This is a genomic window from Pseudomonas sp. GZD-209, from assembly GCF_049310485.1.
Classification (GTDB): domain Bacteria; phylum Pseudomonadota; class Gammaproteobacteria; order Pseudomonadales; family Pseudomonadaceae; genus Aquipseudomonas; species Aquipseudomonas sichuanensis.
In genome coordinates, this window is sequence record NZ_JBMOWQ010000055.1 from 1 (window position 1) to 57,671 (window position 57,671).

At 59.0% G+C, this 57,671-nt stretch carries 48 protein-coding genes and 3 pseudogenes (1 of these 51 running past the window's edge); 22 read left to right on the plus strand and 29 right to left on the minus strand.

What is annotated here, in order from left to right; all coding sequences use genetic code 11:
* The first annotated feature begins 158 nt into the window (after positions 1-158).
* On the plus strand, positions 159-1,976 hold the full coding sequence (locus ACO6VM_RS08105) for an ABC transporter ATP-binding protein/permease (protein WP_401056949.1): 1,818 nt from the start codon (positions 159-161) through the stop codon (positions 1,974-1,976).
* 115 nt (positions 1,977-2,091) lie between these two features.
* On the opposite strand, the gene ACO6VM_RS08110 is transcribed toward ACO6VM_RS08105, so the two are convergent.
* The 4 genes from ACO6VM_RS08110 to ACO6VM_RS08125 form a co-directional block, all read right to left on the minus strand.
* On the minus strand, positions 2,092-3,264 hold the full coding sequence (locus ACO6VM_RS08110) for an MFS transporter (RefSeq protein ID WP_401056950.1): 1,173 nt from the start codon (positions 3,262-3,264) through the stop codon (positions 2,092-2,094).
* A 78-nt stretch (positions 3,265-3,342) separates the two neighbouring features.
* Positions 3,343-5,283 (minus strand): methyl-accepting chemotaxis protein, encoded by a 1,941-nt coding sequence (locus ACO6VM_RS08115; protein ID WP_401056951.1) that lies wholly within the window; start codon positions 5,281-5,283, stop codon positions 3,343-3,345.
* A gap of 164 nt (positions 5,284-5,447) precedes the next feature.
* Positions 5,448-5,894 carry a hypothetical protein gene (locus tag ACO6VM_RS08120; RefSeq protein ID WP_401056952.1) on the minus strand — a complete coding sequence of 149 codons (447 nt, stop codon included), beginning with the start codon at positions 5,892-5,894 and terminating at the stop codon, positions 5,448-5,450.
* Positions 5,895-5,897: 3 nt separating this feature from the next.
* Positions 5,898-6,182, minus strand: a complete 285-nt coding sequence (locus ACO6VM_RS08125) for a hypothetical protein (protein ID WP_401056953.1) — start codon at positions 6,180-6,182, stop codon at positions 5,898-5,900.
* Between the two features lie 598 nt (positions 6,183-6,780).
* Between ACO6VM_RS08125 and ACO6VM_RS08130 the strand changes: the two genes are divergently transcribed.
* Positions 6,781-7,080 carry a hypothetical protein gene (locus ACO6VM_RS08130; protein WP_125463434.1) on the plus strand — a complete coding sequence of 100 codons (300 nt, stop codon included), beginning with the start codon at positions 6,781-6,783 and terminating at the stop codon, positions 7,078-7,080.
* 52 nt (positions 7,081-7,132) lie between these two features.
* Here ACO6VM_RS08130 and ACO6VM_RS08135 read toward each other — a convergent pair whose 3' ends face one another.
* Positions 7,133-7,792, minus strand: a complete 660-nt coding sequence (locus ACO6VM_RS08135) for a hypothetical protein (RefSeq protein ID WP_401056954.1) — start codon at positions 7,790-7,792, stop codon at positions 7,133-7,135.
* Positions 7,793-7,888: 96 nt separating this feature from the next.
* A complete protein-coding gene (locus tag ACO6VM_RS08140) occupies positions 7,889-8,479 on the minus strand; it encodes a biliverdin-producing heme oxygenase (protein WP_401056955.1) in 591 nt (196 codons plus the stop codon).
* A gap of 202 nt (positions 8,480-8,681) precedes the next feature.
* On the opposite strand from ACO6VM_RS08140, the gene ACO6VM_RS08145 reads away from it, so the two are divergent.
* Positions 8,682-9,677, plus strand: a complete 996-nt coding sequence (locus ACO6VM_RS08145) for a DUF1176 domain-containing protein (RefSeq protein WP_401056956.1) — start codon at positions 8,682-8,684, stop codon at positions 9,675-9,677.
* 12 nt (positions 9,678-9,689) lie between these two features.
* On the opposite strand, the gene ACO6VM_RS08150 is transcribed toward ACO6VM_RS08145, so the two are convergent.
* Both ACO6VM_RS08150 and ACO6VM_RS08155 read right to left on the minus strand, forming a co-directional pair.
* Entirely contained in the window at positions 9,690-10,475 is a 786-nt protein-coding gene (locus tag ACO6VM_RS08150) for a sulfite exporter TauE/SafE family protein (protein WP_110994386.1), read from the minus strand.
* Between the two features lie 282 nt (positions 10,476-10,757).
* Complete coding sequence (locus ACO6VM_RS08155; protein WP_232879963.1) at positions 10,758-11,360, minus strand: helix-turn-helix domain-containing protein; 603 nt, start codon at positions 11,358-11,360, stop codon at positions 10,758-10,760.
* Between the two features lie 113 nt (positions 11,361-11,473).
* Between ACO6VM_RS08155 and ACO6VM_RS08160 the strand changes: the two genes are divergently transcribed.
* The 7 genes from ACO6VM_RS08160 (at position 11,474) to ACO6VM_RS08190 (ending at position 15,933) form a co-directional block, all read left to right on the plus strand.
* On the plus strand, positions 11,474-12,634 hold the full coding sequence (locus ACO6VM_RS08160; protein ID WP_401056957.1) for an NAD(P)/FAD-dependent oxidoreductase: 1,161 nt from the start codon (positions 11,474-11,476) through the stop codon (positions 12,632-12,634).
* Positions 12,624-12,995: a RidA family protein gene (locus ACO6VM_RS08165; RefSeq protein ID WP_401056958.1), complete on the plus strand. Its 372-nt coding sequence runs from the start codon at positions 12,624-12,626 to the stop codon at positions 12,993-12,995. The genes ACO6VM_RS08160 and ACO6VM_RS08165 overlap by 11 nt, the downstream gene beginning before the upstream one ends.
* Before the next feature lie 55 nt (positions 12,996-13,050).
* Entirely contained in the window at positions 13,051-14,115 is a 1,065-nt protein-coding gene (locus ACO6VM_RS08170; protein ID WP_125463441.1) for a hypothetical protein, read from the plus strand.
* A gap of 359 nt (positions 14,116-14,474) precedes the next feature.
* Positions 14,475-14,960 carry an Hcp family type VI secretion system effector gene (locus tag ACO6VM_RS08175; protein ID WP_422403055.1) on the plus strand — a complete coding sequence of 162 codons (486 nt, stop codon included), beginning with the start codon at positions 14,475-14,477 and terminating at the stop codon, positions 14,958-14,960.
* Positions 14,957-15,334: a hypothetical protein gene (locus ACO6VM_RS08180; RefSeq protein WP_422403056.1), complete on the plus strand. Its 378-nt coding sequence runs from the start codon at positions 14,957-14,959 to the stop codon at positions 15,332-15,334. Before ACO6VM_RS08175 ends, ACO6VM_RS08180 begins: the two co-directional genes overlap by 4 nt.
* On the plus strand, positions 15,335-15,673 hold the full coding sequence (locus ACO6VM_RS08185) for a DUF4225 domain-containing protein (RefSeq protein WP_422403109.1): 339 nt from the start codon (positions 15,335-15,337) through the stop codon (positions 15,671-15,673).
* Between the two features lie 2 nt (positions 15,674-15,675).
* Entirely contained in the window at positions 15,676-15,933 is a 258-nt protein-coding gene (locus ACO6VM_RS08190; RefSeq protein WP_422403057.1) for a hypothetical protein, read from the plus strand.
* 219 nt (positions 15,934-16,152) lie between these two features.
* On the opposite strand, the gene mcpA is transcribed toward ACO6VM_RS08190, so the two are convergent.
* Positions 16,153-18,039 (minus strand): methyl-accepting chemotaxis protein McpA, encoded by a 1,887-nt coding sequence (mcpA, locus tag ACO6VM_RS08195; RefSeq protein ID WP_110994381.1) that lies wholly within the window; start codon positions 18,037-18,039, stop codon positions 16,153-16,155.
* 150 nt (positions 18,040-18,189) lie between these two features.
* Positions 18,190-19,068, minus strand: a complete 879-nt coding sequence (locus tag ACO6VM_RS08200; protein ID WP_125463444.1) for a LysR family transcriptional regulator — start codon at positions 19,066-19,068, stop codon at positions 18,190-18,192.
* A gap of 102 nt (positions 19,069-19,170) precedes the next feature.
* On the opposite strand from ACO6VM_RS08200, the gene ACO6VM_RS08205 reads away from it, so the two are divergent.
* A complete protein-coding gene (locus ACO6VM_RS08205) occupies positions 19,171-19,605 on the plus strand; it encodes a PACE efflux transporter (RefSeq protein WP_422403058.1) in 435 nt (144 codons plus the stop codon).
* Between the two features lie 42 nt (positions 19,606-19,647).
* Here ACO6VM_RS08205 and ACO6VM_RS08210 read toward each other — a convergent pair whose 3' ends face one another.
* The 8 genes from ACO6VM_RS08210 to ACO6VM_RS08245 all read right to left on the minus strand — a co-directional run bounded on the left by ACO6VM_RS08210 (position 19,648) and on the right by ACO6VM_RS08245 (position 30,483).
* A complete protein-coding gene (locus ACO6VM_RS08210) occupies positions 19,648-20,688 on the minus strand; it encodes a hypothetical protein (RefSeq protein WP_401056964.1) in 1,041 nt (346 codons plus the stop codon).
* Between the two features lie 440 nt (positions 20,689-21,128).
* Positions 21,129-21,818, minus strand: a complete 690-nt coding sequence (locus ACO6VM_RS08215; protein ID WP_401056965.1) for a GntR family transcriptional regulator — start codon at positions 21,816-21,818, stop codon at positions 21,129-21,131.
* A gap of 15 nt (positions 21,819-21,833) precedes the next feature.
* On the minus strand, positions 21,834-22,535 hold the full coding sequence (locus ACO6VM_RS08220) for a FadR/GntR family transcriptional regulator (protein ID WP_125463448.1): 702 nt from the start codon (positions 22,533-22,535) through the stop codon (positions 21,834-21,836).
* Between the two features lie 70 nt (positions 22,536-22,605).
* Complete coding sequence (locus ACO6VM_RS08225) at positions 22,606-23,916, minus strand: C4-dicarboxylate transporter DctA (RefSeq protein ID WP_347150160.1); 1,311 nt, start codon at positions 23,914-23,916, stop codon at positions 22,606-22,608.
* Between the two features lie 469 nt (positions 23,917-24,385).
* Positions 24,386-26,377 (minus strand): TniQ family protein, encoded by a 1,992-nt coding sequence (locus ACO6VM_RS08230; RefSeq protein ID WP_422403059.1) that lies wholly within the window; start codon positions 26,375-26,377, stop codon positions 24,386-24,388.
* Positions 26,378-26,390: 13 nt separating this feature from the next.
* Complete coding sequence (locus ACO6VM_RS08235) at positions 26,391-27,326, minus strand: TniB family NTP-binding protein (protein WP_422403060.1); 936 nt, start codon at positions 27,324-27,326, stop codon at positions 26,391-26,393.
* Positions 27,327-27,438: 112 nt separating this feature from the next.
* A complete protein-coding gene (locus ACO6VM_RS08240) occupies positions 27,439-29,352 on the minus strand; it encodes a hypothetical protein (protein ID WP_422403061.1) in 1,914 nt (637 codons plus the stop codon).
* A gap of 486 nt (positions 29,353-29,838) precedes the next feature.
* The gene (locus ACO6VM_RS08245; protein WP_422403062.1) at positions 29,839-30,483 is read right to left on the minus strand and encodes a hypothetical protein; all 645 of its coding nucleotides are present in this window, start codon (positions 30,481-30,483) and stop codon (positions 29,839-29,841) included.
* 958 nt (positions 30,484-31,441) lie between these two features.
* On the opposite strand from ACO6VM_RS08245, the pseudogene ACO6VM_RS08250 reads away from it, so the two are divergent.
* A pseudogene (locus ACO6VM_RS08250) lies at positions 31,442-31,567 on the plus strand (alpha/beta hydrolase); the annotation flags it as partial.
* Between the two features lie 237 nt (positions 31,568-31,804).
* On the opposite strand, the gene ACO6VM_RS08255 reads toward ACO6VM_RS08250, so the two are convergent.
* The 6 genes from ACO6VM_RS08255 to ACO6VM_RS08280 all read right to left on the minus strand — a co-directional run bounded on the left by ACO6VM_RS08255 (position 31,805) and on the right by ACO6VM_RS08280 (position 38,485).
* Positions 31,805-33,553 (minus strand): chemotaxis protein, encoded by a 1,749-nt coding sequence (locus ACO6VM_RS08255; RefSeq protein WP_422403063.1) that lies wholly within the window; start codon positions 33,551-33,553, stop codon positions 31,805-31,807.
* A complete protein-coding gene (locus tag ACO6VM_RS08260) occupies positions 33,550-35,310 on the minus strand; it encodes a hypothetical protein (RefSeq protein WP_422403064.1) in 1,761 nt (586 codons plus the stop codon). The genes ACO6VM_RS08255 and ACO6VM_RS08260 overlap by 4 nt, the downstream gene beginning before the upstream one ends.
* Before the next feature lie 57 nt (positions 35,311-35,367).
* Positions 35,368-36,636: an SH3 domain-containing protein gene (locus ACO6VM_RS08265; RefSeq protein WP_422403065.1), complete on the minus strand. Its 1,269-nt coding sequence runs from the start codon at positions 36,634-36,636 to the stop codon at positions 35,368-35,370.
* A 29-nt stretch (positions 36,637-36,665) separates the two neighbouring features.
* Positions 36,666-37,025 (minus strand): histone-like nucleoid-structuring protein, MvaT/MvaU family, encoded by a 360-nt coding sequence (locus ACO6VM_RS08270; protein WP_422403066.1) that lies wholly within the window; start codon positions 37,023-37,025, stop codon positions 36,666-36,668.
* A 91-nt stretch (positions 37,026-37,116) separates the two neighbouring features.
* Entirely contained in the window at positions 37,117-37,824 is a 708-nt protein-coding gene (locus ACO6VM_RS08275) for a hypothetical protein (protein WP_422403067.1), read from the minus strand.
* 208 nt (positions 37,825-38,032) lie between these two features.
* Entirely contained in the window at positions 38,033-38,485 is a 453-nt protein-coding gene (locus tag ACO6VM_RS08280) for a hypothetical protein (RefSeq protein WP_422403068.1), read from the minus strand.
* A gap of 38 nt (positions 38,486-38,523) precedes the next feature.
* Between ACO6VM_RS08280 and ACO6VM_RS08285 the strand changes: the two are divergent.
* Positions 38,524-38,724 (plus strand): annotated as a pseudogene (locus ACO6VM_RS08285) (IS3 family transposase); the annotation flags it as partial.
* A gap of 171 nt (positions 38,725-38,895) precedes the next feature.
* Here the strand turns inward: ACO6VM_RS08285 and ACO6VM_RS08290 are convergent.
* Entirely contained in the window at positions 38,896-39,867 is a 972-nt protein-coding gene (locus tag ACO6VM_RS08290; protein WP_422403069.1) for a DNA-binding protein, read from the minus strand.
* Positions 39,868-40,039: 172 nt separating this feature from the next.
* Between ACO6VM_RS08290 and ACO6VM_RS08295 the strand changes: the two genes are divergently transcribed.
* A complete protein-coding gene (locus ACO6VM_RS08295; RefSeq protein ID WP_422403070.1) occupies positions 40,040-40,948 on the plus strand; it encodes a site-specific integrase in 909 nt (302 codons plus the stop codon).
* Between the two features lie 81 nt (positions 40,949-41,029).
* Here ACO6VM_RS08295 and ACO6VM_RS08300 read toward each other — a convergent pair whose 3' ends face one another.
* The 3 genes from ACO6VM_RS08300 to ACO6VM_RS08310 form a co-directional block, all read right to left on the minus strand.
* Positions 41,030-42,679: a hypothetical protein gene (locus ACO6VM_RS08300; RefSeq protein ID WP_422403071.1), complete on the minus strand. Its 1,650-nt coding sequence runs from the start codon at positions 42,677-42,679 to the stop codon at positions 41,030-41,032.
* A gap of 783 nt (positions 42,680-43,462) precedes the next feature.
* On the minus strand, positions 43,463-46,177 hold the full coding sequence (locus ACO6VM_RS08305; RefSeq protein WP_422403110.1) for an AAA family ATPase: 2,715 nt from the start codon (positions 46,175-46,177) through the stop codon (positions 43,463-43,465).
* Positions 46,178-46,427: 250 nt separating this feature from the next.
* A complete protein-coding gene (locus tag ACO6VM_RS08310) occupies positions 46,428-48,701 on the minus strand; it encodes an FdhF/YdeP family oxidoreductase (RefSeq protein ID WP_422403072.1) in 2,274 nt (757 codons plus the stop codon).
* Between the two features lie 324 nt (positions 48,702-49,025).
* On the opposite strand from ACO6VM_RS08310, the gene ACO6VM_RS08315 reads away from it, so the two are divergent.
* The 8 genes and pseudogenes from ACO6VM_RS08315 to ACO6VM_RS08350 all read left to right on the plus strand — a co-directional run bounded on the left by ACO6VM_RS08315 (position 49,026) and on the right by ACO6VM_RS08350 (position 57,283).
* Positions 49,026-50,432, plus strand: a complete 1,407-nt coding sequence (locus ACO6VM_RS08315) for a cytochrome ubiquinol oxidase subunit I (protein ID WP_422403073.1) — start codon at positions 49,026-49,028, stop codon at positions 50,430-50,432.
* A gap of 38 nt (positions 50,433-50,470) precedes the next feature.
* The gene (cydB, locus tag ACO6VM_RS08320; RefSeq protein WP_422403074.1) at positions 50,471-51,478 is read left to right on the plus strand and encodes a cytochrome d ubiquinol oxidase subunit II; all 1,008 of its coding nucleotides are present in this window, start codon (positions 50,471-50,473) and stop codon (positions 51,476-51,478) included.
* 191 nt (positions 51,479-51,669) lie between these two features.
* Positions 51,670-52,674 carry a GTP 3',8-cyclase MoaA gene (moaA, locus tag ACO6VM_RS08325; protein ID WP_422403075.1) on the plus strand — a complete coding sequence of 335 codons (1,005 nt, stop codon included), beginning with the start codon at positions 51,670-51,672 and terminating at the stop codon, positions 52,672-52,674.
* Positions 52,675-52,693: 19 nt separating this feature from the next.
* Positions 52,694-53,593: a bestrophin family protein gene (locus ACO6VM_RS08330; protein WP_422403076.1), complete on the plus strand. Its 900-nt coding sequence runs from the start codon at positions 52,694-52,696 to the stop codon at positions 53,591-53,593.
* A gap of 188 nt (positions 53,594-53,781) precedes the next feature.
* Positions 53,782-54,837, plus strand: a complete 1,056-nt coding sequence (locus ACO6VM_RS08335; protein WP_422403077.1) for a Dyp-type peroxidase — start codon at positions 53,782-53,784, stop codon at positions 54,835-54,837.
* Positions 54,830-55,654, plus strand: a complete 825-nt coding sequence (locus ACO6VM_RS08340) for a family 1 encapsulin nanocompartment shell protein (RefSeq protein WP_422403078.1) — start codon at positions 54,830-54,832, stop codon at positions 55,652-55,654. Before ACO6VM_RS08335 ends, ACO6VM_RS08340 begins: the two co-directional genes overlap by 8 nt.
* 83 nt (positions 55,655-55,737) lie before the next feature.
* Positions 55,738-55,944: a hypothetical protein gene (locus tag ACO6VM_RS08345; RefSeq protein ID WP_422403079.1), complete on the plus strand. Its 207-nt coding sequence runs from the start codon at positions 55,738-55,740 to the stop codon at positions 55,942-55,944.
* A 178-nt stretch (positions 55,945-56,122) separates the two neighbouring features.
* A pseudogene (locus tag ACO6VM_RS08350) lies at positions 56,123-57,283 on the plus strand (NAD-dependent formate dehydrogenase).
* Positions 57,284-57,437: 154 nt separating this feature from the next.
* Here the strand turns inward: ACO6VM_RS08350 and ACO6VM_RS08355 are convergent.
* Positions 57,438-57,671, minus strand: the final stretch of a protein-coding gene (locus tag ACO6VM_RS08355) for a formate/nitrite transporter family protein (RefSeq protein ID WP_422403080.1). The gene runs 555 nt beyond the window's last position; 234 of the gene's 789 nt are visible here — the last part of the coding sequence; its start codon lies beyond the right edge, outside the window — the gene reads right to left on this strand; its stop codon occupies positions 57,438-57,440.

Consider the following 57,671-nt stretch of genomic DNA (forward strand, 5'->3'; position numbering starts at 1 on the left):
CACTCCTTAGCGCGGGAGAAGAGGGAAAGGTGGGGGCCGCCCTCCCCCCCCCCCCCCGATACGGCCGTGACAGGCAAAAAATGAAATGTCCGTCATATACGTGAGGCTATTCGCAAGCGAATGCTACGCTCGCGAAAACACTGTCACGGAAACCCACCATGGACATGAACTGGCACCAGGCCCTGCAAGACAGCCTGAGCTGGCTGGCAATTGCCACTGGCATCACCCTAGTCTGCTTCACCGCCGCCGCCACGCTGGCCGTGCGCTACACCCGCTGGGGCCGCCAGTTCTGGCAGCTCGCCGGGCCCTACTTCAGCATTCAACGCAGCTGGCGGCCGTTGCTGGCATTTGCCTTGCTGCTGGTGCTGACCCTGTTCTCGGTACGCCTGAATGTGCTGTTCTCGTTCTGGTACAACGGCTTCTACAGCGCGCTGCAGGCACTGGACCAGACGGTGTTCTGGTACATGCTGGGGGTGTTCGCGGTGCTCGCCACCATTCACGTGCTACGCGCACTGTTCACCTTCTACGTGACCCAGGCCTTCAACATCCATTGGCGGGTCTGGCTGACCGAGCGCCTGAGCGCCGACTGGATGCACGGCGATGCCTATTACCGTGGGCAGTTCCTCGCCGAACCGGTAGACAACCCCGACCAGCGTATCGAGCTGGATGTGAACGCGTTCGTCACCGGCTCCGTGTCGTTGGCGCTGGGCGCGGTCAGTGCAGTGGTCTCGCTGGTGGCCTTCACCGGGATTCTCTGGGGGCTGTCGGCGCCGCTGGCGGTGGCGGGGGTCGAAGTGCCACGGGCGATGGTGTTCGCCGTGTATGTGTATGTGCTGATCGCCACCTGGATCGCCTTCCGCCTCGGGCAGCCACTGATCCGCCTGAACTTCCTCAACGAAAAGCTCACCGCCAACTTCCGTTACGCGCTGATGCGCCTGCGTGAAAACGCCGAGAACATTGCCTTCTACCAGGGCGCGCAGGTTGAGCGCGGCACGCTGCTCGGCCGCTTCTTCGCCTTGATCGGCAACGCTTGGGCGCTGGTGTTCCGGAACCTGAAATTCAGCGGTTTCAACCTGGGCATCAGCCAGGTCGCGGTAGTCTTCCCGTTCATCCTCCAGGCGCCGCGCTTCTTCAGCGGGGCGATCAAGCTGGGCGACGTGATGCAGACTGCCCAGGCCTTCGGCCAGGTGCAGGATTCGCTGTCGTTCTTCCGCGAGTCCTACGACACCTTCGCCAGCTACCGCGCCACCCTCGACCGTCTGACCGGCTTCCTTGATGCCAACCAGCAGGCCAGTGCCTTGCCCAAGGTCGACACCGACGGCTTGCCCAAAGCATTGGCCATCACCGGGCTGCAGGTGCTGCGCCCGGACGGCCATGCCCTGATCGCCAACCTCGACCTGCACCTGCAGGCCGGCCAGGCGCTGCTGATCAAGGGGCCTTCGGGCAGTGGCAAGACCACCTTGCTGCGCGCCCTGGCCGGGCTGTGGCCCTATGCCGAAGGCGAGGTCCGGCGGCCACTGGGGCACCAGGCGCTGTTCCTTTCCCAGCGCCCGTACCTGCCCTTGGGCGATCTGCGCACGGCCATCGCTTATCCGGCAGACGGCAGGCCCGAGGACGACGCGCGTATGCAGCAGGCGCTGCGCCAGGTCAACCTGGCCCACCTGGCCGAACGCCTCGACGTGCAGTGCGACTGGTCACGGATTCTTTCGGTGGGCGAGCAGCAACGCCTGGCGTTCGCCCGGGTGCTGTTCAACCAGCCCCAGGTGGTGTTCCTCGACGAGTCGACCTCGGCGATGGACGAGGGGCTGGAGCATGGGCTGTATGCGTTGCTGCGCAGCGAGATGCCCGAGACCTTGCTGGTCAGCGTCGGGCACCGCAGCACCCTGGCGGCGTTCCATACCCACCGGCTGGAAGTGGACGGGCAGGGTGGGTGGTCGTTGTTCGAGCAGCAGCCGGTGGTCGAGGAGCCGGCTTAGGTCCGCGGTCCTCAACGCCTTCAGGCAGGCTCCCACATGTGCTGCCCGCTCCTACAGCGGACGTGCAAGTTCATTGTGGAAGCCGGCTCTTCGGCGACGGCCCCGAGCGGCCCTTTCAGGGCTGGCTCTGGCATTTCCATACACCCGCCAAGGTGCCTAACGCAAAAGCCCCACCCACCAGAAACGTCGCCTGATACCCCAACCAATCCCACAAGCCTCCGGCCAGTGCACTGGCCACCAGCAGCGCCACCCCGGTCATCAGGTTGAGCAGCCCGAACGCCGTGCCGCGAAGGTCGGCTGGCGCGCTGTCGGCGATCAACGCGCTGAACACCCCTTGGCTGAAACCCATGTGCAGCCCCCACAAACTCACGCCCAACGCCAATCCAAGCCCGTTCGGCAGCAGCGCCAGCGAGAGGTCGGCCAACACCAGCAAGCCCAGCCCGACCATCAGCACGCCGCGTCGTCCGAGCCGATCCGACAGCACCCCGGCGGGGTAGGCCGACAGTGAGAACGCCAGCGCCATGGCCACCAGCACCGCTGGCGCCCACAAAGCCGGCAGCCCCAGCGCCTGACCGCGTAGCAGCAGGAAAGCCTCACTGAAACGGGCCAGGGCAAAGCATGTGGCAAGCAGGATCAGCCGCCAGTAGCCGCGCCCCAGGCGTGCCAGTTCGGGCAATGCCAAGGGCGAGCGCACGGGCCTGGGCGCGGCAGGGCCTTCAGGCTCGTGGACGAAGGCCAGCAGTACGCAGACGGCCAGCACGGCCGGTATCACGGCAACCCAGAACACCGTCTGGAAATGGCTCGCCGTCAGCCACATCAACAGGATGGCCAGCAGCGGCCCGATGAACGCGCCGACCGTATCCAGTGCCTGGCGCAGGCCGAATGCCGCCCCGCGCAACGCGGCTGGGGTAACGTCGGCAATCAATGCATCACGCGGGGCGCCACGTATGCCTTTGCCGATGCGGTCGACGAAGCGGGCTGCAGTCAACCACTCAAGCCCCGAAGCCAGGGGGAACACGGGCTTGGTCATGGCCGCCAGGCCATAGCCGAGCACGGTGAGCAGCTTGCGTTTGCCCAAGCGGTCGCTGAGGGCGCCGGAGAACACCTTGGTGATCGATGCCGTGGCTTCGGCGATGCCTTCGATCAGCCCGACCGCCAGCACCGACGTGCCCAGTACGCCAACCATGTACAGCGGCAGCAGGGCATGGATCATCTCCGAAGAGATGTCCATGAGCAGCGAGACGAAGCCCAAGGCCCAGACGCTGCGGGGGAGGGGTGGGTGGGGCATGGTGATCTCGCGCAGGGCTTCGAGATCACTGTAGACAATGCCGGCCCTTTCACAGGGCAGGCCTGCCCCCACGACGCCTTACGACTTGAACCGCCCCACCAGACCGTTCAGCTCATCCGACAGCTGCGCCAGCCGCCCGGAGTCCGACTGTGCCGAGCTGGCCAGCCCTTCTACCAGCCGTGCTTCGTCGTAGATCTGCTGGATGTGCCGGTTGATCTCTTCGGCCACGCTGTGCTGCTCCTCGGCGGCGGCGGAAATCTGCAGGTTCTGGTCGCGGATCTCGTTCACCGACAGCTGGATGCCTTCGAAGCTGTCCCGCGCATGCTCGATCGACGACACGCTGGCGCGCGACAGGTCCAGGCAGCTTTCCATCTTCTGCGAGACCTCCTGGGTCTTGTCGCCGAGGGTATTGAGCAACTGGTCGATCTCGCCGGTGGAGTCGGCGGTGCGCTTGGCCAGTGCCCGCACTTCATCGGCGACCACGGCGAAACCGCGGCCCTGGTCACCGGCCCGTGCGGCCTCGATGGCGGCGTTCAGGGCCAGCAGGTTGGTCTGCTCGGCGATGGCGCGGATGGTGCCGAGGATCTGGTTGATGCTGCGGCTGCCGGCCTCCAGTTCGACCATGGCCTGGGACGACTCGCTCAGGCGGCGGCCCAGGCGGTTGACGTTGTCGGTGGTCTGCTCGATCTGCTGCTTGCCTTCGGCCACTCGGCGATGGCCCTGTTCGGCGGCATCGGCGGCGCTGCTGCATGAGCGCGCCACTTCGTTGGCGGTGGCGACCATCTCGTTGAACGCAGTGGACACCAGCTCCACCGCCTCGCGCTGGCGCCCGGCGGCTTCGTTCATGTCGTCGGCCATGGTGCTGTTGGCCTTGGAGGCTTGCTGCAGGTTGTTCGAAGCGGCGCCGATGCGCTGGATCAGCTGGCGGATGGCGGCCAGGAACTTGTTGAACCAACCGGCCAGTTCGGCGGTTTCGTCCTTGCCCTGGATCTGCAAGTCGCGGCGCAGGTCGCCTTCGCCTTCGGCGATCGACTGCAGGCCCAGGCTGACCTGGCCGATGGGCTTGACGATCACCCGCGAGAAGGCCGCCGCCACCAGGGCGAACACCAGCGCCAGCAGCACCACGATGACGGCGGTGACGTAGGTCATGCGCGTGGCCGCGGCCATGACTTCGTCGTATTCGATCAAACCGATGAAGCGCCAGCCAAGGCCCGGGGAGGTCCATACGTTGGCCATGTAGCGCACGCCATCGATCACCACCTCGGTGGAGCCTTGTGCGGTGGCGGCCAGCTGTGCGTAGGGCGCGCCGAGGTCCTTGAGTTGTTTGAAGCTGTGCGAGGCATCGCGCGGGTCGACCAGCACCGTGCCGTCCTCGATCAGCATCACGTAGCCGCTGTCGCCGAGCTTGATGCTCTTGACCAGCTCGGTGAGGTTTTTCAGTGAGACGCTGACCACGAATACGCCCTTGGCCTTGCCGCTATCGTCGAGCAGCGCCCGGGCGGTGCCGACCAGGGCCACATCGTCTTTGTCGTAGTAGTAGGCGGCGGTGCGCACGGTCTTGTCCGGGCTGGCCATGGCGGCCTTGTACCAGGGGCGGGTGCGTGGGTCGTACTTGGCCAGTTGCGGGTCGTCTGGCCACTTGGCGTAGCTGCCGTCTTCCAGGCCGATGGACAGGATCGCGGCCGCCGGGTGAGTGGTGCCATAGCGGGCGAAGGCGTCGATGACCTGCTGCGCGGCCGGCGGCATGGGCTGGCTGGCCGCATCGGCGGCGGTGTAGTTCTTGAGCGAGGCGACCGAGGTGTATACAGGATCCTTGGCCATTTGATCGACATTCTGCAGGGTGCCGTCGAAAAATTGCCGCATGTTGCCGTCGATCTGGCGAATTTCCCGGGTACTGCCATCGAGGAACTGCTCCACCGCTTCACTGCGGGTGTTCACCACCGAAATGCCGCCGACCAGCGCCACCGGGATAAAAGCCACCAGTACGAAGGCCAGGACCAGCTTGTTCTTTATCTTCATGCGTGACGCCCATCCGTGAGAGTGAAGGTGCACATGGCCGTTGTATCTGACTGATGGCCACTTGCTATCTTTGCTGTTCAGGTGGGTCGGAATATAAACCTTTGGCGATATATCCGTGTACAAAAAATCAAGTAATTGTTTTGATCTTTGGGTCAGGGCGGGGGTCAGGTGAGGGTGTAGGGGATGACGTTGGCGGGTTGGCTGGCGAACAGCGGGCCGAGCATCCGGTGATCATCGGTCAGGATGAAATAGTCGGATGCCAGTTGGATGAGTGAGTTGTCGGTGATACCGAAGCGCAGGAAGTGCTCGCCACTGCTGTCGGTATGGATGTCCGACTCGACCTGGCGGAACATCGCGAACAGCTGGCCAGCGACGGCGAGGGCAGAATGGTAGGCGGGGCCGGTTAGGTCGATCAGGTTGGAGATTTCGGTGGCGATGTAGGGAGTGATGTGAACTTCGTCGTGCTCGGCGATGATCGCCAGGACCTTCTGGTAGTCCGCGTCAGCGAACTTCTTCAGGCGTTTTGACACCCGGATGAACCTGCCACCTTCCAGGCTGCCGATTACCAGCAGCAGGAGCAGGTTGGTGTCGATGATCAGCTTCCTGGCCATTCATCACTCCTTGTTCCTGAAACCCTTGAACTTGCCGCTGGCCGCATCGATGAGAAACACCTTGTGCTCGCGGCGGGTACCCATGATCTTCGCCAGCTGGCGCAGGGGTGAAGTGCTGTCGGCGTCGACGTTGAGGGGGGCCGGGTCGAGTTGGTAGCTGTAGGTGATGTGGTAAGTGCTCTCGTCGGGGGCGAGCAACGCTTCCTCGAGTTGCACCTGCGTGGCGCTGGTGACCAGCTTGTGCAGGTTTTCGGCGGCAATGCCGATGGCGTGATCGAACTCAATCATGGTGGCTGCTCTTGTTGGATGCCTCGGGGCCAAGAGTGGGAGGCAGGCAGGCTGTAGAAGTGGATTCTGGCACATGGGGGCACGCAGCGCTGTGAGGGGAAGAGACTGAACGCTAGGGCGATATCCAGGCAGGAGCAAGCGGCAAGCTGTAAGTGCATGTTCCATCGAATGAAATCGCAATGATTACGCAAGTGCCTGGTTTTACGGAGAATTCTTAGGACTTTCCTTATTTCACGTAGGGTATTTCCCAAGCATGATTTTGCGGCCTTTCGGTGGTTGTTCTCGTCAGCCGAGCTCCTTAGTCTCGCCGGGTCGTTGTCACTTCAACGACCGGGTGTGCAAGCCCGAGGATACAGCGCGAAAGCGCCTTGGAACTTTGACGGAGAACCGCCGTTGAGGTGCCCCTATGGCGGCTATGCGTGGGGGGCCTTCGGGCCCGCCGGGTTCCTGTATCCTCGGTCTTGCACACCTGCGTATAGCTGCCACCCATTCGAGTGCAGGCGGATGAGGGCAGTTTTCCCATGACGGTACAGGAGTGCTGAACCATGCTGAAAATCGTGCCCGATCCACCCCACACCTGGCTCCGGGAGGTTCACCGATGAACCACGCCCCAGCCGGAACCTCCCGGCCCATTCCCCCGCGCCCAACCACGGCCCACGCCCACTTCGGCACCTGCCACGAAGCCCATCCTCCGATGTTCTCGGTTCGCGCCGGCATCGATGGCGAGGATGCGCTGGTCTGCGCCGTGGCGGCCTTGCAGGCGGCCTATGAAACCAACGCCCTGGCGCTGGAAAAAGCCGACGAACCGTTGCGCAGCCTGCTGGTGGCAACGGAGAACTCATTGGAAAAAGGATTGGCGCTGTCTTCGGCGGTGCTGGAGGGGATAGAACGCGGCTGATGCTGTGTCGGGAAGGCCGCGCGTGCGGCCTTCGCGAAAGTGCGCTGGCGGCTCAGACCGAGCTGCGTGCGGCACCCGTGGCCGGCAACGGTTCAGGCATCGGCTCGGTCGCGGCCTGTGTGACCACTTGCGGCGCTGCCTGCTCAGGCAGCTGTGGCCCGCTGGCCTGTTGGGCGTAGTGGCGGATCAGCTTCCAGGTAATCAGCGCGCCGCCGGTCACGGCAATCAGCACGATCATCACCACCAGCGCGGCCTTGCGGTCATCCTTGCCCTGGAACAGCTTGCTGACCCGCTCGAACGCCGCAGGCATCGCATGGGTGGCGCGCTCCAGGCGCTGGGCGGTGGCATAGAGGTTCCAAGCGGCAACGGCGATGTCGCTGAAGTTGCGCTGGCGCCAGGCGTTTTCCAGCGAGTGCACGCTGATGACCACGGCGCTGCCGATGGCCGGGATGATGATCAGCAGGTACCACAGGCTCTCGACGGCATCGAGGTATTCCTGGGGCAGATGGCCGGTGGAATAGAAGTACAGGGTCACCAGCAGCAACAGCACCGAGCTGAAGCCGAGCGTGGCTTCGATGGCCCCGGCCCAGGCGAGCATGCGCATGGTGCCGCCGACATAGCGGGCCTCATCCCAGATCAGGCCGACGGTGCGGCAGTTCCACCAACTGATGGCAAGGTTGAGCACAGAGAGAAGGATGAGCATGAGCAGCATTGCCAGGAGACTCCTTTCAGTCGGCATTGAAGGCAAGTGGCCATGATCGGGTATGACCATCGGCAATGCAATTGTAAGCAGCTTTGTCCGGGAACCTCAGTTCGACGGATGGAGCAACACCTGTCGCTCCTCGAGCCATTGTTCGAAACGCTCGAACGTGGCAACCGCGGCGCTTACCGAGCAGGTCAGCGCGGCCGGTGGCAGCGAGGCCTCTGCCAGGCGGGCGAGGAAGCTGCGCCAGTGCGTCCCGGTCAACGGCCCGTACACGTCGAAAAAGGCAGCGCCGCTGTCGGCACCGACGCCCAGGCGCTCGGCCATGGCGCGCTTGAGCACCTGCCCGCCGAGCGTCGAACCTTCAAGCACGTACATCACCCCCAAGGCACTGGCCTCGTTGTCGATCAGCGGCAGGGCGCCACACTGGGGCAGGGCATCGATCTGGGCTGCGTCGAGGCCAAGTGCGAACAGGTCACGGACGAGAGCCGGGGCTTTGTTGCGCTCGACGCCCTGGTAGCCGGCGAGTGCAGCTTCCAGCGGGGCGTGGAAGCCGAAGTAGGCTTCGATCAGGCGCTGATAGGCCGGCAAGTCGAAGCCGTCGCTGAAAAACGGAAGACGCTGTTCAAGCCCCTTGTGGCAGGCTCGGGTGCCCTCGCGCAGGGCTTGCAGCAAAGGGCTTGCAGGATCGGACATGGGGGCGCTCTGGCAATCGACAGCGGACGATAGTGCCAGCCCGTCCACGGGAAAACCACTATTGGATCCACGTTCAGGGCGCTTGAACTGTGCGCTGTATCTGCAATCATGGCGCGCCCCCGGAGCGGGGCTTTCAACGGCATGACAGGAAGGCGGCATGATGCGCGCAACAACACGGAACGGCTGGGCCTTGGGCCTTTTAATGGCAACCCCAGGCCTTGCGGCCGCGGCCCCCGAAGCGGTACCGCTGTACCGCGAAATCAAGGACTGGGTGGTGGGCTGCGACAATACCCGCTACTGCACCGCGGTGCTGGCCGATCATTCGGAGCAGTCGCGCATTTTCATTCGCGTACAACGCGAAGCAGGGGCCACGGGTGCTTTGCACCTGACACTGTTGGGCAGTACCGACTGGTCTGGCGAACCTCTGCTCGACGGCCAGCCATTGATGGCCGCCTGGCGCATCACCCGCCACGCCGAGACCCAGTTACAGGTGGACGACGCGGATGCCTATGCCGTCCTGCGGCAGTTGCGCAACGGGCAAAAGCTGGTGGACGACACCCCTCATCAGGAGCGGGAGAGCTCGTTGCAGGGCCTGAGCGCGGCCTTGCTGCTGATTGACTCCGTGCAGGGGCGGGTCGGTCACCCCAGTGCCCTGGTTCGCCCGGGCGATACGGTCGAAGATGCGCAGTTGCCCACATTGCCAGCGCCCAAGGCCCCGGCCTTCGTTGCGCGACCCGCATTGAGCGAAGCAGAGCAGGCTGGCATCACCCAGGTGGTGATGGCCAGGGCCGCTGCCCAGGACCAGCTGAAGAACGAATACGATGTGCCGCCTGAGCTTGAGTTGCATGCGCTGAACGACCGCCAGGCCCTGGCGCTGCTGAGTTACAACTGCAACGACTTCAACTGCCAGTACGCGCTGTACCAGGTGGCACGATCAGCGCCCTACGCACTGACGCCGATGGCCTTCGAGGTGCCGGCCAGCCCGGTCAACAGCCTGACCCGCGACCACATCAGCATCAACCAGAGGACCGGTGAGTTGTACAGCTACGCCAAGAACGATTACCCCGGCAGCTGCGGCACGGAAGAGTTCTGGCGTTTCGACGGCCAGCGCATGCGCCTGACCCGGCTGCTGCGGATGGAGCGCTGCGTGGGGTTGGGGCCGGACTACTGGCCGGTGCTGTGGCGCACTCAGGAGTAGCCCGTTCTCGGATCAGAACGCCAGTTTGTAGCCGATCAGCAGCAGCATGGCCGCCAGGCACGGGCGCAGTACGCGGTCCGAGATGCGCCCGGTGAGGTGGCTGCCCAGGTAGATGCCCGGCAGCGAGCCCAGCAGCAGGTAGCCCAGCAGCGACCAGTCCATGTTGCCCATGCCGGCATGGCCCAGGCCGGCGACCAGGGTCAGCGGCACGGCGTGGGCGATTTCGGTGCCCACCAGGCGGCGGGTGACCAGGAACGGGTACAGCAGGAACAGGGCCACGGTGCCCAGTGCGCCGGCGCCGATCGAGGTCAGGGTGACCATCACGCCGAGGATCACGCCGGTCACGACGGTGAGGATGTTGAGGGTGCGGTCGCTGAGGTGGTAGTGGTCACCGGCATGCTTGCTGGCAAAGGCCTGCAGGCGCGACTTGAACAGGATCGCCAGGGCGGTGAGGATCAGCACCACGGCCAGGCCTTGCTTGATCACGGCATTGAGCGCCGAGGTGTCGGTGTGCAGGGTGCTGAGGAACCACAGGGTAAGCGCTGCGGCAGGCACGCTGCCCAGGCTCAGCCAGCCGGTGATCTTCCAGTCGATGTTCTTGTTGCGCCCGTGCACCCAGACGCCGCTGGCCTTGGTGATGGCGGCATACAGCAGGTCGGTACCCACGGCTGTCGCTGGGCTGATGCCGAACCACAGCAGGATCGGGGTCATCAACGAGCCGCCGCCCACGCCGGTCATGCCGACGATGAAGCCCACAACCAGTCCCGCAATGGTGAAACCGAAAGAACCTACATCCATACGCTACTCGACGCCCAGCTTGCCCGTGATCGGATGGAAGCCAGCATATAGATTTTTTTATAGCCAAATAGACTTGTTCGTTATTAGGTTATAACCGCGTTTGTGAGGCAACTGTCCTGTGTCGCCTGCACTGCCCCCACCTCGACCGCATCGACCTTGCGCCATGCGCGATCCCTGTGGGAGCGGGCTTGACCCGCGAACACCGGCGCAGCCGGTGCCATGCAACGCGTTGGCTGCTTCGCGGGTAAACCCGCTCCCACAGGATCTTCAACTCAACACCGGTCAGCGATCCGTCATCACCACCATCACCTGCGCATCCCCGCCATCCTCGCTTTCCGACAGGTAGATATGCCCCACCTGGCTGTCGAAGTAGGCGGTTTGCTGCGGGCCGATGCTCACCGCCTCGCCGGTCTCGAACTCGATACGCACGCGCCCGCTCAGCACCATGGCGAACTCTTGCCCTGGATGGCGGATAAAATCGTCGAACTGCCCGCGTTCTCGGGCAATGATGCGGGCATACGCCGGGGTCATGCGCCGTTCCGGGAAGGCACCGGCAATCGGGTAGTAGTCGTAGGTGCCGGTGGAGTAACCAGCCACCTCGGCCAGTGAATCGACCACCACGGTGGCGGGCTGTGGTGCGCTCGCCGGCCCGCTGGCGCGAAACAGCTGGGCGATGTCGAGGTTCAGGGCGCGTGCGGCGGCAGCCAGTTTCTCGTAGCTCACCGACACCTGCGCCAACTCCATCTTCGACAGTGTCGACACCGGCACCCCGCTGAGTTCGGACAGCTGCTTGAGCGTCATCTGCCGAGCCTTGCGCACCTGGCGCAGGCGCGCGCCGACTTCGTCGCGGTCAAGCAGGGGGCGGGCAGTCGTGGCGTCAGGCATGAGGGCTCTCGAACAGGCGGTGGGCCGGGCATCTTACCTTGGACGCTTGCGCAATCCGAAATTCTCATATATTAGAATTCTCACAAATGATAATTCACGCGGCGGGAGCGTAGATGACACAGATCCATGACACCCTGATCATCGGTGCCGGCATTGCCGGTGCCTCACTGGGCTATCGCCTGGCCGGGCAGCAGCGGGTACTGATGCTCGAGCGCGAGGCGCAGCCGGGCTACCACGCCACCGGGCGTTCGGCGGCGATGTTCATGGAGGCCTACGGCACCCCGCAGATCCAGGCCCTGACCCGCGCCAGCCGGGCGTTCTACGAGCAGCCGCCGGCTGGCTTCTGTGAGCATGGATTGCTGGAGCCGCGTGGCTGCCTTTACGTCGCCAGCCACGAGCAGCGCGACCTGCTCGACGCCACCTACGCCCAGAACCTGGCCAACGGCACCGCCGTCAGCTTGCTCGATGCTGACGCGGCGGTGGCCCTGGTGCCCAGCCTGCGCGGCGAACTGCTGGCCGGTGCGGTGCATGAAACCGGTGCCATGGACCTCGACGTGCACGCCCTGCACCAGGGCTTCCTGCGCGGGTTCCGCCAGGCCGGTGGTGAGTTGCGCTGCAACGCCGAGCTGGTTCGGGCCCAGTTTGTGAGCGGCCTCTGGCAGGTCGAACTGGGCGATGGCAGCCAGCTGCAGGCACGGCAACTGGTCAACGCCGCTGGCGCCTGGGCCGACCGCGTGGCCGAGCAGTGCGGGGTCGATACCATCGGCCTGCAGCCCTGCCGCCGCAGCGCGTTCACCTTCCCGGGCCCGGCGCAGCACGATTTCGCCCGCTGGCCTGCAGTGATCGGTGTCGACGAAAGCTTCTATTTCAAGCCCGATGCCGGCCAACTGTTGGGGTCACCGGCCAACGCCGATCCAGTCGAGCCTCAGGACGCCGCGCCCGAAGAACTCGACCTGGCCCTGGGCATCTTCAACATCGAAGCCATCACCACCCTCGAGATCCGTCGGCCCAGCCACAGCTGGGCAGGCTTGCGCTCGTTCGTCGCCGACGGCGACCTGGTGATCGGCTTCGATCCGCAGCAGCCGGCGTTTTTCTGGCTGGCCGCGCAGGGAGGCTATGGTATCCAGTCCGCCGCCGGGGCCTCGCGGCTGGCGGCCGACCTGCTGCAAGGCCTGCCCTTGTGCTCGAGCCTCACCCAGCAAGGGGTCGAGCCTGCGCGGCTGTCCCCGGCACGTTTCAACTCAACCATCAAAGGAGATTGCCATGAGCAATGACATTCAGCGTTTTCCCAGCAGCCTGCCGTTTCCGTTTTCCCGTGCGGTGAAAGCGGGTGGTTTCCTGTTCCTTTCCGGGCAGATCCCGATGAACCCCGCCGGCGAGGTGGTGAAGGGCGATATCCAGGCCCAGACCCGCGCCGCCTGTGAGCGTATCCAGGAAAGCCTGGCGGCCTGCGGTGCACGGCTCGACCAAGTGGTGAAGGCCACCGTATGGCTGTCGGACATGGGCCATTTCGCCGGTTTCAACGAGGTGTACAAGGAGTTCTTCGGCGCGGCGCTGCCGGTGCGTTCCACCGTGGCTTCGGCGCTGGCGCTGGGGGTGGATGTGGAAATCGAGGTGCAGGCGTACGTCGGGTAGGGCCACGTCGATTCGCGGCCTCACGAACACACAACAATAAAAACCAGAGGTGCACATGCAAGAGCAGCTGAAAATCGCTGGCGCTTTCGTCGGCGTGATCGTGGGGGCGGGCTTTGCGTCCGGGCGGGAACTGCTGTTGTTCTTCGTCGATTTCGGCATCTGGGGCATGGTCGGGGCACTGGTCAGCGCCGCCCTGTTCACCTTCCTCGGCATGGCCCTGGCAGGGCTGGGCAACCGCCTGCGGGCGACGTCGCACAAGCAGGTGATCCAGGCCATTTGCGGCCGACACCTGGGCCTGCTGGTCGACTGGATGATCACCTTCTTCATGTTCGGCGTAACGGTGGTCATGCTCGCCGGGGGCGGGGCGTTGCTGGAGCAGCAGTTCGGCGTGCCAGCCCTGGCGGGCAGCGTGCTGGTCACGGTGCTGGTGGTGGCCATCGTCTGCCTGGATGTGCAGAAGGTGATGGTCGCCATTGGCGCGATCACCCCCTTGCTGATCCTGGTGGCCTCGGCCATTGCGCTGTACGCGGTGTTTACCCGCAACCAGAGCTTCGCCGCCCTCGACCAGCTGGCCAGTCAGCAGCAGGCCGGTGCCAGCCATTGGCTGCTGGGGGCGTTCCTGTATGTGTCCTACAACATCGTTGCCGGTGCGCCCATCCTGGCGATCCTCGGCGGTTCGGCGAGCAGCCGCCGCAGCGCGGTGGTCGGCGGCCTGCTCGGCGGCGCAGCCCTGGGCGGGCTGATGCTGGTGATGAGTGCCGGCATGCTGTCGCGCCTGGACAGCGTCGCCGAACTGCCCATGCCGATGCTGTCGATCGCCAACGAGCTGTCACCGCTGCTGGGGTTGGTGATGTGCCTGATCATCTTCGGCATGATCGTCAACACGGCGGTGGGCACCCTGTTCTCGTTCCTCTCGCGGCTGCTGCCGGCGGGCACGGCGAAGTTCCGCGGCGGTGCGGTGGTGGCGGGTGTGGTGGGGTTCGTGTGCAGCCTGGTGGGCTTCATCAGCCTGGTGGGGCAGGTGTATCCGCTGTTCGGCTACCTGGGGTTGGTGCTGATGGCGGCGGTACTGGTGGGGTGGGTGAAACGCGGCAAGAGCAGGAACGTGGCGGTGGCGTGAAGGGCCATCGCGGGGCAAGCCCGCTCCCACAGGGATAGCGCAGCTTTTTGAATGGCAAGCAAGACAGTTGCTCCCACAGAAGAGTGGGAGCGGGCTTGCCCCGCGATGGGCATCACATCAGATGCGCAAACATCATGCCTGCGGTATCGGTGACGAACATCTCGTTGTGCAGGCGTTCCCCTCTGTCGTAGATGATCCAGTACTTGCCCGAGGCTTGTTCGGCCATGGCCAATCACCCCTAGCACCCAGGCCCGATAAACAAAGCGTTCTGCGAAGGCCGGATAATTCAGACGCGTCCGGCATACACGCCATGAGTGTTTTCGTAGGCTGCGATCCTTTCTCTACAAGGAGTGCAGCCCATGGCTTTCAACGGATACATGAGTATTAACGGCAAGCGGCAAGGTTTGATTTCGTCGGGCTGTAATACCCAGGCGTCCATCGGCAACAGGTGCCAGATTGCGCACCAGGACGAGATCACGGTGATGTCGTTCAGCCACGGCATTTCCAACCCGGACAACACCCAGCGCGGCACCCACCAGCCCGTTATGGTCACCAAGCTCATCGACAAGTCCACGCCCTGGCTGGCCCAAGCCGTGGATAGCCGGGAAGTGCTCGACTGCGATATCCAGCTGTACCGCATTCATCCGGCAGGCCATCGGGAGAAGTACTTCTCCGTGAGGCTGGAGGGTGCGGTGATCGTCAGCCAGGAAATGGATGTGCCCCATGCGGTGCTCTTGACCGACCAGGACGCCGAGGAGCGGCTGTTTATCAGCTATCGGACCATCAGTTGGATTCATCACGCCGCCGGTACCACCGGGTACGCCAGCTGGGGTGAGCAGCTATGAGCCAGCGTGACGAAGAATATGGTGGGCGGCTGGATGAGGCGTATTGGGAGGTGAATGCGGCGGCGTCTCGGTTGATCAGCTATGGCTGTGGGATTAGTGCTAAACACCTGAGCGATCGGCGGTTGCGGATGCAGTTCAATCGGGAGTTGGCCTATTACGCGCGGCGGGTGGTAAACGATGTGTATGAGCGTCAAATGGACCCAGAGCAGGCACTCGCTGCACTGAATGCTGAGAAAAATAATCTCAAACTTCAGCGAGAGAGAATTATCACGCAGTCAGTTGGTCTTCTCGGTGGCGTGGGACAGATAGTAGCAGGAGGTGGCTTTTGCTACGGCTCATTGGGGACGCTCTGTGCTGTAGCGGGCGGACCATAAATCGCACATGGAACAAATAATGTGTATGAGAACCTCAGGGGGCTTTACGAGGGGCGCGACGATGTTCAAGGGCCTGTCAAGAAGGGTTATCAAGAGGCTTCGAAAAAATTAGGTTTTACAGAGCGTGAGGGGAAGCTAGCTTATCTGGTCGCCGATTTATCATTGTCGATAGGTGCGTTGTTTAGACCTGTGCTTGAGCCCGATGCATGGCGGCTATACAAATACTATCGTGTTGACAAAGAGATCGCGATTAAACAGATGAGCAAGGCAGCATTGGGGGCTGAGGCTGCAGTCAATACACCTACTGCAATTGATTTGTACAAAGAGTACAAGAAGTGAATATGACAGGGTTGCTTTTGTTTGTAGGGCTTGATGCCTTGTTGACCATTTGTTTTGCTAGGCTTGTACTGCGCAGGAGGGTGCTGGCAATAATAATGACGCTATTCAGCATAGTGATGATGGTTGTTTATTTGAAGCTGATTGGCGGTTCGGGCTTGATTGGTTACTCGTTTGACTATGGTGATGGCTTTGGGTGGGAGCTAAATGTCGTGACGACTATAAGTGTTGCTATGATTTTGTTTCACGCTTGGTTTATATAGCCTTTCTCAGGTGGGTTCTTAAAATTGGCCTAGGCTAACTCACGAACAAGCTCGTCCCGACGGAAGTGGAAGCAAGTGGTAGAGCAAGGCGCCCGAGCGTTGGGGTTGGGTCAAGGAATGTTGTGGCAATCCGCAATCAGCGCCGGTCGGGTGCTATCACGGGTCAATCCCGCCCCCACAAACGCGTGGGAGCGGGCTTGCCCCGCGATAGGCATCACATCAGATGCGGAAACTGCCCACCAGTTGCTTCAGGCGCCCGGCCTGCTGGCTCAGGGCGTCGCAGTGGCGCAGGGTTTCGTTGAGGTTTTCCACCCCTTGCTGGTTCAGCGCGTTGATCTGGGTGATGTCCAGGTTGAGGCTCTCGACCACGGCGGTCTGCTCTTCGGTGGCGGTGGCCACCGACTGGTTCATGCCGTCGATCTCGCCGATGCGCTGGGTCACGCTGGCCAGGCGCTCGCCGGCCTGGTTGGCCACCTGCACGGTCTCTTCGCTGGAGACCTGGCTGGTGTTCATGGTGTGCACCGCTTCGCGCGAGCCCACCTGCAGGCTGGTGATCATGCGGTGGATTTCTTCCGCCGATTCCTGGGTGCGGTGTGCCAGGTTGCGCACTTCGTCGGCGACCACGGCAAAGCCACGCCCGGCCTCACCGGCACGGGCAGCCTCGATGGCGGCATTGAGCGCCAGCAGGTTGGTTTGCTGGGAGATGCCCTTGATCACGTCGAGGATCTTGCCGATCTCGTCGGTGCTGGCATTGAGCGTTTCGATCTGCTCGCAGGATTCACTGATGCGCAGCGACAGGGCGGTCATCGCGCTGATCGCTTCTTCCACCACCGCACGGCCGCCGTGGGCCTGTTCGCTGGCGCCGCTGGCGTGTTGCGAAGCGTCGGCGGCATTGCGGGCGATCTCCTGGGTGGCGGCCCCCAGCTCGTTGATCGCTGCGGCGACGCTGTTGGTGCGCATGCTCTGCTCTTCGGAGCCGCTCAGCGAGGCGTTGGAGGCGCCCACCACTTTTTCCGACAGGTCATGCACCAGGCGGGTAGCCGAGGACACTTCGCTGATCGAGGCATGGATCCGCTCGACGAAGCGGTTGAAGGCGGTAGCCAGTTCGCCGAACTCGTCCTTGTTTTCCACGGCCAGGCGGCGGGTCAGGTCGCCTTCGCCTTCGGCGATGTCCTGCATGGCACGGCCCATGGTGGTCAGCGGGCGCATCAGCACCGGGATCAGCAGGCCGAGCAGGCCGGCGATGGCGGCGACGGCGATGAGCATGGCGATGATCGCCGAGGTGCGGAACTGGCTCAGCGGGGCGTAGGCCTTGTCCTTGTCGATCGACAGGCCGATGTACCACTGCGCCGACGGCAAACCTTGAACCGGGGCGAAGGAGATGATGCGGTCCTTGCCGTCGAGGCTCACGTCCTGCATGCCGGGTTCGACGCGCAGGGGGCTGCCGGGGTAGATGTCCTTGAGGTTCTTCATCACCCGGTCTTTGTCCGGGCTGACGATGACCTGGCCATCACGGTCGACCAGGAACGCATGGCCGATGCCGCCGAAGTCCACGGCATTGATGATCTCGACCAGGGTGTTCAGGCTCAAGTCGCCGCCGACCACGCCCAGCAGTTCGCCGTTGGATTTTGCCTTGACCGGGATGGCGATGGTCACCACCAGGCCGCCGACCGACGCCTGGTAGGGCGGCGTCAGCAGGGTCTGGTTGGCGCTGACCGCCTGGGTGTACCACGGGCGCTGGCGCGGGTCGTAGCCGTCGGGCATTTTCGCGTCAGGGCGCTGGGTGAACAGCCCGGTGTTCTGGCCGAAGTAGGTGAACTGGAAGTTGCTGGTGTACGACGGCTGGTCGACCAGCCCCGGTACGTTGCTGCCGGCGCCTTGCTGGGCGATGTCCTGGGCCAGGTTTTCCAGCACCAGGATGCGCCCGCTCATCCAGTTCTGCACGCTGCTGGCGGTCTGCAGACCGGCTTGGCGCACCGATGACTCGATGTTCTGGCGGATGGTATTGCGCTGCAGGTAGTCGTTGTAGAGGGTAAACAACGCGAATGCCAGGACGACGACGCCGCAGGCACTGAGCAGGATCTTGTGGCGGAATTTCAGGTTCATGTTTCGAGACCTTGATTCTGGGAAGGAAGGGCGCCGCATGCTTGTGGCACGAGGGGCGGGGCCTGTTCCCGAGGTATCGGCCGTTTGCGCAAAATGTTGAAAGACTAAATGTCGCAGAGGTTGGCTGCTATGCCCTCAAGTGGTCACAAATCATTTCGAGGCCAGCAGCGCTACCAGCGCCCTGGCCGCCTGGCCCATGGGCTGCTGCTTGAGCCAGAACGCGTGTACCGGTAGTTCCAGGGCGTTGCGGGTATTGCGAAAGTCCAGGCGTACCAGGCGCCCGGCCCTGACCAGCGGGGCGACCCGCGACAGCGGCAGGTCGCCCCAGCCCAGGCCCGCCTCGACCATCTGCACGGCCAGGTCGAGGCTGTCGGTGCGCCAGTGCGAGGTGCCGATCAACGAGCGTGGGTCGGCCAGCGGCAGGTCGCGGCTGCGCACCAGGATCTGGCGCAGGTGCACCAGGTCTTCGAGGTCACGAATGCGGCCCTCGACATAGGCAGGGTGTTGCGGTGACAGGGTGGCCACCAGCGATTCCATGGCGATGTGCTGGAAGCTGCGCCGTGGGTCGACCTGCAGCCCGGCAAAGGCCAGGCACAGGCTGACCCTGGCGCTGTCGAGCAGTTGCAGGGCGTCTTCCTGTGGCGCGGCCAGCAGCTCGATATCGAGCAGTGGATAGCGCTCGCCCAGGCGGGCGATGGCCGCGAGCAGCGGGCGCTGGTCGATGTCCGGGACCACCGCGATGGCCAGGCTGCTTTCCAACCCGCGCGACAGCTCCAGGGCGTGCACGCTCAGCAGCCCCAGTTGCTCGGCGATCAACCGCGCGTGGGGCTCCAGGGCCTGGGCTTGGGCAGTGGGGCGCGCCTCGCGCGAGCCACGCTCGAACAGGCTGTAGCCCAGCTCGGCTTCAAGGTTGCCGATGGCCATGCTCACAGCCGATGGCACGCGCCCAAGCGCACGGGCTGCGGCGGAAAACGAACCGTGATCGAGCACGGCGAGGAATAGCAGGATGGTATCGCTGGAAAAGTTCATGGCAGTCTCCTTTCAGTAAATCTGAAAGGTGCTGACTTTTTCTGTCAAGCGCGTTGAAGCATCCTTACCCGCCTTCGACAAACCAGCGGTAAAGGTAACCCCGTGCAAGGACTCAAACGCAAACTGGTCTACGTGACCTTCTATGAATTGATCGGCCTGTGCATGTCGACCCTGGGCCTGGCCTACCTGTCCGACACCCAGGCCTCGCATACCGGCCCGCTGGCGGTGATGATCACCACCATCGCCATGGCCTGGAACCTGATCTACAACAGCCTGTTCGAGTGGTGGGAGAGCCGCCAGGCGACACGCGGGCGCAGCCTGGCGCGGCGGGTGGCGCATGCCATCGGTTTCCAGCTGACCCTGGTGGTGTACCTGATTCCGCTGATCGCCTGGTGGCTGGACATGACCTTGCTGGAAGCGCTGGTGGTGGACCTGGCGTTCATCATCCTGGTGCCGTGCTACACCTTCGCCTACAACTGGGCGTTCGATCGGATCTTCGGCTTGCCGACTTCGGCCATGGCGCCCGCACCGGTCTGAAATCCGCGTTGGCCCCATCGTCGGCACTCACAACCGACCAACTCAAGGCGGCAAGCGAATCAGCAGCGGCGCCTGCTGCTGCTCCTGCACTGGCACCCGGTTGGCGAGCAGGCTGTCTTCCACCTGCCCGGACAAATAGTAAACCCCCGCCATGGCCCCGCTCTGGCGGTTCTCCATCAATTCCTGCCATTCCTCGTTCAGCGCCACGTTGAGGATCACCCGCAACTGCTCGATCATCTGCGGCTGCTCGCGGTCGTGGGAGAGCATGCCGTAGCCGGTCACCACCACCGAGATCATGGCCCCCGCCGCCTTGCCCACCGCGGCGGCGATGGCGCTGGCCGCTCCGCGCGGGGCGAGGCTGGCGCCGAGTTTTTCGCTGGCCTGGGTGGCCACCGACGACAGCCTTGCATCTGTCTGCCCCGGCGCCTTGGAGGCCTGTTGGTGCAGCTGTTGGCGCAGCGACTGCCAGGCCGGCTGCTGTTCCAGCGACTTGGCCCTGAGCAACTGATAGAGCGTGGCGTTGCGCGCATCGGGCGGGCCGAGGGCGATGGCCGGGATACGGTTGAGGCGCTGGCTGAACTGCTCGGGCGGGGCGTTGTAGCGCTGGATGATCGCCGGCAACTGCTGGCCCAGCAGCTGTAGATACAGCTCGCTGGCGCGGTCGCGGATACCTTCGGGGTTGATCTGTTCGGCCACCGGATCGATCACCCGCTGGTGGTACTGCTCCTGCAAGTACAGGCCAAGGCGTTTTTCCGGCGGCTCGTTGCCATTGCCGTTGTTCATCTTGTACCAGGCCACCTTGAGCGTGAGCCATTGCTGGGTCCAGTAGCCGGTGAACCAGGGGATGAAGTCGTTTTCGGTGCGTTGCTGCACCTGTTCCTTCCACACCCGCATCGAGCGTCGGGCGTAGTCGTTGGCCGAACCTGCGGCGGCGGCAGAGGCTTCGATGATGTCCTGGTCGATGCGTTGCCAGACGGCGGGGGGCAGGTTTTGCGGTGGCGGCGGGGCAGGGGGGCGTTTGCCGGCGCAGCCGGCCAGGGCCAGCATGAAGCAGGCAGGCAAAAGTAGGGCGAGCGGCTTCACGCGGGCTGCCTCCCTGGGTAGAGGCTGGGGTGGTTTTTCGAGTATAGGGCGCTAAAGCGGTGTGTTTGGTGGGGGGCGACATGCTGTCTTGGGATTGCAGGGGGGCGGCCAGGTGCTCGCCGGTATTTTTGCAGCGCCTATGAGATCGAGCGCCGCCCGCGCGGCGCATCGCGGGACAAGCCCGCTCCCACATCTGTTTCGGGCCAGTCTGTCCTGTGCCATTACCAGGTCCGCCTTGTTGGTACGACGCGGTATCAAGGGGGGCACTGCTGGCGCCTCGCCTGACTTGAGGCATGCACCAAGGCGGGCAGCGGTACCCTCACAGGCATAATTGGCCCGAAACAAATGTGGGAGCGGATTCATCCGCGATGCGCCGCGCGGGCGGCGCTCGATCTCATAGTCGCTGCAAAAATACCGGCGAGCACCCGGTGGCCTTTACCTCAAACCACCCGCCCCAGATCAAGCTTGGCTTCCAGGTGATCCAGATGCTCATGCATCAACGCCAGCGCCGCGCCACTGTCACCGCTCTCCACCGCATCGATGATCGCCGCGTGCTCCTGCCAGGCGCAGTGCTCGCAGCAGGGCGACTCATAGCGGGCGATGATCAGCGAGGTCATCGGCACCAGCCCGTTGAGAAATCGCGCCAGCGGTGCGTTGGCGGCCATCTGCGCCAGCTTCATGTGGAACTCGCCACCCAGGCGGATCGCCGTGCAGCGTTCGCCCTGCTCATGGTGCTGGCGTTCGCGTTCGACCAGCTGGCGCAGCTGGCGGATCTGCGCCGGGCGCGCGCGCTGGGTGGCCAGGCCGATCAGCGTGGTCTCGGCCAGGCGCCGGGCGCTGAGCACCTGGCGCGCCTGCTCGGGGTCGGGGGCGGCCAGGTGCGCGGTGTGGCTGGGGCGTTGCACGATCACCTGCTGGTCGGACAGGCGCCCGAGCACCCGACGGATCACCGTACGGCTGACCCCGAAGGCGTTGCCCAGGGCCTGCTCGGGCAAGGCGCTGCCCGGTGGCAGGCGCTGTTCGAGAATGGCGTCGAACAGCCGGGGGTAGATCTGCTCCGCCGACAGGCGGGTTTCGCCGGCACCCAGCAGGGCAGGCAGGTGCGGGGCGGCGTGGGCGCAGGTGGTCATGGTCGCTCTCCTGTTTCAGGTGCCTGGGTGGTCGTCCGGGATGTTCAGGGCGATGCCCATGCGCTCGCCCTCGGCGAGGATGTGCCGGCGCATTTGCAGGCTGGCCAGGGCGCTGTTGCGTTCGCGGATGGCACGCACCACCGCTTCGTTTTCGCTCAGGCGCGCGGCCAGGTGTTCGGGCGATTTGCGCAGCATCTCGGCGCTCTCTTTGAGGGCATTGCCGGTCTGCTGCACCACGCTCTGGAAGATCGGGTTGGTGGTCAGGGCGAACAGCGCCTCGTGGAAGGCGATGTAGGCGTTGACGCCCGCTTCGCTGTCGCCGGCGTCGAGTGCTTCGCGCATGTCCATGAGGTTCAGGCGCAGTTGGCCAATGTCCTGGCTGCCGGCCGATTGCGCCACCAGCCCGGCGATGAAGGGCTCGAGGGTGTAGCGCAGTTCCAGCACGTCGGCCAGGCTGGCTGCGGCAACGGCTTCCGGGCTTTGCGCCTGGGCGGCGTCGGCGTCCAGCACCAGCACGCCCTTGCCGGGCATCGAGCGCACCAGGCCCAGGGTTTCCAGGACGATGACGGCTTCGCGCAGGCTGGGGCGGCTGATCCCCAACTGCTCGGCCAGCTCGCGCTGGCCGGGCAGCATGTCGCCGCTGCGCCACTGGCCTCGGGCCAGGGCCTGGCGGAGTTTCTCCACCACTGATGTGACTACGGTTGAAGAGCTGATCACGGTTCGCTCCTTGAGAGGCGCTGCGTTTTTGCGTTTGGCCGGCCGGCGCTTGGCGCCGGCCGGTTCAGGCTTAGAATTCCTGTTGATGGGGTTGGCCCTGCTTGCGGGGGGCGTGAGCGAAGCCAGGCTTGTTGGCCAGCACGTTGTTGGCGCGGTCCAGGTCGATGTCCTTCTCCCAGCGGGCGATGGCCACGGTGGCGACGCAGTTGCCGATGAGGTTGGTCAGCGCCCGGCCGATGCCCATGAACCAGTCCACCGCCAGCACCAGCACCAGGCCCACTACCGGGATCGCCGGTACCGCGGTCAGGGTGGCGGCGAGAATCACCAACGCCGAGCCTGGGATGCCGTGGGCACCCTTGGAAGTCACCAGCGACACCAACAGGATGGTCAGCAGGTCGCTCATGGCCAGCGGCGTGCCGGTGGCGTTGGCGATGAACACGATGGCCAGGGTCAGGTAGATGGAGAAACCGTCGAGGTTGAACGAGTAGCCGGTGGGGATCACCAGGCCGACGGTGGAGCTGCCGATACCCAAGTGCTCGAGCTTGCGCATCACCTGTGGCAGCACGGCATCGGAGGAGGCGGTGCCCAGTACGATGCTCAACTCCTCCCGCAGGTATTTGATGAAGGGCAGCAGGCGCAGGCCCGACAGGCGCATCACGGTACCCAGGACGATCAGCACGAAGCCGGCGCAGGTCAGGTAGAACAGCGCCACCAGGCCGCCCAGATGCTGCAGCGAGCTCAGGCCATATTTGCTGGTGGTGAAGGCGATGGCACCGAACACACCGATCGGCGCCAGGCGCACGATCATGCCCATGATGCGGAAGATCACATGGCTCAGTTCGTTGATCAGCCGCGAGATGCCCGAGGCTGACTCACCTACCAGGTTCAAGGCGCTGCCGAACAGCACCGAGAACAGCAGCACCTGGAGGATGTTGTTGTCGGCGAAGGCGCCCACCACCGAGGTGGGGATCAGGTCCATCAGGAAGGTGGTGGTGCTGTGGATATGCGCGCCACGGTCGGCCAGGGCGCCGGCATCGGCACTGGAGAGCTGGTCGAGGTGGATGTTGGCGCCGCTACCGATACCGCTGGTAAAGGCGAATACCAGGCCGATCACCAGGGCCAGGGTGGTCAGCACTTCGAAGTAGATGACCGATTTGAGGCCGATGCGCCCGACCTTCTTCAGGTCGCCGGCGCCGGAAATACCGCTGACCACCACGCAGAACACGATCAGGCCGATGAGCATCTTGATCAGCTTGATGAAGCCGTCACCCAGGGGTTTGAGTTGCAGGGACAGGTCGGGGAAGCTCAGGCCACAGGCAACGCCTAGGGCGAGGCCGAGCACAACCTGGAGGAAGATCGAACGCGAACACCATTTGAGCATGGGAGGGATCTCGGGTCGGTGTCCTTGCCCCCCAGCCACACGGAGCGAAAGAGTGCAGGACTTAATTATTGTGGTCTTACCGGTTTGTTCACTGCGAGGGCCATGTAACGCCTAAACTTGAATGTGCTAAAAATCGCGTTTAAAAAAAACAGTTAAATCAGTCACTTACGGAAAGGTGTGATCGATTTTCTGCTTTTTTTGTGCAGCTGATTTGCATTTTTCAAGGGGGTTATGCTCCAAAGCCCGCTCCAACACTTTCAGCTGGTCTGACCGGTTTGTCCAGTGGGAGATGCAAAGTTTTTTGAGGCACGGTAAAAGTGGGCTACAGCCGGTGGCTGCTGCAAGGGGGCCTTCGGTTTACGCTGGGGGAGGAGCGGTGATCAGGATGAATCAGCTGTAGATGGCTGAGCCGGGTGCAGCGAGAAGACCTCACGACGGTTCTCTACGAGTGCGGTCGCATCCAGGGCTATTAAGTCCGCCGTTTGAAAATACAGCGGCAAGGTACCTCTTTATCTAGAAAATAATTTTCCAAAGCGTCCCTTGCGTCCTGCCGCTTGAGAGTAACTTGATTGCGTATCGCGTGTGGATGGCTGGCTGGTAGCGGAGTCAGGAGCCCAGAGTCCAAGAAGTTTTTCTTAAATACTTCTACCATCATCCCCACTTCGGTTGAGGCTTTGGCAGGCGTGGTGTAAGTGTTGAAGTGCTCCGAGCACTTTGCTACCTCGGCATCTGTGAGGTAATACATGGATAGTCTAATTGGTGTTATGTATTTGTTTTTTATAAAATGTTTGTATAGGAATATTTTTTCGCAGCCAATGATCGCTGCCGCTTCTTCTAATGTCTTGTGTTTTTTACGCCACGCTATCCCTTTTTCGACATCTGATTTTGTGTATAGTAGTTGAAAATACGATTTTTCGTTGAGCCTATATTTTGGGTTGAGAATTTTGAGCTGTTGTAGTCTTTTCATGTCTTCTTGCCGGACATTGATTAGTTTGCGGATAACTTTTCCTCTTATGTGTTGGTGCGTGACGTCAGATTCTGAGTCGGCAAGCGCTTTGAGGGCTTTCGACATGAATGATGGAAGGTCTTTTCTGTAGTAAACCGTAGGCGGTGGATGTGTTCCAAGTCTTGTTTTAAGCCCTTGTTGAAGTACGTTGGTTAGTTGTTTTAGAGGCTTTTTCTTATAGTTTATCGCTATGTCTAGGTGGCTTTTCAGTATGTATGTGTCGTTAAAATTTTTAACCCACTCCTTTGTCGTAGAAATGAATGGGTGGGTTGGTAAAGCTAAACCCTTTATGAGGCCATAGCGGATCAGTCTCCCTATCTCGTATGCCGTTGTCTTGAGGTATTCCCCAGCGTCTGCAAGTGTTATAGGTGTAAACACTGCGTCGGCTATAGCAGCGCTGTTTTTTTCGTACCATTCGATTGTAGAGTTGTTTCTTAGAGTGTTGCATAAGTTTGGGCAGCGATAGAAGCGCAATGATTTTATAATCGGGGTCTGTCTTGGTATGGGTAATATCTTATTATCTGCTATGAGGTTGGATACCTCTTCTTTGGAGGCGAAAATATAGTTTAGTTCTTTTCTTGTGAGGGGGAGGCTTTCGCAAGGGCAATCATTTCCGCATTGCTCAGGCTTGACTTGTTCAAGTCCGCACCAATACTGTATGGCGAGATCTCTGATAGCTGGATCCTTGCCCAGTAAAAATGGGGCTAATAATGCGCGTTTATGCAATGAAGGTGTGAGATCATGAATCTTATCGATTTCAGTGAAAAAAATTTCGCGATCTAATAATGAGATTTTAGTGCAGAAGTCAATTATCGTATGCCGCTGTTTAGAAGTGCTTATGGTATGCGTCATCATCATGCAGTGTCTCAGCCTTTCTAGGAAAGATTGGTTGCCATTGCAGAAGGCCTCGTAGACCACGATACTGTAACTCTTGTCTACAACGTCGGTTGATGCCAGGCTGAGATCATATGAGCACGGGCAGTGATAATCTTTTAAGTGTACCCAGTCAAGGGTTTTTCCACACGTCGGGCATTTCGTGATGTAGATGCATCCGTGGATCGGACATACCTCGGAAAACTCGAAGTTGTGCATGATGTTGAGATGTCCTGTCTTAATGCATGCAGGGCATAGTGCTAGCTTGTTGCGTAACATTGACCAGTGTATTTGGCAGGTTCCATAGTCAGCATGGATTTGGCCATTGATTCTTACTTTTTTAGGGAAAATGGCGTCAATTTTTTTTCGATCAGTTTCATCGATGAGTGGATCTGAACGCAGCACTTGGTGCGCCCTGCCTAGGTACCATTGTGGTAAGCCTAAGCTCGAGAATTGCAGACCGCTGCAGGCAGAACTTAAAATATCTAGTCTCTGTAATCCGTTGTGTTTGGCGCAACGATAAAGTATGGAAAGTATACTTTCATTGGGGAGGGGGATAGGGACGTAAAGTAGCCTGGGCATGATTGTCTTCAACTTACTTTTTGTAGACTATTTTTTCTAAAGCGCTAAGGCTTAGGTTGAATGGGTCAGCTGATGTGAGTCGTCCTTGGAAATTTATCTTGCTTGCTGTTCTGCTGAAATCAGAAACTGTTAGTGTTTGATCATTTCTGATGAGCGCCATTCGACATGACTCCCACAAGATAATTGATAATCTTCGTAAGTTTCCATTCGTTAGTGCAAACAGTGCAAGTATTTCTTTTTTTCCCGTCAGGTGGGGCATTGCAGTGAATCCCATGTTGTTTTGAATTTCTGAGGCGAATGCCCGTATCAGGCGATTAAAATCATTGAGGTCTTCTTCAGTTGAGATCGTGAAAGGTTTGAGCCTTGCGCGATATGGGAACCGATCGCTGAGCGCAGCTCTAATGTCAATAATTTTTTCGCAATCTGGCTCTCCTGCAATTAAGACTAAACCTTCAAAAGCGTCGATTAGGTTTTTGAGCCAGTCGGCGGCAGTTCTAATAGCAGTAGGCGTTAGTCCACGGAGCAAGTGAGGGAGTTCGTCTAGAATCAGCAGCTTGGTTTGGCAGGTTTTTAGTAGAGTGAATAGGTGGTACTCAAGAGCTTCTTGTGATTGGCGGCCAAGAAATACTTGGAAGGTTTCTAGTAGACGATTTGTCAATGCCTTGACCGTTGCCTCAGACGGAACTCGGCAGTAAACCACAGGCATAATCCAATCAGAATGGCATGGGGTTTTAGATTTGTAGGGGGGAGGATAATCACGCATTAAGTCGTTGCAAAGTGTGGTTTTGCCCGTTCCTGATTCACCGAATAAGATCGCACTGGCATCTTCACGTCCTAAAGATCTGGCCTCCGTCGCTTGGTGCAGAATACGAAATGCCTCTACATACATAGGGTGGGCAATTGTGAATTCACTCAGATGTTTAAGTTTGGTGGCAGCTTCGGTGTGCATTGTATTTACTCCTTTCAATGCTGCGGCGTCGCATTATCTCGGAGTTTGAAGTAAGGTTGGTTTGCAATTGTTAAGCCAGTTTTCATGTTGTGTTGGCGTGCTAATTTTATAATTAAGATCGGCCTAAGTCGTCGCTCTCGCGTTTGCCGGGCAGCTGATAGGCTTGGAAGTCAGTGTTGTCCAGCTCTTGGCGCTCATAAGGGACAGGCATTTGAGGAAGTTGATCGTTAAGTCGAGGTATGTCCGCCTGCGTACGTTCAATAGAAGGGTGTGTTTGCTTTTTAAGAGCAGAGTTTGCCTTTGGCAATAAGCCATTCTCAGCGTTGCTTTTCTCACAAGCTTTAATGTACTCATTCATGTCGAGCAGCATCAAGCAAGCTTGGTCCTCATTAAACTTTTTGTTGCCTTCTGCCTTGAGTCTTTCAAGAACTAGCATGTGGTCTGAAAGCGTTAGACCATTTTGGTATTCCGGGTGTGTCGCGATTGCTTCGTGCCAATCGTCCGGCGTATCTGGGTGAGCGACCCAAACTGTGGCCAAGTTACAAGGATCAAAATAGATGATTGCCGACTGTCCTTTCTTGAGGCGTTGAGCAATATCTGCTACGCCATCACCATGCCATGAGAGATGGTCTTTTTTGACCCTGCCCTTATCAAGCCTTCGTTGCCAACTGCTGAGGCACAGATGATCAAGTTCTTCCTGGGTGTAACGCTCTGCAGGCAACTCTGTCATTTCCAATCTGGCAAGTTCTTCGTTAGGGCTAGCATTAAGTTCGCTGTGAGTTGTTACATGGTAAGAGGCGAGCCACTTGCTAAATGAAATTCGATACTGCTCAAGGGTCAAGACGGCATGCTTGGCTGGCATGTATTCGCCTCGTTCATTGGGTGAGCCGAACGTAAAGCCAGGAATGGTTTGGCAGAACTGCTCTTGGACAGTAAGAAACCATCGTTCGAGAATCGCCTTAGCATCGGCATCGCGAACGGGTACATAGTCTGGTTTGATGCCAAGTGAGTGAAAGCTAGACAGCGCCCAGATATTCAGAATCTCGGGTCCGTGATCTGCAATTATTTCACTCATTTTCCCTCTAGCCAAAATGGATGACTTCGTGGCGCGCATCATTTTTTCACCACATGGTGCTCCAAAGTCGATATCGTAGCCAGAGCAGTAGCGCGCACTTGGAAGGAGGTGGGCAGACAAAATGGGCCTCCCCATTCGCCCTGTTCGACTGTCGATAACCATATTGCTACATACGTAGGAGTCGAAAATGGTCACGGCAGTGCTCTCTTTGTTTACGTACAAGCTGCCGCTAGACTTACTACGTCTATTGGCCTCTTCAACACCGTAACGAAGCTTGGTGACGTAGTAAGGGTCAAGAATGTGCGCACGTCTACGCATAGTGTAGTAACAGGGGATGATCAACGGCGGCAGGTTTTGCCGTGCGCGTTCAAGGTTTTCTTTGATCAAATGCCCTTTGAATAGCCTGTATGCATGCGCTAAGGTCGGTCTGTGTAGCTGCAAATACACTGTGTTAATGTAGTGCTTCATTAACTCCTCGGTAACTCGGGGGAGTTGAGGTGGCCGGCGGCGGTTTTTTTTACGTGCTAGCGCTGCAGGGTTTCGATTCGATGCGAGGAAACGTTTGACCCAGAGACGAACAGAACTGATTGAAGGTGGCTTGGAGCGATTGAGCTTCTTTGCCAGCACCTGAATCGCGTGCTGTGCTTCCACTGTTATGCGACCACCAAAGTTGTTAAGAACCAGTTCTACAAATGGTTTATGGTCATCGATCCTTTTTAAGTTTTCCGCACTTAGCGATTTGAGTCTTCCGAATCGGCTTGTTTCCGATGGTGTGCGCTTGTGCAGTTCCAGCTTTCCGCTGTCCACCATTATTTGGAAGTCTATAGGGGTGATAAACCTGTGGTGGTGATGCCTGACTGAGCAAAGCGAGATAAAGTCTTCAGAAATCGTGATGATCGCGTGTATCTGATTGTCGAGTTTATACTGTGCGCCTACTCTTGGTTCAATCATGATGCTTGTGCCTTCAATATGTTTCAGTGATGCCTGTGCTGTTCGCGAGTCCTAATTTTAAGCAGAGTGGTAAAGGTGTTAATGTGTCATCGTGCGAGTTGATTAGGGCAGTGCTTTAATATGCGTCGTATCGAGTTTTTTGATTTGATAGGCTCTCAAGGTTTGCAAAGCATTGTTCAACGATCTCTTTGGTGTTCGCATCGCGGATAGGTATGTAGTGTGGCATTATATCGAGGGGGTAAAGTTTGGCTAGCATCCAGTTGTTCGAAATTTCATGCCCGTTATCTACCACTATTTTTGCTCTGTTGGCTGGGCTCCGTGGCGCATTTATATTTAGCTTACTAGCTCTAGGTTTACTCATGCTGCAAATGCCTTTTAGTGCGCGGTAGCGAATTTTCGTATAGCGCATGGGGTGTTTGTCTAAAGGTAGTAGATGCTCTTAAAGAATTCCGTCACATACCAACATCTTTCCGTTACCGAAGCCCTCTACATGCCTAGGTCTTCGATGAGTTTTTCCACTACGCTGTCTAGATATAGCGGGGTGTCAAGGTTTGTCACCAGTTGTCCTTTAAATAGCGCCTTATAAATCATGCTCTCGCTAACGGGGCGATCACAGTGAATCAACTGACGTAACGTCACTGGATATGAAACTTGGCGCAACCATGCTAAGCATCCAATGGCTTCAGCATCTTTTGTGTTGAACGATTGGAAATAGAGGAATTTCAAGTTTTGCAATCGCGAGCCCTTACGAATGCTGTTGTTGTCGGCGTACGCCAGCGTGTAACCCAGTTGTGCAAACGACTGCTGTGCAGCCAAGAGCTTTTCACGCTCCCGAGGACGCAGTGCAGTGAAGTCAAATTTGACTTCTGTGAAGTAGGTGGTGTCGGCGGTATCCACCCGAAAGTCTGGACGGTAGCGCCCAGGGCGATTTGCTATTGTCACCTCCAACTCGCCTGGTTGGCTGGAATAACTGATCACTTCGTTATCCCATTCAAGGTGCACGCAATAGTCACCTTCCAAAACGCTATCGCAGATAATTTGCTTATGATTTTTGCGCGATGGGAAATACACGAGATGTTTCCCGTACTGGGCCCATCTATCAGGCCTCGTGATCCCAACTGGCGTGGCCATGGTTACTACCTCGTCTGAACGTTGATCGGTTCGTTGACATGATTGTGTCGGAGACGCCTACACTTTTCTACGACTTGAGATATGGCGCTAGGTCGTATCTAACTTATTGATTTTCATGACGCAGCTGGCGAAAGTAATTCTGCAGGTTGTGCCAACAGGGCGAGTTCCGTAGGAAGCGTAGGAGGTATCTATGCAACGCGCGTCGCCAGAAGATCGCCAGGTGGAGAGGCTCCGGGCCACCCTGTTTACGCACTCCTTGGCTGAAGAGCTCGGATGTGCACATACCGGTTATGCGCTGGGGCGGCGATTAGAACCTGAAGGTGCTGTGTTGTGTCCTGAGACCTGGTACCACAAGTGGTGTGGACGCCTGAAAGGAGCGTGCATTTCCCGCCAAGACGAGCTTCAACGACTGTTGCATGACTATCCTCGACTGGAAGTCATCTGGAACGATCCACTGTGGGAGGCACTGAAGCAGCATGGAACCGCAGAAACTTGGGCGAGCCGCTTCGATGCGCGGGTTCAACCCGATGACAAGATGCGTTCGTTCACGAACGCGTCGATGATTGCCTGGGTGGGTGTGCCTGAGCCTCAACGCTTGGTTGATCTACTCATACTGCTACGTGACCAACGTTTTGGCTTGGGGCTTCAGCGGCTCTGGGTGTTGAAGAATATGAGGGCCTACCTGTTGGTCGTGTCCGCTTTTCCACCATTCAGTTGGGCTCCCGCAGAGCTGTATGGGTGCATACGCCGACTCCCTGGTAATGAGCGGTCTGCCAAGTGGTTGTCCGCTGCGATGAGCGATTCCCCCGAGGAATGGCGAAAGGCCGTCGAGTGCGCGAAGTATCACGTCGATTGTTGGATGAATGAGGCAGTGGGGCGGACTCAGTCCGGTGCTCGAGGCTGGCTCTGGGACGGCCTCAATCCTAAGGCTCATGCCTGCTAGCAACCGCAGCTGCGGCTAACCGCAGTGCGCTATAACGGCATGATCCATGACTTCGGCCTGCTCAAGGTCCTCGGCGAAGTGCCTGGGACCCGCAGTGCGATGGACCAGGCTGCACAGGCGATCAGGCAGCACCTGAAGTAACAGCGTCGATCAACAACGGGGCAACCATTGTCGCCCCGTTCGTATTTCCCACTTCTCAAGCCACCTTCGACTTTCACACTCGTCCTAGATAGCAGCCAAGCATTGTGGTCTGAATCAGCGCTGCTTGACCGTGGATTCGCTGTCCCACTTCGGCAAGGATACAAAGTGAATTGTCCTGCCTCCGTCAGATTTCAGGTTCGCGCTGGCCCGGCGCGATAACCAGTACACAGAGTGCGCCTAGTTGGCTTTAGCAGCGTTTTGCCGGGAACCTGCATCGGTGCTTGGGGCCGGGTCTTCCTTGATTATGATTGGGTACCAGAGTTGCGGTGGAATCGGAAGTCGGCTATGGCGGCATGCCATAACCAATAAAGGCCAATGCCCTAGGCGTACCGCAGAGAGGCGCGTGTAGTCACCTTCTGTAGAGCATTCCCTGCCCAAGATTTTTCTGGCTGCCTCACCGTCACTCGTGATCGGGACGTCACACAGCGCAAGCCCGTGCGGAGTTTTGCTGAGATACAAGAGTGCCTCAGTATCAGGCCCAGGCATCCAGAGCTGCTGATTGCAATGTTTCATCTCGTTTCGTACGAGTTGAGAGAATCGGCCGCTAAACTCCGTTTCTCCATCCAAAGTGGCCCAGAGCACCATGATCGGTATGAGAACGCTGCCCTTGGTGTGCTGCGCCCGATAGTCATCAGTCCTCGTCTGAGGATGCCTAAGCAGCTCCTGGTAGCTACCGTGGATGGTGGGGTACTGATGATGCTTAGTGAAATTGAAGTGGTAGTAACTCAGAAGCTCATCGCTGTAATCCCGGGCATAGCGGCGCCACTGCCTCATCGCCGACAAGAACATCAAGGCGCAAGTAATCTCGATGACTTGCTCGTCGGCTACAGGGGAAAGCAACGCGCGATTGTTCTTGATGAGCTCAGCGATGTGGAATGCGAGCCTAGAGGCCTCTTTTGGCACCTCGGATGCTTCAAGTACTCGCAGCCCATCACCATCCAGATGGTGCCAGAGAATCCAAAGCCCCCTCACGGCCACGCGACCTAGAATCTCAAACAGCTTGAGGTTGATGTCGATAGGGTTGTGGGAGTTAACGGAGCAGGCCAGTGCGTCTCGTTTTGCTGCAAGCGGCAGGATTTTCTCCTCCATTAGCTCGGCCCAAATCTTTGTGTGCAGATCCAGCAGCTCGTTGAAGGTCAGGCCGATGTGGGTATACCCGATCGACGCAGCCTCAACATCATCTTTGACCAGCTCCCAGGCTCGCAGAATGACCAGTTCACTGGCTCTGTAGGGGGCCTCGAGATTGTCTTGGGTACGAGCCCAGACGAACAGCACCGAGAGGCAGATGTACATTTGTCTCAGCGTGGCGAGTCGCTGCACGTGGTCTTGGTTGCCGGACTCCACAAGCCCTTCAATGAGCGCGGTGAAATGCTGAACTGAGACGTCAGGCTCGTCGAGCATTGCAATGGACTTTTGGAACCGCGACTGCAGGCTCCTACTCACGTGCTGATGCTGCAGCAAACCGTCGGCGAGTAAGCCCGCCATGTAATCGCCGTTCCATTCTTGGAATGAGATTCTGTCAGTGGTTTCTCTTTCGATCATTCCTGTGAGTGTGTCTCTCACTGCTTCCTTCACACTGCCGCCGAAGCACAGGCAGATCACGATCTTCAGTGATTCGTACTGAGGGGCAATTCGCTTGGTAATGTAACCATCAAGGATCTCGTTGATTGAGGTTCGTACCCCTTGGGGCACTGCATCCCACTCCGCTCGGGTCAGGTCGCCCTGCTTGATGGTAAACAAGTAGAGCTTCTGCTCGCCATCGTCCTCGGGACTTACGGCGGCAACGTCGACACCGAACTGGCGTGGCCCTGTTGACGGACGGGAGATCACGTTGAAGCCCATCTCACTCAAAAGATCAGGCAGAACGACATCCAATTCATTTCGTTCGCGAAGCGAGGCGAGGTACTCGCGGAAGACCAGTTTCATCGCGTACGCTCCACATACAAGAAATTGAGGGTCTGGATCTCTAGACTGGAGGGCTCCAGAACCGACTGCCGGGGAATCTGGAAAAAGTGTTGAACAGTGGCGAGGGATTGCTCGATCCGACGCATTGCCCCTGTATCACCGTCGGCCACGTCTTGCGGAGGTGGGAACGCCGGCACCCAACTGGCCATTCCGGTGCCATACAGTATGACTTGCTCGCGGACCAGGTCAGCCATGATCGAGGACGCGCGAGCTTCCACCATGTCATTTTGCATCTGCTCACTGCGTCGATGGTGCTCCAACTGACGCTGACGCTCCGAAGGCTGCAACTCGCGGATGTGCGCATCCCCGAGGCCTTCCAGATACTTGTGCAGCTCCTGTAGTGCACGCTGAACAGCCTGTGATGCCGAATCGGTGGTGCTTTCCGCGATCTCGTCCAGATAGTCTGATTCCAGCCCTGAATAGTTAATCAGCACCGGGTTGAACAACAGCCTCTCCAGTTCACCCTGAGTCGCGCCAGAGGCGTTACGTATGAGGCTGACAATCAGGGACGCAATGAAGAGGGGCTTTGAGAAGAAGGTGCCGAGCGCTTTGCGTGCGATGAAAAGGTAATCGCTGTCAGGTATTTCGAGTGCTTGGCTGAAATCAAATGTGAACACTCGACCTTCACTGGCTGCAAACAGGCCGCGCCTAAGCGCAAGGGCCAGGCTCAGTGAGTCAGAGTGCAGCCAGCGCACCACCCATCTGTCCAAGACAATATCATCCCTGCTTTCAAGCTCGTGCAGGACTGAAGTGAAACTGGTAAATGGTACGGTGGAGTCACCGAGAATCAGTTTCTCAATCAACCCCTGAGCCTCCGAAATGTCGCCTCTACGAATCATCCCAGCCAAGATGATATCCAGTAACTTAACGACTTCATCCTCCGGCTGACCTGATGACACGAGCGCAAGGAGATCCTGACGGACTTGGAGGCTATAAACATTGGCAGTACCCATCAGCGCAAGGCCTATCGCTTTTTTAGCCGCCAAGGTAATAGGGCACGCGGCTTGCTCGATGAGCCTGTACGTCGATCGCTCGAGCTCAACAGGAGTATCTTTTTGCCAGGCCAGTGCCAGGGCGAGGAGAGCGTCTCGCACGGAAGGTTCAGCCTCACGGTCGATCACAGTCAGGATGGTTTCGACTAGATCAACGCAGGTGTTGCGCACCTCTGCGGACAAATTACAGAGTGCCCTGGCTGCCTGAGCGCGCTGAAGAGCGTTCCCCTGTTTGAGAAACTCCAAAGCCTGCGCCAGATAGAAATCTGGGTCTGCGTGCAGCCCGACACTGATACACGCCTGCACGCAATGGAATCGTTGAGAAAGTGGGGCGTCCGACTTGATCAGTTGCAGCAGGTCGATGACGCGCTCTGTTGAACCTTGGCACCATTTCATTATCTCGCCGTAAGATGAGTGGCTGAGCATAGGATCATCGTGAGGAACTACCCCAGCCATCAGTTCAAGCAACTCATCGCAGCTGGTCGCGATGGAGCCCAGCGCCGGCAGGAACACCTCGATACCCAGATACATCTCGTTATGGGAAAAACGAGACGGTTCAGGCAGTGGGAGCAGGGAGCGAAGATCGATATCCTTCGATTGATGAGCGTCTATCAAGGCCAGGGAAAACGGCGCGCTGTCGTGCCGCCAGCTGTCCTTAAAAATCAGATCAAGCAGTCTGCCTTCTTTCGCGGCTACAACGATCTCATCACGTGTTGGGATGGTCATCTCAGCTCCTTCCAACTAATCCATCGCTCAGGCCCGTCAGGGCCAGCGAGAAAATGGTCATGCTTGCGTCTTATCAGCGATCGGTGCCGTGCGGGAACGAGACAGCCACCCCTCCGTTTCCTCGTCATCCAGATCGACAGAGACTTTGATCCAACCATCTCGCTCTTCCAGCACTTCGACCCGGTCACCCAAATGCAGGCGCCCGGTCTCATCGGATCCTGATCCAGGGCCGGCGCGCAGAACCGCTTGCTCACGAATGACTACACGGTAGGACGCAAGCAGTGCTCGATGCTCCGATGGCAGCTCCTTAATGACGTCCTGCACCTGTTGAGCCGATGTCACTCCCTCGAGTTTCTTCTCAAGGTATTCGTACGCTTGCGCGACGCCCACGAGGAAGACAAGGGTACCAGCTAGCCATTTAAGGACTCTCCAAACATTTAGGATCTGAGCGAAAGCCTGTTTCGAAAGCTGCGTTAACTGGCCGCCTCGACTCAGTAAGTCGACAATCTCCTCTTCTGCAACCTCTGCCCGTTCATCGTCAACACGATCGACGGGGTCGGGTTGGCTGTGGGCGAGCAGCTCCTCGAGAGACTGCAACGTCCGCTCCGCACTTTCTGCCACGAGGAGCCTGGCCAGCGAGGAACTCTTGATGACATTGTCATATGAGGCGAAAACACCCTCGAAGGCACTACTGAACTTCCTACCCTGAGCACTGAGGAATTTCAGCTCTGCAGTCAGCCCCGCAATAGATGGCAGTGCCTTTACTGCAGACAATTGCGCTTGGAACCCAGCTGCCGATGAGAACACCTGTGTAGCCTCCAAATGAGCTTGGAAGCCTTTCAGCGAGGGGAGCGCGCGCATCTCTGCCAACTGAGCCCTCAATCCCTCCATAGACGGGAAGACATTTGCAGTAACCAGCCCGCTCGACGAAACCAAGGCCTGGATAGGTTCCAGCTGAGCACGAATGCCCTCCAGCGAAGGAAGCGCTTGGACGCCGGCCAGGGGTAGACCAAAGGCCTCCTTCCAGGCCAGAGGCCGAAGCATGGCAAGTTGCTCGCGCAGGCCAAACAGCGGTGACACCGAAGCGAGGGTCTCCCTCAGCTCTCGAAGAGGATTTATGACTGGCAGCACCCGAGCGACTGCAAGCTCTGAGCTGAACCCTTTCCATGACTCGAGCTGAGCAGAATTTAGCTGAGCATGAAGGTCGCCGTGCAGAGAAACGGATGGCCCCTCCAGGTTGACCAGGGGATTGCTAGCCTTCTCGGCGACGCTTTCTTGGCCCTGAGCAGGCTGATCATTCCCAGCGTTGTCATCCGACGGTGTCATGGTGAACTCCAATCCTTAGAATTTCGAACTCAAGCCTGCCAGCCTTCTACCACTTCAGCACCGTACTTGGACTTCCATTCCTTAAGCACTTTGTGATTGCCACCCTTGGTTTCAACCACTTCGCCGTTGTGAGGGTTTTTGTAGCGCTTCAACTCGCGCGGCTTCCGAGTGACCTGAGCCGCGGCAGCTGCCGGGCGTGCCGCAGCCTGCGGGTCAAGGATGGCGATGACGTTACGCAAGCTGTAACCGTACTCGGCCAACAAATCACGCAACTTTTTCTCAAACTCGATTTCACGCTTGAGGCCGTCATCATTTTTGAGAGATTCGAGCTCGGCAAGCTGGGCTGCCAGCTGCTGTTCCAAGGCGCGGAACTCGGCAAGACGGGACATGGAGTACTCCTATATATGGGATGCCCACATCATCCGGCTTGCCTGCTCAAATCACAACAGCGACACCATCAATCGAAACGACAGGCGTCGATTAGACAGTAGATTCCGAAGCGGCGTCGGCACGCTCTAGTACCGGAGTTGAGTTCTGATCAAGGGGCCCGGCGGGAGTCGTCGCGACCTCATCGAGAATCTCAGGACGGGTCTCCAAGTACTTTTGGAAACGGCGCACCGCTCGATAGCTGTTGTAGGGAGACATAATTAAGGCAGCTAGAAATATGAACATCACCTCAACGCCCACACCCGCAAGAAAAGCCCCAAAGGTCCCACCCTTCAACATGATCGCCAGCCCAGAAACACCGCCGATGCCCATTAAGAAAAAGCCGACTCCACAAGCAAAATAAGCCCCCGCGGCGTCGGACTTAGTGACCCGGAGCGTTAGCCGCGGCTGCTCCGGTGTGACCCACAAAAACCGAGCGATTTGGCGAATTTGCCAGTTATTCCAATGCCCGGTACGGGCCAGGCGGATCAAGAAATCAGCCTTTGTGCGGTCTGCTCTGATGCCGCTCGCGATGCGAAAGCTTTCGAGATAGAGCGCGTCATCAAGGTACTGAGCATATGGTGACTGGGCACTCTCACCGGCGCGTAGCTCCTTTAGAATCTTGTATTGCCTACGTCCGAGATGGGTGTCGTACAGATGCAGAAGCTTGATGGCCCTGGTTGGTACGAGGCACAACACACTTACAACTGCAGCAACCGCGGTCCAGGTACTGTTGAACTGCGCCATGATTTCTTGAAGCATAAGTGGTTCCTTGAAGTAGGGTCATTACATGCCTTCGACTGCTTAAATGTAAGGAAGCAGCACGCAGACTTGTGTCAGCGCTAAAAAAACTGTACATGCATACAGTTACGCTGCGCAAGCCGTCCACCTGCGCACCGCTTTCCGAAGCCGTTGAGCAGAGCCCTACCGGGAGCAGACAGGACCATTGGCTGGCCCCGCCTAAGCGTCGTCAAATGGGCTTCTTCGGTTTGCCCGATTTTGATTCGGCGATGTACTTCGCAAAGTCTTCTTTGGCCTCCTCGGTGGAAGCCTTGGGTAGTGGCTTTTGCCGCTGAGGCTTCGCCTGGGGGCTCCGACTTTTTGGCTCGATCTGCTTCAGCACCTTGCGTTCCTGCGCAGTCAGGGAGGAGTCGATCGCCACCGCCGCGACGCGTTCAACACGCTCCTGCCTGGCGAACAGAAAGACGTTGGAGTGGTGCGGTGCAGGGGTAATCAGAGGACAGCAGAGGTCCAGTCGAGAGGTCTTTCTGGGGCCTTCCAGGACGATCCTTTTCAAATCATCGACGCTCATCCTGCTGCTGCAGTATTCCGGCGTCAGGTTAGCGGCGCTGAGGTCGCCCAGTGCGATGTAGTCCCTCTTCCTGTTGCGGCATTCGATGTACGCGAGACTGATCAGATTCACTGCAAGCCGTTTGAGCCCGAAAGTCAGCCGGTAGAGCTCAGCGGCAAGGAGTGCGGCTGAAGTACGCCTTCATCAAGAAGCACTCGACGGATTACTCGGTACGTCGCCTTTGGCAGACCCTCAAGGTGCATTCCAGCGGCTACTACGTCTGGCTGGCCGAGCCTCAGTCTGCCCGAGCCCAAGAAGACCAACGGCTACTTGGCTTGATCAAGCATGCTTGGCTGGAGAGTGGAGGTGTGGAGGAGGGCAGGCCCGCTCGTCTGGTCGCCATATGCCATGCAGCGGTGCAACACGTGCCCCCTGAAGGGCTCAGCGGTTTTCGCGTAGACAGAATGGCTAGGGGCGGCGCAGCCGGGCCCTGACAGATAGACTCGTGGGAGGAGCCGCGACGAGGGTGTGGGGAGACCTTCCTAAGCGTGCGGATTGCTGCTGGCGGGGGACAGGAGCGCTTGGAGGCGGGTCAATTGTTTTGCCTGGGTACGGATCACTCGTTGATCTTGGCGGTGGCTTTGCAGGTACTGCTTGGTCTTTTCGCGCTGCAAGGCCAGCGCGTGCACTGCTGCTTCGCCCTGTCGGCGTGCCAGCTTCAGTTCTTCGTCCCGGCCGCTCAGTTGCTGCCGACCTTCGAGTAATTCCCGCTCGCAGCGACGCACGTGCTCCTGTTGATGGCTTCGATCACTGGTCATGCGCTCGAGCTCGCGATACAGCTGGGTCACTTCCTCCTGTCGCTGCAACAGCTGTTCTCGTAGCCCGCGTACTTCCGTTTGCAGGTGACGTACCTGCTCATCATGCCGCTGCAATTCCTCCTGGCGTTGCGCCACATGCTGCTCGCGGTAATGACTGAGAGCATCTCTGGCCTGCTGGTGTTTGGCTTCCAGTGATTGGATGTGGGCCTGGCGTTCCTCCAGTAGCGTTAGCTGTTGCCGGCAGGCTTCATCCAGCCGTTGGCGTTTTCCCTCGGTCTTCTGCAACTGGCTGTTCAACTGTTGCTCTCGTTGGAGCAGGGCACGGTATTCATCGCCTTGGGCATGATGGGCGATTTGCAGTTGCTCGAAGCGCGCGCTCTCGACCGCGCGCTGCTGCTGGTAGGCCATCTGCTGTCGATCCAGGCGCGCTCGGTCAGCGGCTACCGTCTCCTGGGCTTCGCTGGCCAAGCGCTGCGCTAGACTTTCAATCAAGGCTTGTAGTTCGCGACTGAGATCAATGCTGGGCGGGCGTGGTTCGGCGGCAGCCAATTCCTGCAAGTAGCGGTTGATGGTGGTCTTCGAGCCGGTGTGGCCCAACTCGGCGCGCACCGCCTCAATGCTCGGTGTCAGGCCGCGGGCGAGAAGGGCGTCCCGGGCGCGTTGCACCAAAGCTCTATTGATGCCGGGACGAGCCATGGCCGTTCTCCGATTTTTTCGTACTGTTCAACCAGTATGGAAGTACACGTGTATTGCTGCTGGGAAGGCGCTGATAAATCGGACAGACTGACGTATGAGAATCCTGAATTCTCGAACGTGATAACGCTTTTCGCGGTTTTCTCCCGTACGAGGGGGTACAGCTGGAGGAGGGGTGGACACTTCGCCTGATCGTTATCTCCGGGCTGCGCGTCGAGTCAGTACTGAGCGGCGCTATGCCCAAGCCATTGAGCACTTCGAGGCGGAGTGGGGCGGGTTGCTGCCAACGTCCAGTGCCAGCGTGGTGCGCTACCTGGCCACCTATGGTTCCCGGCTGGCTGCCAGCACGCTGCGCACGCACCTGGCGGCGCTGGCCCAGTGGCACCAGCAGCGCGGGTTTATCGACCCGACTAAGGCGGCTCAGGTGCGTGACAGCCTTCGGGGAATCCAGGCACTGCATCCGCAGCCGGTCAAACAGGCTCCGGCCTTGCAGCTGTACGTCCTCGAGGCCGCCATCGAAGGACTCAGTGCTGACCTACACAGTGGACAGCCGGCGCAACGACTGCGGGCCGCGCGTGACCAGGCATTAATCCTGCTCGGCTTCTGGCGCGCCTTTCGCGGTGACGAGCTGTGTCGGCTACAGGCCGAGCATGTGCGGATCGAAGCGGGCGAGGGCATGCAGATGTTGCTGCCGAGCAGCAAGACCGATCGCGACAACCGTGGCCGTAACCTGACCATGCCGGCGCTACAGCGTCTGTGTCCGGTACAGGCCACAGAACAGTGGCTGCAGCTTAGTGGTATCGCGCAGGGCCCACTGTTTCGCGGCATTGATCGCTGGGGGCATCTCAGTGTGCAACCGCTCAATGCCAACAGTGTGTCGCGTCTATTGCGCCAAGCGTTGTCGCGCAGCGGTGTCGAGGCCGAGGGCTATTCGGCACACTCGCTGCGTCGCGGCTTCGCGACCTGGGCCAGCCGCAACCAATGGAGCACCGAGGACTTGATGGCGTACGTCGGTTGGCGCGATGTGCAGTCCGCCACGCGCTATATCGACCCTGCCACGCCCTTTGGCAATTGGCTGCGTTGAGCAGTGTTCGGCTACGTGATTGGAGGAGTGGGTAGGCGTTTGATGAGCGACGCGGCACTGACCGCGTCGCTGACTGATCGGTTAGAAGTTATCGCGTTGATACAGGATGGATCGGAAGAGCAGCGGGCCCTCACCGTCAAAGAAAGGCACGGACAGTGGGTTGGTGCTGCGGGAGTCCGAGAGCTCCGGCGCTGAGGTATTCGGCAGAAAGGCGGGCGCCTCCTGCAGTTGCTCTGGTAGGCCCAGGACGCGCAGTATCTGCCCTTCACGGATGGCTTTCTTCAGATCCTTTAACGGTTGGCGTTGCACCAGCTTCAGCAAAGCCGGTTTGATCTCAAGGTAGAGCGCCTGTCCGCTCTCATCCGTATGGGTTACGCGCCGGCCGATCAAGTGCATGCTTTGAAAGACCGTCTCTTCGATAAAATTGAGTGACAGGCTGAGGTCTGTACGGGCGGGCTTCGGCGGCAGGTCAAGACGCATGACATAGCTTGTTCCGGACATGGCATTTTCGTAGTACGTGAATTGTCCCTTGTGCGCGCGCCCCAGCACTTCCACTGCCAGTTCAGGGTTATCGGTTTGCAGGGTACAAAGAGTCTCGTCGGGCTCGGGCTTGATTTCTACCCGCAACTCGCATTCCAGGCTGAAGTCGCAGGCCGGACTGAGAAACAGCAGGTCGGTCCAACCACCAGGTGGTGAGTTGATCCAGCCGCCAGCGGCTGCACCCCCCAGCAGGTCGTTGCACAGCCTGCGGTGATAGTCGTCGTACTGCCAGCCCTGCCGTTCATGTGATTCGGGCACGATGAGCATTTCGACCTGCACCAGCTGGCCATCAAGCAGGATCACCTGGTAGCGGTTACTGTCATCGTCCGAAAACTGCACGTACTGGCGGCGCAACGGGGAGGACGTAACCGTCTCGGGGCAAGGTACGCCAAAGATCAAATAGGCGTGGCCCTGGTACACAAACGGAATGAATTCCTCGCCTTCAGCGTTGTAGCGGCGCTCTTGTCTCCAGCCCGTCAGGCACCGAGCGAGCCAGTGTCGATGCTGCAGCATGCGCGGGCCTTCAGTGATCTGAGGTTCGATGAAGTCAGGCAGGTCATCGCAGTCATCGTCACGCTGATACTCAAACAGATAGTCGCGGCTCGCCTGGTACCACGGATCGATCTCCCACATGATTTTGAGGTCGTCGCCAAGAGGTTCAGCCGTACTTGCCTCGACAGTGATCGCGGCATCAAAAGTAAACAGCCGAGGCCAGAAAATTCGAGTTCCCAGCAGCAGGATTTCTACGCCGTTGATGCAGACCCGGCTCTGGATGACCGCGTGCGGGTCCGGACTGATGTCGGTGGGTTGCCATGCACTCGACGTGATGGGTTGTAACACATCCGCCAGCGTCACGGAGTTGCCCGGGACGGCCAAGACTTGTCGCAGCGTTTCGCAGAGTTCTGGCAGGTTGCGGTTGGTGAGGATCAGCTGACTGACCGAGGAGGCTAGTCTACGGAGATGCTTAGCCAAGTAAGCGGCCGCGATCGGGGATTGGGGTAGCTCTGCCAGCTGCAGGGCGTTCTGAAATGGAGCGCCTTCGTTCAAGCGAGCGCACAGATCCGACCAGTCGGTGCAGCCATACGGCCCTCGCGCTAACACATACTTGGCGGTGGTCAGGTCAATATCAAACAGGTCGCGCAGGCGTTTGGCCTGGACTCTGATCGTTTCAAGAGGTGTGTTGGGAACCATGAGTGTTCTCCGTTGCTCCATTCGGAGCGACATCGGAGACGCCCACCCGCCATCCCCGATGCCCGGAAAGGCTCAGGTCAAAGGTAATGTGATGATCATGGTTCGGTCCGGTTCGCTGCGGCCAGTGAGGCCTCGAGGGGTGGGCAGCGCGTCGACCATGTAGCGACGCCTAATTACGCTATCGCAGAGCGCCTGACGTATGCAAGGTGGGGTAGCTTCACGTCAGTCCTCAGGTCGCCATGGATATCGGTAAGCATCCGCCCCTTCTGGCTTGCCTGCTGGGTTGTGCTGGCTTCGCCCTGTAGGCCTTAATCGCAGGCTAAAGCCTGTGAGACAGCGCTCGTTGAGGAGCCTTTCATGGCCATGGCGCGACACTCCCAAGAGTGACAAGGTGCAGCCGCCCGGGCATAGCGGGTTCGTTACAGTCTCAGCTGTCCTTATTTCATTATTCTGTTGGCCGACGATGTCCACATTCCATGAATCATGGACGATGGCTTTATCGAAAATTCATAGTAGTCAAGTGAAAGTGCCGCGATTTTGCATATTTGAGTCAGAAACCCCGTAGTTATCAGACCCAATATGCCTTAGCGCCAATAAAGAAGGTAAGCGTTTGATTAAGTTGTGAAGCAACTCTAGGCGGTCATCGTCCTGCAGCGGGACGAAATCGACTGATACACCTTGCTACGACAGGCTACGTCTCGACGTTTTTGGTCAATTGCGGAAGGTAATAGAGCTGACGGCTGACTGCCTCCGGGTGAGTGATCCCCACCCGGAGGCTAGAACTTAACTCTCGGCTGTGGAGCCTTCAGTAGTAGGGTTGCCAGCCATAGGACTGAATATCACCAGCTTGTTCTCCGAGTCCCAGCCCAGCGCCACCTTGTCCCCAGTCTTGAGCTCGTCGCTGAGAATTTCCTTGGCCAGTCGCGTTTCCACCGCATGACGAATCTGTCGTTTCAATTCCCGGGCTCCGAACTCCGGCTGATAGCCAACCTCCACCAGGTGATCAACCAGCGACTCCTCAATCGTCAGGTGAATATCTTGGGCTGACGCGGTGCGCACCACCCGCTCCAGCTGGATCTTGACGATCGCGCGGATATCATCCCGAGACAGCGCGTGGAACACGATGATGTCGTCGATACGGTTGAGAAATTCCGGACGGAAGTGCCCTTTGAGCACGCCCATCAGTTCATCTTTCAGCGTCTTCTCGTCGGTTCGCTCGGTCTCGGGTCGCTCCAGGTTGGCCATGATCAACGGCGCACCGAGGTTACTGGTGGCGATGATGATGGTGTTGCTGAAGTCCACCACACGGCCTTTGCCGTCGGTCAGCCGGCCATCATCAAACACCTGCAGCAGCACGTTATTGACATCGGGGTGGGCTTTTTCGATCTCGTCCAACAGGATCACACTGTAGGGCCGACGGCGGACCCTCTCGGTCAGTTGGCCGCCCTCGTCATAGCCGACATAGCCGGGAGGTGCGCCGATCAGGCGTGCCACCGCGTGGCGCTCCATGTACTCCGACATGTCAATGCGGATAATCGCTTGTTCGTCGCCGAACACCGCCTCGGCCAGAGCCTTGGCCAGTTCGGTCTTACCGACACCTGTTGGGCCGAGGAACAGGAAGGTGGCGATCGGCCGGTTGGCCTGACCTAGCCCCGCCCGTGACAGGCGCACTGCATCGCTTACCGCCTGCACTGCATCGCCCTGGCCGATCAGGCGCGCGCGCAGAGTGTCCTCGAGCTTGAGCAGCTTCTGCCGCTCTTCCTGGGTGAGCTCGGCCACCGGCACTCCGGTCAGGCGCGAGACTACCTCGGCGATGGACGCCAGGGTGACCTCCAGGGTCTGTGAACCGGTCTTGCGCTGCCAAGCCTCGGTCTGCTCTTCCAACTGCGCGTTCTTGGCCTTGATCCGTTCCTCGAAGTCCTTGGCTTCGTCGAAACGCTTACGCGAGGTCGCGTAGTCCTGTTCGCGTTTGAGCTGTGAGATTTCCGCCTCCAGCTCCTGAATGTCGGCCGGCCGTGAGGTCGCACTGATGCGCACTCGCGCGGCGGCCTGGTCGATCAGGTCGATGGCCTTGTCTGGTAGGAAACGTGTGGTGATGTAGCGGTCCGATAGCTCCGCGGCGGCGACGAATGCATCGTCGGCGAAGGTCACCTGATGGTGTGCCTCAAGGCTATCGCGCAGGCCGCGCAGGATGACGATGGTCTGCTCCACGGACGGCTCTGGCACCAGCACCGGCTGGAAGCGGCGCTCCAAGGCCGCGTCCTTCTCGATGTGCTTCTGGTACTCGTTGAGGGTGGTGGCACCGATCAGACTCAGCTCGCCTCGGGCCAGCGCTGGCTTGAGCACATTGGCGATGTCCAGCCCCCCCTCGCCACCGCCCTGTCCGGCGCCGACAATGGTGTGCAGCTCGTCGATGAACAGGATCAACTCATCGGGCTTGGCAGTGACTTCATCGATGAGCTGCTTCGCGCGTTCCTCGAAGTCGCCCCGATATTTGGCGCCAGCGACCATCGAGTTCAAGTTTACTTCGACCAGCCGACGCCCGCGCAGTACTTCAGGTACCTCCCCCTTGACGATGCGCTGGGCGAGTCCCTCGACAATAGCGGTTTTGCCCACGCCGGGTTCGCCGATCAGCACTGGGTTGTTCTTCTTGCGCCGGGCCAGTACCTCGATGGTGCTTTCTATCTCCTGCGCGCGGCCGAGCACCGGATCGAGCTTGCCCTCGCGGGCCATGGCGGTGAGGTCCCGACCGAATTTGTCCAAGGTAGGGGTGCCAGTAGGCGTGTCGACGCGACCGTCCTCGGCGCCCTTGCCGACCACTTTGAGCACCTTCTGGCGCAGTGCCTCGGGGGTGACACCGTATTTTTTCAGCAAGGTCCCGGCGATGCTGTCAGGTACCGAGGCCAGGCCGATTAGCAGGTGCTCGGGGCCCACGTATGAGTGCCCGAGGTCACGCGAGGCCTGGAAGGCGAAGTTGAAGGCCTTCTTCAGGCGTGGCGAAATGGTCATCTTGTCGGGCGCCACCTCGCCGCTGCCGGGTTGGGCATGTTGGTCGATGTAGCCCTTGATGTCATCGGGGGACAGTTTCAGTTCTTTGAGCAGGGCCATGCCGACATCAGTGTCAGCCAACACATACAGCAGGTGCTCCGAGTCGACTTCGCTGCGGTTCAGTTCATGCGCCTTCTCGGCGGCGCGCTGGAGGATCTCCTTGGTCTGCTCGCTGAACACGTCCGTTGGGTCGACCGAGTCGCGCTGCACCTCCGCTGACAGACCCGAGCTGTCGGCGAAGTGATCAGGCAGACCGCCCATGCTGCCGAAGAGGCTCGATAGTCCTCCTCCGAGCAACGAGTCAAAAGGGTTGAGCATGCTTTGATGGCGAAGCAGTTGGCGGTAATCGTGGTCGCAGATGGACATGGTCTTGCGCTGTCCATTTTGCGATACCGTCACCCGCGCGGTGGCGGGTCTTGCATTACAGATCTCACAGAGCGTGGCCATGATCGTAAAGCTCCATGGTTGGCGGACAGGTCCGACTGACGTGTTCAACCTCTGGTGGGAAACGACGCTCCACCAGGCAGGATGTTGGGGAGCACAACGGATAGGCAGGCGCATTTTCAGATGCATTGTCGCTGCAACAGTTCACCTTAGTTGCGAACGCAACTCAGACCCGAACGGCGCGACATCTAACCGACGAATGACCTGCCGGGCAGCGCAACGAAAGGGCGCTTCATGCGCCCATCTTGATCGTTGTTTAGTTGAGTTCCGAGCGCATCACCCGCACCGGCACCGACTTGTACGACGGCGTTCCGCTGTCCACGTCGATGTAGTCCAGCGGCACCAGCTGGTTAGCCTCGGGGTAGTATGCCCCCACCGAGCCGGCGGAAATTTTGTACTCGATGGCGGTGATCCGCTCGTAGCGCATCTTGCGGCCATGGCTGACGGTCTCGATGTCAACCAGATCGCCATGGGCCAGGCCACGCGCCTGCAGGTCGGCGGGATTCATGAACAGCACGTCGCGGCGACCGAATACCCCACGGTAACGGTCGTCCATCGCATAGATGGTGGTGTTGTACTGGTCATGGCTGCGCAGGGTGATCAACCGCAATACATCGTCACCGTCGACTTCCTTGTCTTCGTGCAGGCCTGGGAACACGAAGAACTCGGCCTTGCCCGACGGAGTCATCCACTTACGGTCGCAGGCTGGCAGCGGCATGCGGAAACCACCCGGCTCGCGGATTCGCGCGTTGTAGTCGTCGAAGCCCGGCAAGGTCTTCTCGATCAGGTCGCGGATCTTGTCGTAGTCGGCAGCCAGTTCCAGCCAGGGCACCGGGCTGCCTGGAAGGGTCGCGTTGGCCATCCCGGCGACGATGGCCGGCTCCGATCGCAGGAACTCCGACGCGGGGGTCAGCTTGCCCGCTGAGGCATGAACCATCGACATGGAGTCCTCGACGGTGATCGACTGCCGTTCACCGTTCTGCACATCCAATTCGGTGCGCCCCAGGCAGGGGAACAGGTAGGTCTCCTTGCCCACTAGCAAGTGGGTGCGGTTGAGCTTGGTACCGATGTGCACGCTCAGATCCAGCTTGCCCATGGCAGGGAAGCACTGGCCTGGGTCGGGTAACGCCACGGCGAAGTTGCCGCCCAGGCAGATCAGTGCCTTCGATGTGCCGGCGATCATTGCCTGCATGGCCTGTACCGAGTCATGCCCATGCTCTGCCGGCGGCTTGAAGCCCAGCACCTGCTCAATCTTGTTCAGGAAATCGGCCGAGGGCTTCTCTGTAATACCCACCGTACGGTTGCCCTGCACATTGGAGTGGCCGCGCAGCGGGCAGATGCCGGCGCCGGGCTTGCCGATGTTGCCGCGCAGCATCAGCAAGTCGCAGATCAGCCGGACGTTGGCCGTACCCTCGTTGTGCTGGGTAATGCCCATGCCGTAGGTGACGATGGTGGCGTTGGACTTGGCGTAGGCCGCTGCGACCTTTTCCATCTCAGCCTTGCTCAGGCCGCTGGCGTGTTCGATATCGGGCCACGCGGTCGCCAGAAGGTCGGCCTTGAGCGCGTCGAAGCCGTTGGTGTGCTGCTCGATAAACTCGTAGTCGAGCACCTGGCCGAGTGAGTCCTCCATCTCCAGCAGCGACTTCATCACTCCCTTGATCGCGGCGGCATCGCCACCGGCCTTGACCTGCAGGTAGGTCGAGGCGATCCGGGTGGAACCGTAGGTGGCCATCTCAATCATGTCCTGCGGGTCGGCGAAGCGCTCCAGGGCCCGTTCGCGCAGGGGGTTCAGGACCATGATCGGTACCTTACGCCGCGACACCTCGTGCAGCGTGCCCATCATCCGCGGGTGATTGGTGCCGGGGTTGTGACCGATGGAGATCACCAGCTCGCAGGTCTCAAAATCGTCCAGCGATACCGAGCCCTTACCCATGCCAATGGACCGCGGTAGGCCGACGCTGGTCGGCTCGTGGCACATGTTGGAACAGTCGGGGAAGTTGTTGGTACCCAGCGCCCGTGCGAACAGCTGGTATAGGTAGGCCGCCTCGTTGGAGGCGCGCCCGGAGGTGTAGAACTCGACCTGGTTTGGTTTCAGGCCTCGGAGGATCTCACCAATGCGTGCGAAAGCCTGTTCCCATTCTACCGGCTTGTAGGTGTCGCTGGTGTGGTCGTAGACCATCGGGTGGGTCAGTCGGCCGAGGTCTTCCAGTTCGTAGTCGGTGCGGTGCAGCAGCGTGGCCACCGGGTGATTGGCGAAGAACTCGGGGGGGACGCGCTTGTTGGTCGCTTCCCAAGTCACCGCCTTGGCGCCGTTCTCGCAGAACTGGAAGGTCGATTTGTGCTCCTTGTCAGGCCAGGCGCACCCTGGGCAATCAAAGCCGTCGGGCTGGTTGGTGCGCATCAAGGTGAGGGGCGCTTTGAGCGTGTCCATCTGCTCTCGCACGGCCGTCGCAGTCGCTTTCAGCGCACCCCAGCCACCTGCGGGGCCATCGTAATTACGAACACCTGGTACCTTGCGTCGATTAGCCATGGTTGCTCCAAAAACGATTTATATTTAATTAATATAAAGCCGTATCAAGTAGTGGGTTTTCGCTATTTCGGCCACAGGAAAACGCATCAACTAGGAGAGTAAAAAGATACAACTTCATTGAGGAAAGGCAAATTAAGTTTCTGGATCCAATGTAGTCACCATTTCATCCGAAAATCTTCCAGATTTTTTCCACGCATGATCTATCCTCCACACACTGTGCTACCCACCATGAACTCGATGAAGAGTAGATGATGTCCAGTCAGGGATGATGCATCTAATTCGCATTTGCGAATTTGCCCCAAATCCAGCTGAGGCAGAGAAAGCATGGACACATACAATACGTTGGCGCTCGATCTGGCACGGTTACAGTTTGCCTTCACTGTCGCTGTCCATATCATTTTTCCTGCGATCACAATAGGGCTTGCTAGTTACCTCACCGTATTAGAGGGGCTCTGGCTGAAGACCGGTCGTGATGTGTATCGTGAGCTGTACACGTTCTGGATAAAGATCTTTGCCTTGAATTTCGGCATGGGTGTAGTTTCCGGACTGGTCATGGCTTACCAGTTTGGCACCAACTGGTCCCAGTTTTCCTACTTCGCTGGAGGCATTACCGGCCCTCTACTCACTTATGAAGTATTGACCGCGTTCTTCCTTGAAGCGGGTTTCCTCGGCGTGATGCTTTTCGGCTGGGATCGCGTGGGGCGAGGGCTGCACATGTTCGCCACCGCCATGGTTGCGATAGGCACATTGATCTCCACGTTCTGGATTCTCTCCTCCAACAGTTGGATGCACACACCTCAGGGCCACGCAATCATCGACGGCCGTGCTGTCCCGGTGGACTGGCTGGCGGTCATCTTTAACCCGTCGTTCCCCTTCCGCCTGGCGCACATGGCAATCGCCGCGTTCCTGGCTACCGCGTTCTTCGTTGGCGCTTCCGGGGCTTGGCATCTGCTGCGTGGCAAGAACATCGAATCAGCCCGCACCATGCTGTCGATGGCCTGTTGGATGGCCCTGGTGGTGGCACCGATCCAGGCCGTAGTCGGTGACGCCCATGGCCTGAATACACTGGAGCACCAACCGGCGAAGATCGCCGCTATCGAAGGTCACTGGGAAAACATTCCCGGCGAGCCGTCACCGCTGATTCTGGCCGGCTGGCCGGATATGAAAGCTGAGAAGACCCACTTCGCCATCGAGGTGCCCTACCTGGGCAGCCTGATCCTGACCCACAGCCTCGATCGCCAGATCCCGGCGCTGAAGTCATTCCCGCCTGAGGATCGCCCGAACTCTACGGTGATCTTCTGGACCTTCCGGCTGATGGTGAGCATGGGCCTGCTGATGATCCTCGCCGGGCTCTGGAGCCTGTGGCTGCGCCGTGGCGACCGACTGCACACCACACCGCTGTTCCTGAAGTTCATGCTATGCATGGGGCCGTCCGGTTTGATCGCTCTGCTGGCGGGTTGGGTGACCACCGAGATGGGCCGCCAGCCTTGGGTCGTGTACGGACTCATGCGGACAAAGGATGCGGTGTCACCACTGACCGTGGGAGAAATGAGCATTAGCCTGATCCTCTTCGTGTTGGTGTACTTCGTGCTGTTTGGTACCGGTATCACCTACATGCTCAAGCTGGTGCACAAAGGGCCTCATCCACACGAGCCCGCGCCCTCGACCGAAGGCGCAGCCGGCCAGTCGAATACGCCGGCACGCCCTATGTCCGCAGCAGACGACCATTGAGCGTGCAGAATACGATTGGAACTTGAGGAGCGACTGCTATGGGCGTCGATATCACGCTGATCTGGGCATTGATCATTATTTTTGGGGTCATGATGTACGTCATCATGGACGGATTCGACCTCGGCATCGGCATTCTCTTCCTGGCGATCAAGGACAAGGAAGAGCGCGACGTCATGATGAACACCGTCGCGCCGGTGTGGGACGGCAACGAGACTTGGCTGGTGCTGGGCGGTGCGGGCTTGTTCGGCGCCTTCCCGCTGGCCTATTCAGTGATACTCAGCGCACTCTACTTGCCGCTGGTACTGATGCTGTTGGGCCTGATCTTCCGCGGCGTGGCCTTCGAGTTCCGCTTCAAAGCCAGCGAGCGCAGCCGCCATTGGTGGGACAAGGCCTTCATTGGCGGGTCGATCGTCGCCACCTTCACCCAGGGCGTTGCCCTGGGGGCATTCCTCGATGGCATTCCGGTGGCGAACAACATGTATGCTGGCGGCCCACTCGACTGGTTGCGGCCGTTCCCTCTGTTTTGCGGCTTTGCGTTGTTGCTGGCATATGCGCAGTTGGGTAGCACCTGGCTGATCATGAAGACCGAAGGCCGCCTACAGGAAGAGATGTACCGTTACTCGTCCTATTTCATCTGGGGCCTGCTGGGTGTCATTGCCGTGATAAGCGTGTGGACACCGCTCATCCACCCAGAAATCGCCCATCGCTGGTTCAGCCTGCCCAACCTGTTCTACTTCCTGCCGGTGCCATTGCTTCTGCTGTTCTGCTTCATCGCCACCTTGACCACGCTGGCGCACCGGGCCACCGCTTCGCCCTTCCTACTCACCTTGGTAGTGATCTTCCTCGGCTACAGTGGCCTGGGTATCAGCATCTGGCCGAACATTATCCCGCCGTCGATCACCATGTGGCAGGCCGCATCCCCCGTGGCCAGCCAACTATTCGCGTTGATCGGCGCGCTTTTCATCTTGCCGTTCATCCTGGTGTACACCGCCTGGAGCTACTATGTATTCCGCGGCAAGGTGAAAGTAGGTGATGGTTATCATTGATCGGTTTTCAGCTCCCGCCACAATAGAGTGGCGGGAGAGATAAAAGTTGATAATTAACAGCCATCAAGATTCATTCCTCGGCGCAAGAGAGGGTCGCGGAACGTGTAAAACTTTCCCCGGTAAGCGCCTGATACCGTAAATTGGTGCGCAGAGCATGGTTATGTTAGAAGTGCCGAGAGGGACCATAAGAATTGAATCTTCCAGCGAAACAACTCATCGACGGGTTCAACAGGCGAATCGACTATCTGCGCATTTCCGTGACCGATCGTTGCGACTTTCGCTGCGTCTATTGCATGTCGGAGAATATGAAATTTCTTCCTCGGCAGAACATACTAACGCTTGAAGAAGTAATTCAGGTGGCAGAGCGCTTTGTCGCACTGGGAACTCGTAAGATTCGTCTTACCGGCGGTGAGCCGTTAGTTCGCCAGGGTATCGTGGAACTTTGCGCGCGCATCGCAGCGATCGCAGGCTTGGACGAACTGTGCATGAGCAGTAACGGCTCCCAGCTCAAGCACTTGGCCAAACCGCTGTATGACGCCGGGCTGTCACGATTGAACATCAGCCTCGATAGCCTTGATCATGAACGTTTCAAGGTTTTGACGCGAACCGGCGACCTGCAACAAGTCATCGCAGGAGTCGACGCGGCTCGTCAGGCGGGCTTTCGCCGCACCAAGTTGAATTGCGTAGTGTTAAAGGGGCGAAACGACCACGAGATTCTTGATCTCGTTCGATTCGCCATTGATCGTGAGCTCGATATTTCCTTCATCGAGGAAATGCCACTCGGAGTCATCGACGAACACTCGCGGAGCGCATCCTACTGTTCGAGTGATGAGGTGCGGGCGCGTATTGCCGAGCACTACACACTGCAAGACACAGCAGAATCGACATCTGGTCCCTCTCATTACGTACGTCTCGCCGAAGCTCCAGACATCAAAATTGGCTTCATTTCTCCTCATAGCCATAACTTTTGTGGCGATTGCAACCGCGTGCGGTTGACCGCTGAAGGACGACTTTTACTTTGCCTGGGTAACGAGCATTCGAAAGACCTCAAGGAGGTGCTTCGTTCACATCCAGGTGACACATCGCAACTGGACGACGCCATTCTCGCGGCCCTGCCCTTGAAGCCTTACGGGCATCACTTCGATGTCGGCGGCGAGGTGCAGATCCTGCGCTTCATGAACATGACCGGCGGTTGACCGCTCTTTCGGAACGCCCATGATCGTTCAGAACCAACCAAACATGCTGCGTGTCATGTTCACGCTCAAAGGGTCTGTCGCCAAACGTATTGTCGTGCGCAGCTTGCTGGTCACCCTCCTGGCATCTCTCATTGTCCTGATCGAGACTCAGCACCCGGCATTTTTCTCCAAGGTGAATGCCACACCGTTCACCTTGCTCGGGCTGTCACTGTCCATCTTCATGAACTTTCGCAACAACGCCTGCTATGACCGCTGGTGGGAAGGGCGTAAGACCTGGGGTTTGATCATCATCGAAATGCGGACATTCATCCGTGAGAGCGTGGCGATCCCCGATCAGGCACTGAGAGAAAACCTGTTACGTAGCCTCTGCGGATTCGCCCATGCACTCAACGCCCGCTTGCGTAACGAAGATGAGCTCAGCGCTGCCCGCCCTTGGCTTGCCAATGACGTACCAATTGCCGCGCACAATATTTCCGACGGCATCCTGCAGCATGCGGGTAAGGTCTGCTCCCAGCTCGCCGAGGACAAGCTCATCAGTGAGTGGCGATATATGCTGCTGGAGCAGCGCCTGAGCGCGTTCACCGACGCGCAAGGCATCTGCGAACGGATCAAAGCAACTCCGATACCCTTCCCATATACGCTGTTACTGCACCGCACCATTTACATTTTTTGCATGCTGCTGCCCTTCGCCATGGCCGAGCCACTTGGCTGGATAGCGCCCATTTTCACCCTGATCGTGAGCTACACATTCTTCGGACTGGATGCGATCAGCAATGAACTTGAAGATCCATTTGGACGTGATGAAAACGATCTGCCTACGGATGCAATGGTACGTGTAGTCGAGCGGGATATACTTGGTGCCCTTGGTTGCAGGGACCTACCGCCGCCGTTGCAACCGGTGGGTTACATACTGAGCTGACCGGTTCGACCGTCACACGTTCATCTGTAACTGCATCACGTTGTGGACATGGGGATTTGTTCCTAACCTCAAACGCTGATACGCGCTACAAGGTCGCCCGCAGATCCTCGACTGCAAGTCTTCATCGGGGCAAGTACCGCCGTTCACCCAGGCCGAATTCAAGGCCGCATTTCCAGCAAGGAGTTGCAGTGTCTTCCATAACATCCCAAGCGGTTGAAGCCCAGTTGACGTCCGCGGCCATATTCCTAGTGGTCTCGGTGAATGCGGGAGAACATGCCGAAACCACCGTGCGGGGGCTGTGCGCGGATCTCTCATCCCTCGTACGAGGCGTAGGCTTTCGCACCCCCGATGGTGCGTTGTCTTGTGTCATGGGAGTGGGGTCCGTGGCATGGGATCGCCTTTTTGGCGATCCAAGGCCCAAGGATCTTCATCCTTTTCGGGAGATCCTTGGCGTTCATCATGCCCCTGCCACGCCTGGTGACGTGCTCTTCCATATTCGCGCCACACGGATGGACCTGTGTTTTGAACTGGCGACCAATATCATGGCGCGCCTGGCCAGTGCTGTGACCGTGGTCGACTCGGTACAGGGCTTCAAGTACTTCGACAACCGTGACCTGCTGGGTTTCGTCGACGGCACCGAGAACCCCGTGGCCCAAGCTGCGATAAAGGCGACGTTGATCAGTGACGAGGATGTCACGTTTGAGGGCGGCAGCTATGTCATTGTGCAAAAGTACCTGCACGACCTGGACAAGTGGAATGCGATCCCAGTCGAACAGCAAGAGAAAATCATCGGTCGTAAGAAACTGTCCGATATCGAGCTGACTGATGCCGAAAAGCCCAGTTTCGCCCACAACGTCCTGACCAGTATTGAAGAAAATGGAACGGGCCTTGAGATCCTGCGCGACAACATGCCGTTTGGTGACATTGGCAAAGGCGAGTTCGGCACCTATTTCATCGGCTATGCACGTTCACCGGCACGGACCGAGCGGATGCTTGAGAACATGTTTGTCGGCAATCCACCGGGCAACTACGACCGCCTGCTGGACGTTAGCCGAGCGGTGACTGGTTCTCTGTTTTTCGTTCCCACTACGACGTTCCTCGATGCGGTGACAGCCGAGGCGGTAAACGTGGCAATCCCTCTGCAGGTCCCCGTTGAGGTCAAACATCCCCCATTATCCGAGTGGTCCTCGGCAGAGGGCTCGTTGGGTATTGGCTCCCTGAAGGAACACACACGCCATGAATAATCTCCATCGCGAACTTGCCCCGATCTCGAAAGCCGCATGGGAACAGGTCGAAGAGGAGGCGCGCCGTACATTGAGGCGCTACATGGCAGGACGCCGTGTAGTGGACGTACCTGAAGCGAGAGGGCCCACTCTGGCATCGATCGATACAGGACATGTCGAACAGATCGAAAGCCCAGGTGATGGTGTGCAAGCCCTGAGGCGGCTGGTCAAGCCGCTAGTGGAATTGCGAATTCCGTTCACGCTTACGCGCCAAGCGATCGACGATGTCGAGCGCGGATCCGTCGACTCCGATTGGGGCCCCCTCAAAGAGGCCGCCCGCAAAATCGCCTACGCTGAGGACCGAGCGATCTTCGACGGTTACATGGCAGCGGGCATCGATGGGATACGCCCCGGAGCCAGCAACCCTGCCAGGAAACTACCAGCGGCAGTGATGGAATACCCAGACGTGATTTCCAAAGCGGTAGATGAATTGCGTCAAGCAGGCGTTCAGGGCCCATATCGATTAGTGCTAGGCGCAGATGTCTACACCGCCCTCTACGGAGGCAACGAAGACGGCTACCCTCTCTTACAGCACATTCGACGCTTGGTCGATGAAGAAATTGTCTGGGCACCTGCCATCACTGGCGGTCTTGTACTGACAACACGCGGCGGAGACTTTGAACTGGACCTTGGTCAAGACCTCTCCATTGGCTATCTCAGTCACTCGGCGACGGACGTTGAGTTGTATCTCCAGGAAAGTTTCACATTCCGACTGTTGACCACTGAAGCAGCGGTAGCGCTGGACATGCCGCAGGTTACGTCTGTTCAGAAGGTGTAACCAAAGCGCTAAGGGAGGAGGATCACCGAGATCGATTTTTCCCGATGGAGCCAGACGCTTACTCGATCAGCAGGAGAGTCGTCATGAACCAATCTCAGCAAGAGTTCGATTTTTACATCAATCTCGCCAAACCTACTCTGGGACTGTATGTCGGCAAGGGAAAGGGGTTACCTGATCTCGCAAATACAGCAGAGTGGCGGTTTTCTGGACATGTGTGGCAGAGCGAGCTGACACCAGAGCTGCTTCAGGAACTGCATGCCAATGGGCACGCCTTCCAGGAGCTGGGGTGATTCCCCGTTGTCCACTGTCGCAGAAAAGCACACAGATCTGGTTTCAACGTAGCGTGATCGTTTTGAGGGCAAGACTCGAACATGGCCAACGATGAAGTGCGACGACAGAGGCAAACACTTCAAACGTTCATTTCGAATGGCTGGGTATTGGGAGAGGTGCCCCGAGGAGAATTCGAGCATGGCAAAGGTCTTATGTGTTCTTTATCCAGACCCTACTAGCGGCTATCCCCCTTGCTATACCCGAAGCGCCATTCCGCGTATCGAGGTTTACGCAAATGGGCAACTTGCTCCCTCACCTTTGCCGCCGCTCGGTTTCAAACCAGGAGAGTTGGTAGGTTGTGTATCCGGTGAACTTGGTTTGCGAGCCTATTTGGAGAAAGCGGGTCACGAATTGATCGTGACCAGTGATGAGCACGGCCCCAACTCTGAGTTCGAGCAACATTTGGACGATGCAGATGTCGTCATTTCTCAACCTTTCTGGCCCGCTTACCTGACGGCAGAACGGATCGCCAAAGCACGCAAACTGAAGCTTGTTATCACTGCCGGAATCGGTTCCGACCATATCGACTTGGCGGCAGCCGCCGCCGCTGATATCACGGTGGCAGAAGTCACCGGCTCCAATTGCATCAGCGTTGCCGAACACGTAGTGATGCTGGTACTGGTGCTGGTCCGCAATTACCTGCCCGCACACACGATAGCCACCGAAGGCGGCTGGAACATCGCTGATTGTGTAGATCGGAGCTATGACATCGAAGGCATGCACTTTGGCGCCATCGGCGCGGGCCGTATTGGCCTGGCCGTGCTTCGCCGACTGAAGCCTTTCGGTCTGCACCTGCACTACTCACAACGTCACCGACTCGCCCCGGAAATAGAGAAAGAACTGGGGCTTAACTATCATTCGGACGTAAAAACGCTGGTGGCTACGGCTGATATCGTCAACCTGCAAATTCCTCTCTATCCGACAACCGAGGGTTTGTTTGACGATGCCATGTTCGCGCGGATGAAAAAGGGGGCGTAGCTGGTAAATTGCGCCCGCGGCAAGCTGGTGGAGCGCGATGCCGTGGTGCGCGCTCTAGAGTCCGGACAATTGGCCGGCTATGCCGGCGATGTCTGGTTTCCCCAGCCCGCACCAGCAGACCATCCGTGGCGAAGCATGCTCTTCAACGGCATGACACCACATATGTCCGGTACGTCGCTGTCAGCGCAAGTACGCTACGCGGAAGGCACCCTTGAGATTCTGCAAAGCTATTTCAATAGTACCCCCATTCGTGATGAGTACCTGATAGTAAAGGGTGGGGGATTAGCCGGTACCGGCGCCCAGTCTTATCAACTTGAGTGAAATATCAAGCGGTTGGTAAGCCAGTGCGCAGGCTTGGAAGACAGCCCCCGGGAGGCGCCGTGAGCCAGGGGATGCCTAGCATCAGGTTTTGAGCGGTGAAGCACACTTGTGCAGGGAGCGCATCATCTGTACAAGCGTGCCTGATCACGATGCTTTACCGCACCTCGCACGCTTCCTGCAAAGGCGCACCGTAGGACACGTAATACGCCAGCCCCACGAAGATCGCCCCACCCACAGCATTCCCCAGAAACACCGCCAACAGGTTCTCCGCCAGCTGCCCCCAGCTCAAGTACCCGGCAAAGATCGCTGCCGGAATCAGGAACATGTTGGCAACCACATGCTGGAAACCGATGGCGACGAAAGCCATGATCGGGAACCAGATGCCGAG

Bases quoted from the DNA above. Each gene is read 5' to 3' on its own strand.
- ACO6VM_RS08160 (WP_401056957.1), top strand. From the start codon at position 11,474: ATGACACAGATCCATGACACCCTGATCATCGGTGCCGGCATTGCCGGT.
- ACO6VM_RS08240 (WP_422403061.1), bottom strand. From the start codon at position 29,352: ATGATTGAACCAAGAGTAGGCGCACAGTATAAACTCGACAATCAGATA.
- ACO6VM_RS08115 (WP_401056951.1), bottom strand. From the start codon at position 5,283: ATGAAGATAAAGAACAAGCTGGTCCTGGCCTTCGTACTGGTGGCTTTT.
- ACO6VM_RS08155 (WP_232879963.1), bottom strand. From the start codon at position 11,360: ATGCCTGACGCCACGACTGCCCGCCCCCTGCTTGACCGCGACGAAGTC.
- cydB (WP_422403074.1), top strand. From the start codon at position 50,471: ATGGGCGTCGATATCACGCTGATCTGGGCATTGATCATTATTTTTGGG.
- ACO6VM_RS08265 (WP_422403065.1), bottom strand. From the start codon at position 36,636: ATGACACCGTCGGATGACAACGCTGGGAATGATCAGCCTGCTCAGGGC.
- ACO6VM_RS08315 (WP_422403073.1), top strand. From the start codon at position 49,026: ATGGACACATACAATACGTTGGCGCTCGATCTGGCACGGTTACAGTTT.
- ACO6VM_RS08170 (WP_125463441.1), top strand. From the start codon at position 13,051: ATGCAAGAGCAGCTGAAAATCGCTGGCGCTTTCGTCGGCGTGATCGTG.
- ACO6VM_RS08310 (WP_422403072.1), bottom strand. From the start codon at position 48,701: ATGGCTAATCGACGCAAGGTACCAGGTGTTCGTAATTACGATGGCCCC.
- ACO6VM_RS08230 (WP_422403059.1), bottom strand. From the start codon at position 26,377: ATGCCCAGGCTACTTTACGTCCCTATCCCCCTCCCCAATGAAAGTATA.
- ACO6VM_RS08260 (WP_422403064.1), bottom strand. From the start codon at position 35,310: ATGACCATCCCAACACGTGATGAGATCGTTGTAGCCGCGAAAGAAGGC.
- ACO6VM_RS08180 (WP_422403056.1), top strand. From the start codon at position 14,957: ATGAGCCAGCGTGACGAAGAATATGGTGGGCGGCTGGATGAGGCGTAT.
- ACO6VM_RS08225 (WP_347150160.1), bottom strand. From the start codon at position 23,916: ATGCTCAAATGGTGTTCGCGTTCGATCTTCCTCCAGGTTGTGCTCGGC.
- ACO6VM_RS08175 (WP_422403055.1), top strand. From the start codon at position 14,475: ATGGCTTTCAACGGATACATGAGTATTAACGGCAAGCGGCAAGGTTTG.
- ACO6VM_RS08140 (WP_401056955.1), bottom strand. From the start codon at position 8,479: ATGTCCGATCCTGCAAGCCCTTTGCTGCAAGCCCTGCGCGAGGGCACC.
- ACO6VM_RS08215 (WP_401056965.1), bottom strand. From the start codon at position 21,818: ATGACCACCTGCGCCCACGCCGCCCCGCACCTGCCTGCCCTGCTGGGT.
- ACO6VM_RS08125 (WP_401056953.1), bottom strand. From the start codon at position 6,182: ATGATTGAGTTCGATCACGCCATCGGCATTGCCGCCGAAAACCTGCAC.
- ACO6VM_RS08120 (WP_401056952.1), bottom strand. From the start codon at position 5,894: ATGGCCAGGAAGCTGATCATCGACACCAACCTGCTCCTGCTGCTGGTA.
- ACO6VM_RS08165 (WP_401056958.1), top strand. From the start codon at position 12,624: ATGAGCAATGACATTCAGCGTTTTCCCAGCAGCCTGCCGTTTCCGTTT.
- mcpA (WP_110994381.1), bottom strand. From the start codon at position 18,039: ATGAACCTGAAATTCCGCCACAAGATCCTGCTCAGTGCCTGCGGCGTC.
- ACO6VM_RS08245 (WP_422403062.1), bottom strand. From the start codon at position 30,483: ATGGCCACGCCAGTTGGGATCACGAGGCCTGATAGATGGGCCCAGTAC.
- ACO6VM_RS08235 (WP_422403060.1), bottom strand. From the start codon at position 27,326: ATGCACACCGAAGCTGCCACCAAACTTAAACATCTGAGTGAATTCACA.
- ACO6VM_RS08290 (WP_422403069.1), bottom strand. From the start codon at position 39,867: ATGGCTCGTCCCGGCATCAATAGAGCTTTGGTGCAACGCGCCCGGGAC.
- ACO6VM_RS08145 (WP_401056956.1), top strand. From the start codon at position 8,682: ATGGCAACCCCAGGCCTTGCGGCCGCGGCCCCCGAAGCGGTACCGCTG.
- ACO6VM_RS08200 (WP_125463444.1), bottom strand. From the start codon at position 19,068: ATGAACTTTTCCAGCGATACCATCCTGCTATTCCTCGCCGTGCTCGAT.
- ACO6VM_RS08130 (WP_125463434.1), top strand. From the start codon at position 6,781: ATGAACCACGCCCCAGCCGGAACCTCCCGGCCCATTCCCCCGCGCCCA.
- ACO6VM_RS08135 (WP_401056954.1), bottom strand. From the start codon at position 7,792: ATGCTGCTCATGCTCATCCTTCTCTCTGTGCTCAACCTTGCCATCAGT.
- ACO6VM_RS08275 (WP_422403067.1), bottom strand. From the start codon at position 37,824: ATGCTTCAAGAAATCATGGCGCAGTTCAACAGTACCTGGACCGCGGTT.
- ACO6VM_RS08340 (WP_422403078.1), top strand. From the start codon at position 54,830: ATGAATAATCTCCATCGCGAACTTGCCCCGATCTCGAAAGCCGCATGG.
- ACO6VM_RS08255 (WP_422403063.1), bottom strand. From the start codon at position 33,553: ATGAAACTGGTCTTCCGCGAGTACCTCGCCTCGCTTCGCGAACGAAAT.
- ACO6VM_RS08330 (WP_422403076.1), top strand. From the start codon at position 52,694: ATGATCGTTCAGAACCAACCAAACATGCTGCGTGTCATGTTCACGCTC.
- ACO6VM_RS08270 (WP_422403066.1), bottom strand. From the start codon at position 37,025: ATGTCCCGTCTTGCCGAGTTCCGCGCCTTGGAACAGCAGCTGGCAGCC.
- ACO6VM_RS08150 (WP_110994386.1), bottom strand. From the start codon at position 10,475: ATGGATGTAGGTTCTTTCGGTTTCACCATTGCGGGACTGGTTGTGGGC.
- ACO6VM_RS08110 (WP_401056950.1), bottom strand. From the start codon at position 3,264: ATGCCCCACCCACCCCTCCCCCGCAGCGTCTGGGCCTTGGGCTTCGTC.
- ACO6VM_RS08105 (WP_401056949.1), top strand. From the start codon at position 159: ATGGACATGAACTGGCACCAGGCCCTGCAAGACAGCCTGAGCTGGCTG.
- ACO6VM_RS08300 (WP_422403071.1), bottom strand. From the start codon at position 42,679: ATGGTTCCCAACACACCTCTTGAAACGATCAGAGTCCAGGCCAAACGC.
- ACO6VM_RS08345 (WP_422403079.1), top strand. From the start codon at position 55,738: ATGAACCAATCTCAGCAAGAGTTCGATTTTTACATCAATCTCGCCAAA.
- ACO6VM_RS08190 (WP_422403057.1), top strand. From the start codon at position 15,676: ATGACAGGGTTGCTTTTGTTTGTAGGGCTTGATGCCTTGTTGACCATT.